Raw genomic sequence first — 57,671 nt, forward strand, 5'->3', positions numbered from 1 at the left:
CAAGGAGGTCGGCGACACCGTCATGTTCATGGACGGCGGCCTCGTCGTCGAACAAGGCCCCCCCGCCGAGGTCCTGTGCAACCCGAAGGAACCCCGCACCCAGAAGTTCCTCGAGAAGGTGCTCTGAGTGTCTGACGGTCAGCTCGCTGTCGTCGGGGTCGGTAGCGTCGGGAGCATGGCGCTGTGGCAGGCCTCGAAGCTGGGGGTCGCCCCCGTGGGCTTCGAGGCCATGGCCCCCGCGCATCCGCGCAGTGCGGTGGGCGGCGACAGCCGCCTGTTCCGGATGACCTACCGCGGTGAGCACAACTTCTATCCCGTTCTCCAGACGGCGGAGCGCCTGTGGCGACGACTGGAGGAGGAGTCCGGGCAGGAGATCCTGAACCAGTGCGGAGGACTGTCCATCGGCGAGACCGACGGGCGCTACCTTCCGGCCCTGCTGGACTCGATCCGGCGGACCGGGGCGCCCCACGAGATCCTCGACCGGGACGAGATGGCGCGCCGTTACCCCCAGCACCGGCTGTCAGCTGGTGAGAGCGGCATACTCGATCCCCGTGCGGGGTTCCTCCGCACGGATCGCGCCGTCCTCTCCGCGGTCGAGGTGGCCCGCGAGAACGGCGCGGCGGTCGTGAAGGACGCGCAGGTGCGCGAGGTCACCGAGCTGTCCGACGGCGTGCGCATCACCACCGACAAGGACAGCTGGACGTTCGACCGGGTGATCGTGGCGTCGGGCAGCGGGTCGGGCGCCGTACTTCCTCCCTTCCTGCAGCGACACGTGCAACCGAAGCGGATCTTCCTGACCTGGTTCACGGCCCGCGACGCCAAGCAGTTCGTCCCCGAAGCGTTCCCCATCTTCATCCGGATCACCGGTGACCGCTCCCTCTACGGCGCGCCGACCGTCGACGGAGTGACGGTCAAGGCAACCCTGGACGGGCGTGGCAAGCCGACCCCGGATCCCGCCACGATGGCCAGGGAGCTCAGCCACGCCGAGGTGGCCGAGTCGCTCGAGACGGTGCAGGAGTTCCTCCCGGGGCTCGTGCCCGAGATCGTCAGGTCGGACGCCTATCCGGACCTCTACACCTCCGACGAGACCGGCCTGCTCGGACCGCTCCCGGGAAGCGACCGCATCTACTGTGCGACGGGGTTCTCCGGGGCGGGCTTCAAGATGGCGTCGGCGTTCGGGGCCATCGCGGCCTCCGAGGTGTTGGGTCAAGGACCGCTCGTGGACGGTCTGGACTTCCTGCGTCCGGCTCGCTTCGCCTCTCACGCTTGACGATCGGCCGCGGCCCCACCTGTGCTCAGGTGGGGCCGCGGCACGCTCGACGATGACCGCGGAATGGCCATAACCTAGGTCGCGGAGGCGGTCATGGCCCTTGCCGACATGCACACCACACCTGCATCCCCACCGCGTGTCGAGTGGGAGGTGGACGGGTCTCGGCTCAGGTGCCGGGTGGGCTGGCCCGCCGACAGGCCTCCACTGGCGCAGGTGTTGCCCCTCTTCGAGCACCTGGGGCTTGTCCTGACCGATCATCGGCCGGAGCCGTCGGCGGACGGCTTCGTGTTCGTCCGGGCCGATGACCCGGGCCTCGACGAGGTGCTGCCGTGGCTCGCCGAGGCCTTCACCGCGGCTTGGGAGCACCGGGTTGACCGGGACGACTTCGCCTCCTTGGTGCTTCAGGCGCATCTGGACGCGAGGCAGGTGCAGCTCGTGCGGGCGGCCTGCCAGTACCTCCGTCAGGCCGGGCTCGGCGCGAGCCGGTCGTACGTGCGCGGGATCCTGTCGGGCCACGGCGAGTTCGTCCGGCACTGGGTCGAGGTGTTCGAGCAACGGTTCGGCCTGGAGGGCCCCTCGTCGGCCGAGAGTCGGCTCGCGAAGTACGCCGACGCCGCCACGACCCGGGACGAGTTCCGGGTGCTCGACTGGTACGCGGGCCTGCTGGACGCCATCACCCGCACCAACTACTTCACCCGTGACGGTGATGGCCGGTCGCCGCGCACCACCGTGTTCAAGCTCGACCCGGCGAGGCTGCCGTTCGCGACCGATCCCGCGGTGTCAGTGGAGACGTTCGTGCACCACCCGGACGTCGAGGGCCTGCACGTGCGGTACGGGCCCGTGGCCCGCGGCGGGCTGCGCTGGTCCGACCGCGTCGAGGACTACCGGGACGAGGTGCTCGCGCTCGCCAAGGCACAGCAGGTGAAGAACTCACTGATCGTCCCGGCCGGTGCCAAGGGCGCCTTCGTCGTCAAGGCGATCCTGGCCGGCCTTGCTCCCGCGGACGCCCTCCGTGAGGTACGCCGTTGCTACCGGGTCTTCGTGCGAGGCCTCCTGGACGTGACCGACAACGTCACCGAGCGCGGGGTGACGCATCCGGCGGGGATGGTGCTCGCCGACGGTCCCGACCCGTACCTGGTGGTGGCAGCGGACAAGGGGACCGCGGCCTTCTCCGACCTCGCGAACGCGGAGTCCGTCGACGCCGGGTACTGGCTCGATGACGCGTTCGCGTCCGGTGGCTCCGCCGGCTTCAACCACAAGCAGCTGGGCGTGACCGCTCGGGGCGCGTGGGTCGCGGTGCGACGACACTTCACCGAGCTCGGGATCGATCCCGAGCGCGACGAGTACACCGCGGTGGGCATCGGTGACATGTCCGGTGACGTCTTCGGCAACGGCATGCTTCTTTCGGACCGGCTGCGACTGGTGGCCGCGTTCGACCATCGGCACATCTTCCTGGATCCGGAGCCGGATCCGAAGACCTCGTTCGCGGAACGCGCCAGGCTGGCGGCGATGCCGGCCTCGTCGTGGGGCGACTACGACGGTGCCCTGATCTCTCCGGGCGGAGGCGTCCACTCGCGGTCCGGCAGGTCCGTTGCGGTGTCGAGGCAGGTCAGGGCTGCGCTCGACATCGACGCCGACGTGCTGTCGCCTGACGCGCTGGTGCAGGCGATCCTCCGGGCACCGGTCGACCTGCTGTGGAACGGCGGGATCGGGACCTACGTGCGAGCCTCGCACGAGACCGATGCCGACGTGTCGGACCGTGGCAACGACCGCGTGCGGGTCGCGGCCGACCAGCTCCGCTGCCGGGTGGTCGGCGAGGGCGGCAACCTGGGACTGACACAGGCGGCGCGCATCGAGTACTCCCTGGCCGGCGGGCGCCTCAACGCCGACTTCATCGACAACGTCGCGGGCGTCAACACCTCCGACCGCGAGGTCAACCTCAAGATCCTGCTGCGCTCGGTGGAGAAGGCGGGACTCATCGACCGCACGCAGCGTGATCGGGTTCTCGAGGCCTGCGACGGCGATGTCGTGCACGACGTCCTGGCCGACAGCGAGCGGCAGGTGCTCGCCATCAGCGTCGTCGAAGGCTACGGCGCGACCCTGCTGGACCGGCACGACCAGGTGATGCGCAACCTCGCCGAGCACGGGCTCGACCGCGCCCGCGAGCACCTGCCCGACGTCGAGGAGATCGAGCGGCGACGGGCTGCCGGTCGCGGACTCACCCGGCCGGAGATCGCGGTGATCCTGGCGCACGCCAAGAACCTCGTGCACGAGCTGCTGTTGAACGGTGACCTTCCCGAAGACCCCGGTGTGCTGGGCATGCTCGCCGGCTACTTCCCGGAGCCCGTGCGTGCCGAGTACGCCGAGCAGATCGCGTCGCACGAGCTGGGCCGCGAGATCATCGCGACACGGCTGGCGAACGAACTGATCGACCGGGTCGGCCCGGGCTTCATCTACCGGGTCGAGGACCGCACGGGAGCGAGCACGGACCAGGCGATCCGAGCCATCATGATCGTCAAGGACCTGCTGGGGCTGGACGACCTGTGGGATGGCCTCGCGCCATACCCGGTCGTCCCGACGATGCCCGTCAGGCATGCGCTGGAGCGGGCGCTGGAGTACAACGCATCCTGGCTGGTCCGCCGGAACAGCGGTCTGGCCGCGATCGACAGCGAGGCGGCCGTGTTCCGTGGCACGGTGACTCGCCTCCGCGAGGCCTTGTCCAGCTCAGCGCCAGCCCTCGACGCCGCTTTGGGCCGATCTGCGCAGCTCGCCGAGCTCGGTGTCTCACGGGACCTGCTGACCCGGTGTCATGCGGTGTCGCAGATGTCGCAGGCGCTGTGCCTGGCCTCGGCCTCGATCGAGAGCGGCTTCGACGTCGTCGAGCTCGAGGCGGCGTACGCCGGGATCGGGGAGACGCTCGGGCTCTCGTGGCTCTACTCCACCATCCCGATCAGCTCGGCGGACACACACTGGGTTCAGCTGGCAAAGGCTGCGCTCAGGGACGAGCTCGCTGCACTGACCGTGGCGATCGCGACGGAGGTGCTGGCCGCCGGTGGGCTCGCCACCTGGACGCGTGAGCACCGGGATGCCCTCGCGCGCACGCATTCTGCCTATGCCGGGCTGGCCGGCAGCACCGATGTGGACGTAGCGATGCTCACGGTGGGGGTGCAGGTGCTCCGGGACCTGCACCACGCCGTGAGTGCGCGCGGCTAGACCGCAGGCCCGCGAGCGGTCCGTCCGGACGGACCCGTGGCACCTCGGGCTCCTGGGTGGTCTCGCTTCGACGGCGCTCGAGCTCGTCGCCGAGCTGCTCGGCCAGACGGGCTGTGCTCGTCCGTACCGCGTTGTCGAGCCAGGCCGCCAGCTGCTCCATGATGGCCCGTTCCTTCGCCGTCCGGGGTGCGGCGAAGCGCTGGTGCAGGACCGTCCCATCGGACGTCGGCTCGAACTCCGTCGTGGCGAGGAAGCGGACCGGCCCCATCGGCGTCGGGACGGTCGTCCGATGGGTGAAGTAGTCGTAGGGCCGCCAGTCGAGGACCTCTTCGATGGTCGCGTTCTCGCCGTGCATGCAATGGTTGGTGGCGCCGACCCCGCGACGGTTTCCGGTCGCGATCACCTCGACCCCGGTCACCCCGAGCTGCCACGCCATCCGTCGGCCCGGTGTCGTCACGAACTCCCATACGACCTGCGGCGGAGCCGGCGTGGGAGTGTCGAGACGGTAGGCAGCCTGACGGTCGTCGACGAAGACGCGCGTGCGGGACTCCTCCTCCTGCCAGCGCCGCTCGAGGTCGTGGACCCAGAGGCGTACGGCGCCGATGTGCTCGTACGTCTCGGTGGTGGCGTGCATGCCGAGCGCGGAGACGTCGACATCCATCGCATCGACGCACTGCTGGCTCAAGAGCGCATAGGCCTCGACGCCCGTCGACTCGACCACGGCGTTCTTGAGCAGCCGGTGGACGAGGATGACGTCCGGTCCGAGCAGCTCCTCGTGGCCGGCGACGCGTTGGCGAAGGATGGTGCCGTGGTGGGCGACGAACTTCAGGTCGAGGTCGGGAGTGCGTACGCACGCGTTGCACTCGCACGACGTCGCTTGACGCACGTCCCGCCGGCGCCGCCGGAAGCCGAAGTAGCAGCCCTCGATCGTGTCGAGGAGCAACGACCCGTCCAGCTTGTCGGTGACGGCATATGTGAACGCGGCGTCGCCCTCGAGCTTCGCCAACCGGAACGCGGGTCGCAGCGCGCTGACGATCGTCCCCATGAGGTCAGCGAGGATGTCCTGCGCGTGATCGAGCTCGACTCCCGCGAGGTAGCCCGTGTATCCCGAGATGTCGGCGATCAGGAGACACGCCGACTCTGTGGCGTTCGGCGAGAGCTCCGGACCCGACGCCTGCCGGCTAGGAGAGCGACCGGCTCGGGGATCCATCCGTCCTCCTCGACCACGTTGAGCGGCGACAAGCGGTGGGGCGGCAGCCATTCCGGAGCTCGAATGCCGGGACCGGTCCCCGAGGGCAATCTACTGCTGCCGACACGCGTTCGCAGCCGCCTGCGAGGTGCTGCCCGGCATCGACACGCGTGCAACGTCGTTGCAACGTTCCGCGACCTAGGTTGCCTCTCGGATCGAGACAACGACGTCAAAGGAACTGACATGGCAACCATGCACGCAGCTGTTGTTCGCGCTTTCGGCACTGACCTCGTCGTCGACGACGTCCCGGTGCCGACCCCCGGTCCTGGGCAGGCGTTGGTGAAGCTCGTCACCAGCGGCGTCTGTCACACGGATCTGCATGCGGCAGAAGGGGACTGGCCCATCAAACCGAACCCGCCGTTCATCCCCGGTCATGAGGGCGTCGGCGAGGTCGTCGCCTTGGGCGAGGGGGTCACGAACCTCGAGGTCGGCCAGCTGGTGGGCAACGCCTGGCTGTACTCCGCCTGCGGCGACTGCCAGTACTGCAAGACCGGCTGGGAGACGCTGTGCGAGAACCAGCAGAACGCCGGGTACAGCGTGGACGGCTCCTTCGGCGAGTACATGCTCGTCGATGCCAGGTTCGCCGCGATCATTCCTGACGGAGCGGACCCGGTGGAGGTCGCGCCGGTGCTGTGCGCGGGCGTCACCGTCTACAAGGGACTCAAGATGACGGAGGCCAAGCCGGGCCAGTGGGTCGTCATCTCCGGTATCGGCGGCCTCGGACACATCGCGGTGCAGTACGCGAGGGCGATGGGCCTGCGCGTGGCCGCCGTCGACATCGCCGAGGACAAGCTCGCCCTGGCGAAGAGGCACGGTGCGGAGCTCGTGGTCAATGCGCTCGACGAGGACCCGACCGAGGTGGTCCAAAGGGTTACGGGAGGCGCGCACGGGGTGCTCGTCACCGCCGTCCACCCGTCGGCATTCGGCCAGGCCATCCACATGTCGCGGCGCGGCGGGACGATCGTCTTCCTCGGTCTGCCCCCGGGCGACTTCCCGGCGTCGATCTTCGAGATCGTCCTCAAGGGGCTCACCGTGCGTGGCTCGATCGTCGGCACCCGCCAGGACCTGGTGGAGGCCCTCGAGTTCTACGCCCGCGGACAGATCCACGCGACGGTGACCACTCGCGACCTCAGCGAGATCAACGCGGTCTTCGACGAGATGAGGCACGGAAAGATCGACGGCCGCGTGGTCATCACGTACTGACGAGGCTGCGCCTAGTCTCGCGGGCCGGCGGCGTCGAGGCGGACCCCGTGGACGATGAGGGAGGCGGGCAGGGAGACCCCGGTCGACGCGGCTCCGTCCTCGTCGACGGCGAGGTGGAGCGCCGCCTCACCGAACGCCTCGAGCGGCACCTCCACGGTGCTGAACTCGGGCAGGACGTCGCCGAGCATCGGGACGTGGTCGAACCCGGTGACCTCGATGTCGCGCGGTGAGACGATGCCCAGCTCGCGAAGGCGGGCGATGACGCCGACGGCCATGGCGTCGCTGCCCGCCGCGATGACGTCGAGGTCGTGGACGTGCTCGCCCAACAGGTCCACAGCGGCGTACCCGCCGTCGCGGGAGAACGGCGCGTGGACCACGCGCTGCTCCGGCACCGCAACACCCATGGCGGCCAGCCCGGCGAGGAACCCGTGGGCTCGGTCGCGGGCCGTGATCTGGTCAGCCGGCCCCGAGACGACGGCGAACCGGCTATGTCCGAACCTGACGAGCTCCGCGGCGAGCCTGGCAGCCGGGGTGCGGCTGTCGACGGTGACGGACGGGTAGTCGAGCGCGGAGTCCCCGACCACGACGATGCGCGCGCCCTGGGCGCGAAGCAGCCGCAGCTCCTCGTCCAGCGCGGCCTCTCTGGAGGGATCGGTCGTGCGGCTGGTCGCGAGCACGACCGCCCGGTGCCGCTCTCCCCTGAAGTGCCGAAGCACCTCGACCTCGCGCCGTGAGTCGTCACCGGTGGCGCGCACGGCCACCGACATCCCGCGCTTCTCCGCCGCATGCATCACGCCCGAGATCATCGTCGCGCTGCCGAAGTCGTCGATGTCGCTCACGAGGAGGGCGACGCTGCGGGCGCGCCCGCCCTTGATCGCCTGGGCAGCGGTGCTGACGGAGTACCCGAGCGTCGCCGCGGCCTCCTCGACCCGAGCGCGCAGATCTGCGCTTCCGGTCTGGGTCCCGCGCACGCCCCCGTTGAGGATCCGCGAGGCGGTCGGCACGGATACGCCGGCCAGCTTGGCGACATCACCCAGGGTCGCCGGCTTCGCCGGTGCTGCTTCCCCCATCATCCACCCTCCGGAGAAAGGATCCGCCTGTGGCGGACATCGATGTCCACCCTATCCGAGACCGCCAGGCGCCCTCGCATCCTCGAGCTCAGGGCTCGATGACTTCCTGCCCGATCGGGTGCTCACCGGCGGGATACTCCACGAGGGCGAGGACCCGGCTCGACATGAAGCGCGCCGTGCGCACCGGGGTCCCTGCGCGGGTCACCTCCGTCACCTCGACGATCCCGCGGCTGGTCGTGATCTCCACGCGACGCCCGTTGCGCGTCGCCTCGATCTCGTACGTGCGGACCTCGCCGCCCGCATCGATGACGATCTCCACGCGATCACCCCGCACGTCATCACGGTAGCGCTCCACCCGCCGCCATCGCCGGGCCCCCCCGCCGAAGACGTGAGTGTGCTGGACTTGGTGCCCGTGCCGTTCACGCCTGCAGTGCCATCGGATTCTGGGATAGCGTTCTCCCGCGAGAGCCGGAGACACCCGACGACGTCTCGGGCCTGGGAGTACGGCCCGGCCTCGAGGTCGCTGAAACCGGGGATGGCCCGCCCACTACCGAGGAGAGACTGTGCACGAGTCCCATGACGACGGCGGGCGCGCCGTCCTGACCAGCTTCGAGCCCGGCGCCGGCCGGCTCGCCCCGCGGGCCGTGGCGGCCAGCGACGCCCGGGTGGTCGTCCTCGACGGGTCCTGGAGCTTCCGCCTCGCCGGTGGCATCCGCGACATGACGCCCGGGCTCCCGGAGCCGTCGTTCGACGACAGCGCGTGGGACCGCGTGTCGGTGCCGGGATGCTGGCAGCTCGAGGGACTGCGTGACGTCGACGGCCGGCTCCTGCCCCGCGGGCAGGCGCGTTACGGCATCCCCGCCTACACGAACGTCATCTATCCCTTCCCCATCGACCCGCCCGCGGTGCCCGACGAGAACCCGACCGGGGAGTACCGCCGCTGGTTCGACGTCGACGACCTCGGCTCGTCGTCGTGGACCCTGCGCTTCGAGGGTGTCGACTCCCACGTGACGGTGTGGGTCAACGGGGTGCGGCTGGGGTGGAGCACGGGCAGCCGCCTCGCGACGGAGTTCGACGCGACGCCTGCGCTGCGCGAGGGCCGCAACCTGCTTGCGGTGCGCGTGAGCCAGTGGTCCGCGGGCAGCTACCTCGAGGACCAGGACATGTGGTGGGTCTCGGGAATCTTCCGGTCCGTGCGGCTGCTCGAGCGGCCCCCGGGCGGCATGGGTGACCACCACGTCATGGCCGACTTCGACCACACGACGGGCGAGGGCGTGCTCCGGGTCGTCACCGACGTGGCCGCGACGGTGGACGTGCCCGAGCTCGGCGTCGAGGGGCTGCCCAGCGGTGAGGAGCTCCGGGTCGCCGGAGCCTCGCCGTGGACGGCGGAGACGCCGCGGCTCTACGACGCGCTCATCCGCAGCGAGGGCGAGACGATCTCCGTGCGGGTGGGCTTCCGCACCGTCCGGGTCGTCGACGGCGTCATCACCGTCAACGGCGCGCCGATCCGCTTCCGCGGCGTCAACCGTCACGAGTGGCACCCGGACACGGGCCGCACCCTGAGCGAGGACGACCTGCGGGCGGACGTGCTGCTCATGAAGCGTCACAACATCAACGCCGTCCGCACGAGCCACTACCCGCCGGACCCCCGTTTCCTCGACCTGTGCGACGAGCTCGGTCTGTGGGTCGTCGACGAGTGCGACCTCGAGACGCACGGCTTCGAGCTGGTGGGCTGGCAGGGCAACCCGAGCGCCGACCCGCGCTGGCGCACGGCATACCTCGACCGCATGGAGCGCACCGTAGAGCGCGACAAGAACCACCCGTCGGTCATCGTGTGGTCACTGGGCAACGAGTCGGGTGTCGGCGACAACCTGCGCGCGATGGCGGAGTGGGTGCATGACCGCGACCCGAGCCGGCTCGTCCACTACGAGGGCGACTTCGACAGCTCGTACGTCGACGTCTACAGCCGCATGTACCCCGACCACGCGGAGACCGAGCTCATCGGGCAGGGTGCGGAGGCTCGGACGAACGACGCAACGGCCGACGCGCACCGGCGTCTCCTGCCCATGATGCTCTGCGAGTACGCCCACGCCATGGGCAACGGCCCGGGCGGGCTCGTCGAGTACGAGGCGCTCTTCGACCGGTACGAGCGCCTCCACGGCGGGTTCGTCTGGGAGTGGATCGACCACGGCATCCGACAGGTCGACGACGACGGCCGCGAGTTCTTCGCCTACGGCGGGGACTTCGGTGAGCCCGTGCACGACGGCAACTTCATCGCCGACGGGCTCCTCTTCCCCGACCGCACGCCCTCCCCGGGCCTGCTCGAGTATGCCGCCGTGATCGCACCCGTACGCGTGGGCCTCGTCGACGGGGCCAGCGGTCTCACGGTGTCGATCGAGAACCGCCACGACGTCATCGACACGGCCGGACTGCGCTTCCTCTGGACGGTCGAGCTCGACGGTCGGGTCGAGGACTCGGGCGAGCTCGACGTGCCGGTCGTCGGCGCGCGCGACGTCGCGCAGGTGCACCTGCCCGCACCCGCGACTCCGCCACCGGGCAGCCGGAGGGTCGTCACGGTCCGGGTGGTCGTCGCTCAGCCGACCGCCGCCCTGCCGGAGGGTCACGAGATCGCCTTCGGCCAGCACGTCGTCACGGGGCCACCCGTGGAAGCGCGCGTCGGCGCCGGGCGGCCGCAACGGGACGGGGACGGGTGGCGGATCGACGGTGCCGCGTTCGACCACTCAGGAGACCTCACCGCCTTGGGCTCCATTGTGCTGCAAGGCCCGCGGCTCGACCTGTGGCGAGCACCAACGGACAACGACCGCGGCTGGCTGGGCCACGACCGCGCGTGGCAGGAGCTCGGGCTCGATCGGGTCATCCACCGTGTCGACGACGTCGACGTCGTCGGCGACGAGCTCGTCGTGTGCACCACGACTCTCGCTGCGGGAACCGACGCGGGCTTCCGGACGACGGCGTCGTGGCGCAGCGTCGGTGACGCCCTGGCGCTGCGCCTCCGCGTCGTCCCTCTCGGGCAGTGGAGCATGCGCGGCCCCCGCAACCCCGACGGCTCCGTGAGCCGGCGCCCGGTCAACGTGCCGCGAATCGGGCTGTGGTTCGGTCTGCCGGCCGGGGCGGCCTCGGTCGACTGGCTCGGTCTCGGCCCGGGGGAGTCCTACCGCGACAGCCGCACCGGCGCGCGGGTCGGTGCCTGGAGGGCGAGTGTCGCGGAGCTGCAGACGCCCTACGTCAAGCCGCAGGAGAACGGCCTCCGCTCCGACGTGTGGTCGGCTGCGGTCCGATGGGAGGACGGCACCACTCTCAGGCTGGCCCACGACACCCCCTCCGGCTTCGCGGTGCGTCCCTGGTCGTCCAAGGCGCTCGCCGCCGCGGCGCACCCCACCGACCTGCGGCCCGAGGCCACGACGCACCTGACGCTGGACTTCGCCCACCACGGCCTGGGCAGCAACTCGTGCGGCCCGGATGCCACACCTGCTCACCGGCTCCACGCACACGAGCTCGAGCGAGAGATCCGGATCGCCGTCGTCGGGGGACGTGGTTGACGAGGCGACGCCAGACGATGCGTGAGCCCCCTCGACCGGCCCGGCCGGCGAGGGGGCTCACCGCATCGCGGTCCCCTGTCACCAGGTGAGTCGCACCAGCCGGGCCGCGGGGGCGGGAAGGTCGAGGTCGAGCGCGCCGTCGGAGAGGATCACCTCGGACCGCGGTGTCGGCTCGGGGAACACCACCGTGGCCGCCGTGGCGGGTACCCGGCCTGGGTCGAGCGTCAGCCTCCACGCCTCGGGCCCGCCGCGGCGCCACACGACGAGGTACGCGCCGTCCGCGTCACGCAGGCCGTACGTGAGCCAGTCGTCGTGCCAGCCCGGCAGGCCGGCGGGCCAGAACGGGACCATCGAGGGGATGCGGTCGCGCAGGCCGCGGTAGACGTCGAGAGCCGAGCGCACGAGGAGTCGCTGCGCCTCGGACAGGGTGTCGATGCGTCCGGCGAGGTGGATCCTGCCGAGCATGCTCGTGCACAGGGAGAAGACCAGCTCCTCGTCGGTCATCGAGCCGTCGACGGAGGCCCAGACACCGCTCTGCTCCGGGGTCAGCGCGGTGGGGGAGCCGGCGACGATCGGCGGCATGAGCCGGGGGTCCTGCTGGTCCGTCAACGACAGCAGCGGGAAGGTGGCCGCGCTCGCACCGTCGCCACGGCTCCCCCCGGCGGAGCAGCCCTCCACCGTCAGTCCGTCGTGCCGTCGCATGACGTCACGGACCCAGTCGAGGTGGGCGCGGGAGTGCTCGAGCAGGCCGTGGCCGGGCGTCTCCCGGCCGCCCCCGTCGGTGCCCGGTCCGATGTCGATGTTGTAGTCGAGCTTGAGGTAGTCGAGACCGAACCGGCGCACGAGGTCGTCCACCCGGTCGTCGAGATGGGCTCGCGCGGCGCCATGGCGCAGGTCGAGCTGGTGGCGTCCCCACTCGAGCGTGCGGTGCCCTGCCACCGAGAAGAACGCGTCCGGCGGCAGCTCGTCGACGAGCGGGCTGCGGCGGCCCACGACCTCGGGCTCCAGCCAGAGTCCGGTGCCCAGGCCGAGCCCCCGCGCGCGGTCCATGACGGCCTCGAGGCCGCCGCCGGGGAAGCGGTTGACCGAGGGGCGCCACTCCCCGACGGAGTCCCACCAGCCGCCGTGCTCGTCGTCGTACCAGCCGGCGTCCATGCAGTACACGTCGACGCCGAGGTCGGCAGCCGCCTCGACGAGCGGGAGCACCCGGTCGGTCGTCGGGTCGGACATGAGGCCGTTGAGGAAGTCGTTGTAGACGATCGGCAACGCGACGTGGTCGGGGTGGGGCAGGGCAGCGCGCCGGCGGTGCTCCGTGAGTGCGGCCCCGATGCCGTCCCACCCGTCCCGCGTGACGCCGAAGGACGCGTCCGCCGTGCGGAACGACTCACCGGGGGCGAGGTCGACGCGCCACTGGTGCTCGTGCCACGTGGGCCCGGAGGCGAGCAGGTAGAGGCCGTCGTGGCGGTCGCCGACCTCGGTGTGCCAGGCACCGTTGTTCTCCACCTGCCAGAAGAGCTGCCGGCGGCCGTCGTCGAGCACGTGCAGGGGCAGGTGCTCCGAGGTGGACCATGCCCCGGTGGAGGTCGTCGAGACGCGGTTCTTGGTGCCGACCTGGCCGTAGCGCGTCATCCCCACGTCGACGAGGCCGAGATCCCCGAGAGTGCTTGCACCCCAGCGATATTCGCCGCTCCACGGATTGGCGGCGCGCCACAACCGCACGGAGCGGTCCCAGTCGCGTCCGTGGAACAGGCCACCCAGCGCGAACGAGGACACGTGCTCGACGGCGACGGGCGCGATGGCGGTCAGCTCGACGTGGGTGCTCATCACGGTGGCGCCGTCTGCGAGCTCGTAGACGACGTGGGCGGCGAGCGTGGCGTCGTCCGACAGCTCGAGGGTCAGGCGGCGCCCGCCGGGAACGCTCTCGTCGCGAGAGGCGCGCAGGCGCAGTCGCTGGGCGGCCGCCCCGTCCACGTGCCGTTTGCCTGCGGTGCCGAGCTTTCCGTCGCCGGCCAGCGAGACCTCGACGACCGGGACCAAGGAGGCTGCTGCGGCCTCAGGCACCGGCTCGTCCGCAAGGGTTATGGCGCGCAGCGCCGGTGGGGCGTCAGGAGCCGCGGTGAGGTGCAGCGTCACCGAACCGTTGCCCCAGGCGAGATCCCTCTCGATGCCGGCCGTCGTCGTCGCCATGAACCGCTCCTTCGTTGATGTGTGGGGGATAGCGTTATCACGCAGAGGTGTCCGCTGACAGCCCATCCCGGCCATGGGCTCGCGTGTCGAGCATCGGCGGGGTCTTGACAGGATGGCGTGCGGACGAAAAGGTACGGGAGAACGTTATCCCACTATCGCTGATCACGAAGGAGTGACCGATGCGCACGCACCCCCGCGGCGTCCGACCGACCATCCCCCTGCGCGCCTCCGCCGCGGCGGCGGCCGGCGTCCTGCTCCTCACGGGGTGTGGAAGCACGCCCCAACCCACCACCGGGAGCGGCGCAGCGGCCGCGGGTGGTGGCGGCCCGGTGACCGTGGACCTGTGGGACTGGGACGCGGCGATCACCCCGAAGGTCGTCGAGGCGTTCAACGCGAGCCAGAAGGAGTTCCGCTTCAACTTCGTCAGGCAGGCGTCCATCGAGGCCGCCCAGAGCAACTTCCAGAACCTCATGGCGTCCGGCGGCCCGGCACCGTGCTTCGTCAAGGGCTTCACCGGTCTGACGAGTGTCGTGGCCCAGGGCTGGGGACAGGACCTCACCGACCTGGTCAGGCCCAAGGAGGCCGACTTCAGCAGCGGCGCACGGGCCTCGGCACAGGTGAACGGACGCTACTTCGGCCTCCCCTCCGGGGTCGACGCGCAGTTCATGATGGTGAACAAGGCGGTGTACGACAAGGCCGGCGTGGCCGTGCCGAAGACGTGGGAGGAGATGCTGGCGATCGCCCCCAAGCTGAAGGCGGCAGGGGCAGACACGATCAACCTGCCCGGTGAGGACCCGAGCGGCTTCATCAACATGGCCCAGCAGTCCGGCGCCGAATGGTTCGCGATCGACGGCGACCAGTGGAAGATCAACCTGCTCGACAAGGGGACCACCCGGGCGATCGCCTTCTACCAGAAGCTCATCGACAACGACTGGGTCTCCAACGAGACGTACAAGGACCGGCCCGCGCTCTACGCGTACTTCGACAGCGGCAAGCTCGCCGACGTCCCGCTGGCCTGGTGGTCGATGCGCGGTTACGCGACGAACTTCAAGCAGTCCAAGGGCCACTGGCTCGCAGTGCCCAACCCCACGTGGGCCGACACTCCGGACGCCGGCGTGCCCGGCCGTACGAACCCCTCTTTCGTGCCGAAGGGCTGCGAGCACCCCGAGGCGGCAGTGGCCTTCGCGCTCTTCACCGCCACGCCCGAAGGCATCAAGGCGAGCAAGGACCCTGAGACCGGAGCCGTCACGTTCCCCGCGCAGGTCGCCGACCCGTCGCAGTACGCCGCTGACGTCGTCCCCGACGGACTGTTCGCTGAGCCGAAGGAGCAGGTCGGCAAGATCGTCGTGGCCTCGCAGCAGCGGGTCATCGGAAAGTTCGAGACGGGCCCGAACTACAACGCGTGGTTCCCCGAGCTGCAGGACCAGTGGGGCAAGGCCGTGGCCCGGAAGCAGACGCTCCGGCAGGCGCTCGAGAACGTCCAGAAGTTCATCACGAGCGACCTCGACGGCAAGGGCATCAACTACACCGTCGGCTGACGGTGACGCGGACCGGGCCACCGGGGCCGGCCCGGTCCGCGTCGCGCGGTGCGGTGTGCCCCCAACAGGACGGAGACACGGATGTCGACCGAGACGACGCTCGTCGCGAGGCCGAGCCCAACCACGAGCCCGACGGCAACCGGCCCGGGCGGCCGGCGGGATGCGACCGGGCCGCGCATCAGCTGGCGGGTGATGCGTGACCTCAAGGGCGCGAGCTTCTCGCTGCCGTTCCTCCTCGGGTTCTGCGTCTTCACGCTGGTGCCGCTGGTCCTCGGCATCTCCGAGACCTTCTACACGACCAAGTCCTCGGGTCTCGGGCTCGGCGGTGACAAGACCGTGCAGTTCACCGGTCTCGACCAGCTCGCCAAGGCATTTCGCGACGCCACGTTCTGGTCAGGCCTCGGCCGGGTGCTCCTCTTCGCCGCCGTCATCATCCCGCTGACCCAGGCGACCGCCCTGGCGATGGCCCTGCTGCTCGACGCGGTACGACGGCGCTGGGCCGGCCGCTACCGGGTGCTGCTGCTCGTGCCCTACATGATCCCCGGCATGGTCGCCACGATGATCTGGCTCTACCTCTACAGCCCGATCGTCGGCCCGTTGCGACCGATCGCCGCGACGTTCGGGTTCGACGTGGACTTCTTCTCGTCCGAGATGCTCTGGACGTCGATGGGCAACCTCATCCTCTGGAACACCGTTGGCTTCAACATGCTCATCCTCTACGGCGCCCTCCAGGGCGTCCCCGGCGAGATCTTCGACGCGGCGCGCGTCGACGGCGCCGGCGACCTGCGTATCGCGTGGTCCATCAAGGTTCCGTACGTCCGGTCGTCACTCGTGCTGACGACGCTGCTGTCGATCATCGGCACCGTCCAGCTCTTCGCCGAGCCCACGCTGTTCCGGGCGGTGCGACCAGAGACGATCACCAGGGACTTCACCCCGGCCATGTACGTCTACGACATGGCCTTCAAGGTCGGCGACATCAACTACGCGACCGCCCTGTCCATCGTCCTTGCCGTCGTCGTCGGCGCGATGTCGGCCGTTGTCTACCGGTTCTCGAAGGAGGCCAGCTGATGAGCGCACAGGTGACGGCGCGGTCCCCACGCATCGGCCCCGACGAGCCGCCCGGCATCTCGGGCAGCAGACGCAACCGAGGCCTCGTCATGCTCGGCCTCGGGGCGTTCGTCCTCTACTCGGTGGCCCCCGTCTGGTGGCTCGTCGTCGCGGCGACGAAGACCCGCGAGGACCTCTACCGCAGCGATGCGCTCTGGTTCGCCGACGTCAACGTCGTGGAGAACCTCCGGCAGCTCTTCACGTACGAGCACGCGGCATACCCGAGGTGGCTGGCGAACTCCGTCCTGTACTCAGGCGCCGGCTCGGTGGGTCTCACGCTCGTCTCGCTCGCCGCGGGCTACGGCCTCGCGAAGTACAGCTATCGGGGACGCGGGCTCACCATGGGGCTGGTCATCGGCTCCTTCCTCATCCCGGGCGCCCTTCTGACCATCCCCTCCTACCTGCTCTACGTCCGCATCGGGCTCTTCGACACGGTCTGGGCCATGATCGTGCCGAGCTGCTTCTCGGCGTTCTCCGTCTATCTCGCCAAGGTCTACGCGGAGGCTGCGGTGCCGAGCGAGCTCATCGAGGCGGCGCGCATCGACGGTGCGGGGGAGTACCGCATCTTCTGGCAGATCGCGCTGCGGCTCATGACGACCGCGGGTGCCACGATCTTCCTGCTCCACTTCGTGGCCCAGTGGAACGCGTTCTTCGGCCCCCTCGTCTTCCTGCGCGACTCGGGCAAGTGGCCGGTGATGCTCGGTCTCTACTCCTGGCTCCAGCGGGGCACGGACTCGCAGTACGACCTCACCGGGATGGTCATCATCGGCGCCCTGGTCGCCAGCCTCCCGATGGTCCTGCTCATGGTGGCCATGCAGCGCTACTGGCGCAGCGGGGTCTCGCTCGGGAGCCTGAAGTGACCGCGGGCGTGATCCGGCCCGGCACGGTCTTCCGGGACCAGCACGGGGACGTCGCGCAGCTGCACGGCGTGGGCATCCAGCGGTTCGGCGACACGTACTGGGCGTGGGGCGAGGACAAGGCACGAGGCCAGCTCTTCACCGGCGTGAGCTGCTACCGGTCCACCGACCTCGCGACGTGGGAGCTCGTCGGTCATGCGCTCGCGGTGGACGAGACGGTGCCCGACCTCGGTCCCGACCGCGTCGTCGAGCGGCCAAAGGTCCTGCGCGAGCCGCGCTCGGGCACGTACGTCATGTTCCTGCACATCGACTCCCGGGACTACGCGGACGCCCGCCTCGGGTATGCCGTCTCGCCGAGCCCCGAGGGCCCCTACACGTACGTGCGCAGCGAGCGCCCGCTCGGCCACATCAGCCGCGACATCGGCGTCTTCCAGGACGACGACGGCACGGGCTACGTCATGTCGGAGGACCGCGAGCACGGGCTCCACATCTACCGCCTGTCCGACGACTACCTCGGAGTCACGCGGATCGTCAGCACGACCCTGACACCGCATGGCGTGCACGGCTACGAGAGCCCTGCGCTGGTGAAGGTCGACGGGGTCTACCACCTCTTCGGGTCCGACCTCACGGGCTGGTCCACCAACGACAACAAGTACGCCACGGCCACCGACCTCGCAGGCCCGTGGAGCCCCTGGCGCGATGTCGCGCCGGCTGGGTCGTCGACCTTCGACTCGCAGACGAGCACCGTCGTCACGGTCGCCGGGAGCGAGACGACGGCGTACGTCTATGTCGGGGACCGCTGGCAGAGAGACGACCTCGCCGGCTCGCCCGCGGTCTGGCTGCCGCTCACGATCGCCGACGGACGCGCGACCGTGGCCTGGCGCGACGAGTGGTCCGTCGACCCCGTCACGGGGCTCATCACCTGACGCACGCCCGGCGTGCCACGACTGTGTCACAGCGGCTCGACACCGGGGTCGACCCGCTGCTCGGGAGCCAAGGACGGCGCCCGAGCTTCCATGAGGAGGAGACGAATGACAACGACAGCCGAGAGCCCGTCCACACGGTTCGCGGGCAGGCGCGTCAGACGCGCCCTCGCCACGGTCGCGGGAGCACTGATGCTCACCGGCACAGCCGTGCAGGCGCCATGGGCGGGCGCGGCCACCGTGCTCGCACCGGCGGCCGCGTCGGCGGCGACGGCGGGTGAGACGTGTGCCGTGCAGATCACCGAGCACGTCAGCTCTGCCGGCTTCACGCACCCGGGCGTCGGCCTGACGAAGCCGGTCCTCGAGAACGCCCGCGCCCAGGTGGCCGCGAAGGCCGAGCCCTGGTTCACGTACTACACCTCGATGACGACGTCGTCCGCCGCCTCGCGGACGGCCACGTCGAGCAACCGCAGCTCCTCGAACCCCACTCTGCCGGCGTCGACCGCCTTCAACAGCCAGGGCTTCAACTCGAGGTTCATCGCCGACGGGCTGAAGGCCTACACCCAGGCGCTCATGTGGGTGCTGACGGGGGAGAAGGTCTACCGGCAGAACGCCCTCGCCATCATCCGGATCTGGGAGCAGATGGACCCGAGCGCGTACGTCTACTTCACCGACTCCCACATTCACACGGGAATCCCGTTGAACCGCATGGCAACCGCGGCGGAGCTCCTGCGCTACAGCTCGTGCGACGACGGCACCGCGCCGTGGACCGATGCCGACACGACGGCATTCACGAACAACCTGGTGACCCCGGCCATCGAGACCTTCCAGCACGCGAACAACCACTTCATGAACCAGCACAACTACCCGCTGCTGGGCGCGATGGCCGGCTACATCTTCTCCGACAACCGCGCCCGGTACGAGGAGGCGGTCGAGTGGTTCACGGTGAACAAGACGGCCAACGACCAGGGTTTCAACGGGTCGGTGAGCCGGCTGTTCCGGTGGGTCGACCGCAACGACAAGACCGGTGAGCCGATCGCCGACCCGCACGTCCAGCACCTGGAGATGGGTCGCGACCAGGCGCACGGTGGCGGCGACCTGACGAACGCCGCGATCATCTCGCGGATGCTCCTCGCCCAGGGCACCAAGGTCGACCCGAAGACGGGCACCGTCTCGACCCGGGACGACGCCGTGGGGCCGTACGAGTTCCTCGACGACCGGATCCTCGCGGCCGCCGACTACTTCTGGAAGTTCATGCTCGGCAACGACACCGAGTGGACCCCAGTGGCCTACGCGATCTCGCCGGACGGCACGATCCGCGACACGTACAACCACATCGCCAACGGGTACCGCGGTCGCTACAACACGACGAACTTCTGGGACCTCTTCTACTACTACACGTACGTCCGACACGAGGACCTCTCGAAGAAGGCGCCCAACTTCTACGAGGCGTTCACGAAGCGCCAGCCGCAGAGCTTCTACTACGGCGGCTCCCTCAACAACAACTGGGACAACGTCGATGGCGGCGGCGACTTCTGGCTCTACGTCCCGCAGGCAGCGCAGGCCGAGGGCTCGCGCTACCTCCCGCCCGCCCAGACGGACCCGAACCTGCAGCAGATCGAGCAGCGTTACCACGCTCTCGCGGGGACGGCGAGCACGCGGACGGAGGGGGAGACCTCCTTCGTGCGTCTCGGCGCCACCAGCGCCGGCTCGAAGATCGCCTTCCTCAACGGTCAGAACAACCGCAAGGTCATCGGTTTCCGGGTCCGCACCGACGGCCCGGCCGTGCTCACCCTCTCACCCGGCGTCAGCCAGCCGCTCGTGCTGCCCGACACCGGAGGCGAGTGGCGCTACGTGACCGTGCAGCTCGGTGAGGCCGACGGCATCGGCGACATCCTGTTCATCACCGCGAAGGGCTCGGGCGTCAGTGTCGACCTCGACGCGATGAACCTCGCCGCGGGCACCCAGCTCACGCCCCCGGCATTCCGATCCGGCTCGGCCGGGACTCGGGCCGTGGGCGTGGTCGGCTCCCTCAGGACGGTCGACCTCTCAGCCACCGACACGGACCCCGCCGCGAGCCTCTCCTACGGCGCGGCCGCGCTGCCTGCGGGCGCCTCCCTCGACGCCGCCACTGGGCAGCTCTCGTGGCGGCCCACGGCGACCGGATCGGTCCGCGCCACCGTCTGGGTCTCGGACGGCACCACCGTCGCGGCGAAGCACGTCGTGCTCGAGGCGGCCAAGGACCGCAAGGCCGCTGTCGTCGCCGCCGCGAAGGGCTTCGACCCCAGGGTGGACTACGTCGCGGCGACGCGCGACGCCTTCGAGCAGGTCCGGGCCGACGCGCTCAAGGCGGCTGGGCGGTCCACGGACGCGCAGTTCCAATCCGCGCTGGACGCGCTGCTCGCGGCCACGGCCGCGCTCGAGCAGCTCACGCCGACCAGCACGCTCGACGGGTCGTTCGACTACCCGGCCACCGTGGCGTCCTCGACCATGGGCACCAAGGTGTTCAGCATGGTCGACGGCGACGACCAGAGCGGCACGACGTACGGCCAGGCGGTCAACCTGTCGCACACGCTCGACTTCGGTCCGGACTTCCGGGTCTCGGCGCGGAAGTTCGGCTTCCAGAGCAACATCTTCGCCGACCGCCTCGCGAACTCGGCCGTCTTCGGTTCGAACGACAACCGCACCTGGACCCGGCTGACCCCCGGGGTCACGGCCTTCACGCAGGACTACAACACGCTCGACGTGGCCGACGACCTCGTGGACGACCAGTTCCGCTTCATCAAGGTGCAGCTGCTCAAGCCGCAGCCCGACGTGCTGTACGGCATCGTGCGAAACCTCTTCGAGATCAACGAGTTCCACATCTTCGGTGAGCGGCACGAGATCGGCAACGAGCTGCAGTCGGTGAGTCTCGGCTCCGACGCGGCCATCGCGAACAAGATCTCGCTCGGTGACACGGCGCGGGTCACGGTGACGGCGCGTGATCCCATCCAGAACGTGCGCGTCACGATCCAGGGGGTGACGGCCGCCGTCCATTCGACGGACAGCCTGCACTGGACCGCGGATGCCGTCATGCGGGACGTCCCCCGGGGCGAGGTGACGTTGTCCGTCGACTACGACCGTGCGGACGGCGCACCGGGCCCGACGGCATACGTACCGAGCGACGGCTCTCGGCTCTTCGTCGCCGGTGACGCCGCCCGCCGCATCGACGTCGCCTCACAGGCGATGGTCAAGGCGTCTGCGCCGCAGTGGCCGGGCACCGGCCTCGGCGTGGACGAGGTGGGCTACCTCCTCTTCGACCGCGACGGCACGACCTTCGGAGACCTCACCACGGGTCCGGGCTCGTACTACGTCGTCGATCTCGGGGCGGGTCGAAGCGTCGACCTCGAAGAGGTGGTGCTCCTGCCCCGGCCGGGCACGCTCGCGTCGCGCCTCAACGGGATGGTGGTCCAGGGCTCGAACGACGGCACGACCTGGGCCGACCTCACCGCTCCGGTGTCGGGGGCGTCGGACGGCACGTGGTACGACATCCCGTCGAGCGCGCTGCTGCACGACGGCTCGTACCGCTATTTGCGTCTGATCAACCAGTCGTCGTGGAACGGCAACGTCGCCGAGGTCGAGCTGTACGGAGCCGTGACGTCGAGCGCGGCCACGGGAGGGTCAGGCACGTCGTGACGTACCATCCGCCCCGGCTGTGCGGATGCTCCGGCACCCGCACAGCCGGTGGCCGGTGGGACCGGCCCGGTGCTGTGCGCACGCGCCGTCAGGTCGATGCGGTGGCCGAGGGCCGTTCGGCGAGGAACGACGCGACACGCGCCGTGACGGCGAAGAGGGCGACGACGGCGACGAGGAAGGCGGCTCCCCAGCCGTAGACCGACGCGTCGACGACCGCCTCGCCCCCGTCGGCCTGAGCGCGCGCGGACCCCGTGAGCAGGCCGACGATGAGCAGCACCAGCACACCGATCACGCTCTCCGCAAAGACGATTCGGCCGAGATGGCCCATGCTCAGGTGGCGCGCCGACTCCATCTGGCCCGAGCGGCGCAGGCGCACGAGTCGGGGTATGAGCACGAGCTGGTTGAACGCGCCGAAGCCGATGAGAACGGCGACCAGGATGATCTTGATGGCCAGCAGGCGCCCGAACGGTGTCGTGACGAACTGCTCGATGGCGCCGACCTCGCGCCAGGTCAGCCACGCCCCTGAGACGAGGAGGGCGCCGACCGACGCCATCGCCAGCACGCTGAACCGCTGCCAGATCGTCGCCCACACGTCGACGTCGGCATCGCGGATGTGTCGTCGCGACCGGGTCAGGGCGGCCAGTGCGATGAGCCCACCCACCCAGACACTGCCGCCGACGATGTGCAGCTGGACGAGCAGCCGGCCCACGAGCTCTTCCGCCGCGAGGGCCTCTGGCGTCACCGGCACCGACTTGACGAGGGTGACCGCGACGGCGATCGGCGCGGCGACCATGACGACACGGTCGCCACCCCGGGCGGGGACCCGCCGGGCCAGCGGCACCAGTAGTGCCACGGCGGCGACCGCCAGCACGGCCTGCGCCAGCGTCGTGGCGCCGGCACCGAGCCACGCACCGTCCCCGGCGGGCTGGGTCAGGTACCGCCACACGACCACGGGCGACAGTGCCTCTGCGTAGTCGATCTCGAGGCCGCGGGCCGCGGCCGACGCGAGCTGGAACACGTAGACGACGGCGAACCCCAGGGCACCCAGCCCGATGATGCGGTGCACCGCCCGACGGCCTCGCTCGGCCGTGGCCCCGTCGGCATGCGCCCGAAGTGCCGGCCGCACGACGGTGAGGTGGACGAGGGGCACGCCGATGAGGGCCGCCAGCCCGATGAAGTAGGCCCACTTGGTGAGCCAGCGCCAGGTCGGCGGGATCGTCGGGGGGGCCTGGGCCGACGCGAGAGCGTCGAGCACGTGGAGGGCGGACATGGGCACCTTTCGTGTCCAGTGGTTAGGTGAGGCTTACCTAACCAGATACCTCGGGCCTCCCGCAATCTCCGGCTCACCCGTCTCGCCGCCAGCCGTCCCCGAAGTACGTGGGCAGCTGGCGGGGGATCGAGTCCCCCGCCAGCAGCCGGGGGTGCGGCTGTCGTCAGCGGTGGGGATCGTCGATCTTGATCGCCAGCACCGGGACCGGCGCTTCAAGCAGGAGCCCCTGGCTCACACTCCCGAGCAGCGCCTTGCCCACGGGGGACCGGCGCTTCACGCCGATGACCAGGCGGGTCGCGCCGTACTCCTCGATGTCTGCCAGGACCGCGTCGACCGGGTCGCGGTCCGCCTTGCCGGTTCTCTTGGTGACCGTCACCTTGAGCGTCGGGGGGAGCGACGAGGTGTCCAGCGGACCCAATCCGAGGTTGACGACGACGAGGTCGGTGTCGAGCAGCTCGGCCTCGTCCGCAGCCGCCGCGAGGGCGACGGCGCCCTCCTTGCTGTCAGGTACTGCGACCAGGATGGTCATGGGTTGAGCCTCCTTGGGAATGAACGAGATTGAAGTCGCGTCGAGTCGGTTTCGTCAGCGGAAGTCGCCACCGGCGAAGGCCTCCTCCAGCTGTTCCAGCGAGCGTCCGCTCGTGTTCGGCAGCATCTTCCACAGGAAGACCACCGAGATGACGCCGACCACGAAGAAGAGGGAGAAGATCCCCTGCAGTCCCGTCAGGCCGACGATGATCGGGAAGGCGAACGTGAGTGCGGCGTTCATCAGCCACATGCACAGGATGCTGAGGCCCATCGCGAACCCGCGCAGCTGCAGCGGGAACAGCTCCGAGAGGCAGACCCACACCGGCACGTTGAGAGCCAGCTGCATGAAGAACACGAAGGTCACGCAGAGGATCAGGATCACGTACGCCCGTGTGATGCCCTGTGGCATCACGGTGGCGGCGATGACGATCAGGCCGTGCACCGCCGTGGTGGCGATGAAGCCTCGGACGATGAGCTGGCGCCGCGGCATCCTGTCGATCACGAGGAACAGGCAGATGGCCGAGCCGGCCACCGCGAGAACGCCGTTGGCGATGTTGGCGATCAGCGCCGCGCTTGCGGAAAAGCCTGCCTCAGTCAGCAGCTGGGTGCCGTAGTACATGACCGAGTTGATGCCGGTGAGCTGCTGAGCCATGGCCAGGCCGCAGCCGACGACCACGATCCGACGGATCCACGGCACGCTCAGGTCGGCCCAGCCACCGGTTTGTGACTCGGACTCCTCCTCCGCGAGATGCTCGACCTCGGCGATCTCGGCCCTGGCGCGATCCTCGTTGCGGACCTGTAGCAGCACCTGGAGGGCATCGTCGTGACGACCCTTGGAGATGAGCCACCGGGGTGACTCCGGCATGCGCAACATGCCGACGAACAGGCACACCGCCGGGAGTGCGGCGACGGCCAGCATGTAGCGCCACACGCCGTCGTGGTGTCCCCAGACGCCCGCGATGATCGCGTTGATGATGAAGGCGAGCATCTGCCCCACCACGATGGCCAGCTCGTTGCGACCGCTCAACGTGCCGCGGCGCTCTGTGGGGGCGAGCTCGGCCAGGTAGACAGGCACCGTGACCGAGGCGGCCCCGACGGCGAAGCCCAGGATGATGCGCGAAGGCAACATGACCGCCAGGTTCGGGGCGATCACCCCACCCACCGTGCCGACGAAGAAGATGACCGCGACGATGGTCAAGGTCTTCTTTCGACCGAGGGTGTCGTTCATCCGGCCGCCGACGATGGCGCCGACGGCAGCGCCCACCAGCAGGGTCGCTGTCACCAACCCTTCGGTGACCGTGTTCAGGCCGAGGTCGTGCTTCATGGGCTCGAGAGCCCCATTGATCACCCCCGTGTCATAGCCGAACAGCAGGCCGCCGAACGTCGCGACGACTGCGATCAGATCGAGCCTGCGCTGGTGCGGACCTGGCCGGAGCAGGGGTAGTGCGATTCCGCTGGAGCTAGTGATTGGTGCCCCGTGAGACATACCGAGCCTCCTTGCGTCGGTGGAATCGGCCGCCGAGACGAAGCTCTCGCCGGCATTGACCCCTTGCCGCAGTCGTACTCGTCGGAGCAGGTACGAAGGTGTGGCCGGGGTCAACCGGCGACGATATGATGTACTTACGTACTAATGTCCTAACATGAGATCAAGGTCACGGACCGCGGGACATGGCGACACGGCGTCCTTGGCTCTGAGGCCGAACCGGGGACGTGGGGAGGCGGACCTGGCGTCGGTTGGGGAGGGGTTCGGACGCCAGGTCCGCCGGTCTAGGGGACGCGCGCAGGAGCGGTCGCGTTGGCGACGAGGACGGTCGTGCTCGAGTAGTCGTCGTGGCCGGCATTCATCGCCCGGTAGTTCGCGTCGTCCAGGTGGCCGACGTCGGGAATGACGATGCCCCAGGCATCTTCACCACGGCGGATCTCCTGCATCAGCGCGTCGAACGCGCCCGGGACGCTGTGGCGTCGGTCGACGAAGATCGTGCCGAGTGCAAACCCCTCGCTGTGCGCGAACGCCTCGAGACGGGTCTGGGCGCTCGCCAGACGCTCGCCCCTCAGCACGTCCTCGCGGATGTAGCCGAGCAGCAACGGTCGGATGCGGTCAGGCATCACGCGGCCCCACGAGCAGCCACGCCGCGCTGTCAGGCGGCAGCTTCTCGCCCACCTCGGCGTCGCTGGCGTGCAGGACATGGCCGTCCACGGGCATCAACACCGGCTCGGACGAGCAGTTCACCACGCAGGCGAAGCCGTCGCCCCGCATGAAGGCCAGCACCCCCGGCTCGGTCGGAAGCCACTGGAAGTCGCCGGTGGACAGGTCGGGCAACCTGTGGCGCAGCGCGATCGCCTCGCGGTAGAGGTGCAGCATCGACTCGCCGGACTCGACCTGACGGTCCACGGCGTGGTAGCCGAACCAGTCGGGCTGCGGGAGCCACGTGGCTGCCGTCGTCCGCTCCGGGGAGAAGCCCCACGCCTCGCGCGCGGAGTGCCACGGAAGTGGCACCCGACAGCCGTCGCGGCCCCGGCGGGCCCCGCCCGTGCGGTGGAACATGGGATCGGTCAGCACGTGCTCCGGCAGGTCGGTGACCTCGGGCAGGCCCAGCTCCTCGCCCTGGTAGATGAACGCCGAGCCGGGCAGCGCCAGCATCAGCAGGGCGGCGGCACGGGCTCGCGTGATGCCCAGCTCGATGTCGCCCATCGGACCGCCCGGGGCGCCGCCCGCATACCGGGTCACCGCTCGGGGCATGTCGTGGTTGTTGAGAACCCACGCCACCGGTGAGCCGGTGGCGGCAACCGTCGTGCGACCCCGGTCGATCACACCGCGCAGGTCCTCGACATCCCACGGCGCGCGCAGGAACTCGAAGAAGAAGCTCTGGTGCAGCTCGTCCGGGCGCTGGTAGGCCGCGAGCTCCGCGGTCTCGAGCACGCCCACCTCGCCGATGAGCACGCGCTCGCGGCCCGTGGACGCCGTGTAGTCCTCGGCGAGCGCGCGCCAGCTGCGCCAGACGTCGTGCACCTCCGGCTGGTTCCAGGCATGCGGGTTGGTCGGGTCGCCGGTGATCTCGTCGTCGATGGCGAAGTCGTGGTCCGGGAGCCCCTCGCCCTTGTGCAGACCGTGGGCCACGTCGATGCGCAGGCCGTCGACCCCTCGGTCGAACCAGAACCGCAGAACCTGTTCGAAGTGCGCGGGGACGTCCGGGTGGCGCCAGTTGAAGTCGGCCTGCTCCGGGGCGAAGGTGTGCAGGTACCACTGCCCGGGGGTGCCGTCGGGCTCCGTGATCCGCTGCCAGGCGGGCCCGCCGAAGATCGAGCGCCAGTTGTTCGGCGGAAGCTCTCCGTACGGTCCTCGGCCGTCGGCGAAGTGGAAGCGGGCCCGCTCCGCGCTGCCCGGCCCGGCGGCCACCGCCGCAGTGAACCAGGCGTGCTCGATCGAGCAGTGGTTGGGCACGACGTCGATGAGCACCTTGAGGTCGAGTCGGTGCGCGTCGCGGACCAGGCGGTCGAAGACCTCCAGCGTGCCGTACTGCGGATCCACGTCGACGTAGTCGGCCACGTCGTACCCGTGGTCGTGCTGCGGCGAGGGATAGAAGGGGTTGAGCCAGATGGCGTCGACGCCGAGTCTGCGCAGGTACGGCAGCCGGTGGTGAACGCCACCGAGGTCGCCGACGCCGTCGCCGTCGGAGTCCTGGAAGCTGCGCACGTAGACCTGGTAGATGACCGCGTCGCGCCACCAGCCGTGGTTGCCCGGGACCGTGCCGTGCTCGCCGACCGACGCACGAGGGTGGCGCGTCGGGCCGACGTGCCCGTCGGGCTCGCGCAGGGCGGTGATGCTGGGTGACGTGTACATGGTGGCCTCGGAATGTGAGCGTTAACCTTCCAAGACCAGCGTCCCCGGCTCCCCACGATCGCGGCATCCCGAGAACTACGGGGATCGGTACTGAGATCGTCCCCTGTACGTAGGAGCAACAGCGGATGTTCCGGACAAAGGCACTGCGTCATCCGGGCACGCCTCATCCGGGCACGCAGGGCGGCGGTCAGTGAATCTCGCCCTCGGCCAACCGGGCGGCGACCTGGGCGCGCGAGGTGACCCCGAGCTTGCCCAGGATGTTGCCCACGTGTGACTCGGCCGTGCGGCTGGAGATGATGAGGCGGGCGGCGATCTCCCTGTTGCTCAGCCCCTGCGCGATCAGGCCCGCGATCTCGCGTTCCCGTCTGGTCAGCCCGACATCGGTCCCCGGCCCGGCTGCGACGACCGTCCTGGTGTCGCGCGCGTCCTCCCCGTCCCGGAGCGCCAGGGCCAGAGCCCGGTCCAGGGAGAAGGCCGCGCCCTCGGCGAACGCCTTCTCGAACCGGGCGTCACCGAGCGCCTGACGAACCGTGTCCTTGGACCGCTGGTCGTAGAGGCCGTATGCCGTCGTCTCGTCGACCTTCGCCCCGCTGGCGCGCCACACCGCCTGTGATGCGCCGAGCAGGACCGCCGCCCTGTCGTCGGGCGACTCGAGTGCGGCGCACCACGACAGCGCCTGGACGCCGAAGCTGATGCCGGTGAGGTCGTGCATCGGCTCGAACAGGCCGATCGACTCCCGGAGCGCGCGACGGGCCTCCTCGACCCGACCCTGCCGCCACCGAACGATCCCCACGCTCCAGAGCCCGTAGGCCTCCGAGGACAGCGCGCCGTGCCGCTCGGCCAGGGCGAGGGCCTGCTGGCTGAAGGCCTCGACCCTGGGATCTTCCATGAAGAACGCGGCCGCCGAGAGCAGGACCAACGTGTCGAACTCGCCGAGCGGGTCGCCCACCGTGCGGAACCGGCGCAGACCGCTCTCCAGGAATGCGACGGCGCCGACCAGGTCGCCCTGGTACATGGACGCGTGACCGCGGCACTCGTCGATCCGGGCCCGCAGCAGCTCGTCGTCGAACTGCTCGGCGAGCTCGGAACACTCGGCCAACATCGTGTGGGTCCGGTCGAACTCGCCGGCGAACATGGACAGGTAGCTGGCAGCCCACAGCCCGTACGCGCGGCGGAGGTCACGCTCGGTCGCACGATCGAGAGCCCGGATGAGATAGCGGTGCCCCTCGCGCAGGAAGCCCGCGAACCAGAAGTTCCACAGGGGCGCGGCGATGTCGAGGGCCACGGATGCCTCGCCCGGTGTGTCGAGGCACAGGTCGATCGCGGCTCGCAGGTTGCCGTGCTCGCGCCTCAGCTGGAGGAACCAGTCCCCCTGCCGCGGGCTGAAGCTCTCACGCCCGAACTGCTGGGCGAGCGCACGGTAGTGGTCCCGGTGACGCCGGCGCAGCTCCTGCACCTGCCCGGCGTGCGCGAGCTGCGCGCCTCCGTACTGGCGGATCGTCTCGAGCATCTGGTAGCGGGAGGACGCGTGGCTCGTCGCGTCCTGGCGCGTGATGATCGACTTGTTGACCAGACCGGCGATGAGACCCAGGACCTCCTGGCGCTCCAGGCCGTCTCCCGAGCACACGTCCTCGGCAGCCTCCAGGTCGAAACCTCCGACGAAAACCGAGAGGCGGCTCCAGAGCAGCTGCTCGGCAGGAGAGCACAGGTCAAAGCTCCAGCCGATCGCCGTGTCGAGCGCACGCTGGCGGGGCGGCGCGGCGTTCCTGCCGGAGGAGAGGAGCGCGAAGCGGTCCTCGAGCCGGTCGAGGATCTGGGCCGGCGAAAGCGTGCGGAGCCAGACCGCGGCCAGCTCAATGGCCAGCGGAACGCCGTCGAGGCGCCTGCACAGCTCCAGGACGGCGGCGCGGTTGACGTCGACCAGCCTGAAGTCGGGCGCCACCGCGCCGGCGCGGTCCAGGAACAGGGCCACGGACTCGAAGCGGCGGGGGTCGCCCCGGTCGGGTCCGCCCTCGTCGGGCGCCGAGAGGGGCGGGACCGGCAGGATCTGCTCGCCCTCGACCCCGAGGACGTGACGGCTCGTCGCCAGTACGTGGAGGCCTGGAGCCGCTGCCAGCAGCTTGCTGGTGAGCACCGCGCAGGCATCGGTCAGGTGCTCGCAGTTGTCGAGCACCACGAGCAGCCGCTTGTCCTCGAGGTACTCCGCGAGGTCGGCGGCAGGGTTCGCGGACACCTGACGCAGGTCCAGGGTGCCTGCCACCGTGTTCGGGAGCAGCTGTGGGTCCTGGAGGGAGGCGAGCTCGACGAACCAGACGCCGTCGGGGAACGTTCGTCGCAGGTCGGCGGCCATCCGCACGGCCAGGCGCGTCTTGCCGACTCCGCCCGCGCCCGTGAGGGTGAGCAGACGGCTCGTGGAGAGCAGGCGGCGGGTCTCGGCCATCTCCCGGCGCCGACCGACGAAGCTCGTCATCTCGGCGGGGAGAGACCCCGGCGCCCTCACCGCTGTCTTCGCACGTGCCATGGCCGTCCGAACCCTTCACCCGCCGGTTGGGCCCCGGCGGTCACCGTCCACCAGTCTAGGTCCGCTCCGGCAACCGGGTCCGTACAACAGGCCGCACGCACCCTCGTCCACGGTTGGTGGACCGAGGCTCGGGGCCGCGCCCAACTGGGGCAGAATCGAGCGAGTCCGTCCCATCCAGTGAAAGACAAGGCATGCAGACTCCGACGGCCATGACAGCAAGCGACGCCCGGTCGGTCACAGAACAGGGCAGTCCCGTCAAGGTGCTCCTGCTGGAGAACATCCACCCTGTCGCGGCGGAGGCGTTCCGGCGCGACGGGTTCGAGGTCGAGGTGCGCCCCGGGTCGTTGACCGAGGGTGAGCTGGTCGAGGCGCTGGCGGGCGTGTCGCTGCTGGGCATCCGGTCCAACACGAAGGTCACCCCGAAGGTGCTGGAGTCGGCGACGGACCTGCTGGCGGTGGGGTGCTTCTGCATCGGCACCAACCAGGTCGACCTTGCCGGTGCTGCCGCACGTGGCGTGGCCGTCTTCAACGCCCCGTTCTCCAACACCCGCAGCGTCGTCGAGCTCGTTGTCGGTGAGATCATCGCCCTCGCCCGCCGCCTGCCCGAGAAGACCCAGAGGATGCACGACGGCATCTGGGACAAGTCGGCCAAGGGCAGCCACGAGGTCCGGGGTCGCACCCTGGGCATCGTCGGCTACGGCAACATCGGGACCCAGCTGTCCAACGTCGCCGAGGCCATCGGGCTGCGCGTCGTCTTCTACGACACGGCCGACCGGCTGGCCCACGGCAACGCCCGACGGGTCAGCTCGCTCGAAGAGCTGCTCTCCGAGTCGGACATCGTCAGCCTTCACGTCGACGGGCGACCGGGCAACGCCGGGTTGTTCGGTGCCGACCAGTTCGCGGTGATGAAGCCTGGGGCTGTCTTCATCAACGCCTCGCGCGGCATGGTCGTCGACGAGGAGGCGCTGCGCGACCACATCCTCTCGAAGCACCTGTCCGGTGCCGCCATCGACGTCTTCCCGTCTGAACCCAAGGCGCAGGGCGATGCGTTCGACTCGGCGCTCCGGGGCCTCGACAACGTCATCCTGACTCCCCACGTCGGCGGCTCGACCCAGGAGGCGCAGGAGGAGATCGGGTCCTTCGTCGCCACGAAGCTGCTCGGTTTCGTCAGTGCCGGCGCCACCGCCCTCTCGGTGAACCTCCCCGAGGTCGCTCCCTCACCGTCCGAGGGTGCGTTCCGGATGGGCTACCTGCACCACAACGTGCCGGGCGTGCTGGCGTCCATCAACCAGGCCCTTGCCGCCGCCGGCGCCAACGTCACCGGCCAGTCCCTGTCCACCCGCGGCGAGTACGGCTACGTCGTCACGGACACGGACGCGCCCCTTCCTGCGTCGACGCTCTCGGCCCTCGGCGAGCTGGCTGATGCCATCTGGCTGCGGACCTGGCCGGCCTGATCCGAAGCGGACCATCCTGCGGCCGGCACGTGCTCGTGCCGGCCGCAGGCGTGTGATCCCCTCGAGGTGAGCGAGCCGGTCAGCTCTGGGGCAGGGGCGTCGCGAAGCTGCTGACCGTCAGCTGGTCGATCAGCGGGGCGTACCTCGACCGGAGCGGCTCGCCCGGGAAGGTCTGCGACGCGTACGACCGGCCGTCGAAGTTCGGCTGCTCCTGCGACGAGAACCGGATCGTGTTCTCACCCGCCGCCAGCTTCATCGGGATCGTCAGCACCCAGAAGTTGTTCTGGTGGAACGTGTGCGGGAACAGCGTCGACTGGGCCGCGCCACCGTTGACGGAGATGTCCGCGCGCCGGGCGAGCGGGTCCGGGTTGTAGTGCGTCGCCGGCGACTGCTCCGGGTTGGAGTAGCGCACCCGCACCGCATACGTCCCGGCGACCGGCACCTGCACCCGGAACGTCAGGGCGTTGTCGTTGCCCGGCGTGCCGCCGATGCCGTCGACGGCCTTGCCACCGTTGGCCAGGCTCAACGCCGCGAGCGACGCAGAGCCGGTGCGCTGCGCGTCCTCCGCCTGGTAGGTGCTCGGGGCGAGCCGCCCCGAGCTGCCGCTCACGACGAGACGGTCGAGCACCGAGGACCTGCTGAGGCCGGTCACCGTGACCTTGTTGACGCCGCCGGAGAGCGAGACCGCCACCTTGCGCGCGGCCGCGGTGGCGACCATGACCTTCTGGCCGTTGACCGACACCGCTGCGTCGCCGGGTCCGACCATGCCGATGTCGAGGGTTGCCTCGGCGTCGTCACGTGAGTACACCCAGAAGGTCGCGGAGCCGCCCTTGGCCAGCTGCACCGCTCCCGCTCCCGAGATCGACGCCGGTGTGCCGGGCAGGCCGGAGTAGATCGCCTGCGCCCCGACGAGACTCGCCGTCTCGGCCTCGTAGATCGCCGCACTGGCCGCCGGGTTGGGCAGGGCGAGGTGGATGCGGTCGACGATGGCGTCTCCCTTGGTCGCCTTGCTGCCGTCCAGGCTCGTCGCGGCGAGCGCGATGACGTGCCGACCCGCACTGAGCTGAACCGTGGTGTCGGTGTGGTCCCACACCACCCACTTGTAGCCCAGGGGCAGGAACAGCTCCTGCTCGGCCGCACCGTCGACGCGGAGGAAGACGTTGGTCGGCCCCTGCTCCTGCACCTTGTCGTAGGTGTTGAACGAGTTGGCGAAGACGCCGAGGTCGTACCGGCCGTCCTTCGGCACGTCGACGGTGAAGGACAGCACGCCGTCCGAGCCGGTGCGCAGCCCGCCGACGTCGTACATGCCGGACGTGTAGAACTTCGACACGTCCTTCGGAGAGCCCTCCGGCCCGTTGCGGCTGTAGCCGCTCCCGGTGTAGGTCGCGTTCTCGGCCTCGTAGTCCTGCTGCCACAGGAAGGGCTTGACCGACGTCGGGTTGGCGACCCCGCTCGGGCTGAGCACGATCTCGTAGGCCGACGACTCCTTCAGCGTGGGCAGCGCCCCACCGTTGAAGTCGAACGCGACGGTGCCGTTCTGGACGGTGGTGTCGAGCTCGGCGACGGCTTGGGGCTGGGCGGAGTCGCCGATCTGGCCCGTCCAGGGGATCTCCCGGATCCATGCGTGCACCGAGGTCCCGAATGCCGCTGGCACGTGGTCGAACTGGATGTACGCCGGGCCGTCGGCGCCGCCGAAGATCGCGCGTGACTGCCTCTTGCTGTCGTCGATGGTGGCCAGGCCCTTGAGCGTGTAGTTCTGCCCGGGCATCGGAGGAGCGACGGCCACCGTGTCGCCGGTCATGCCGGCGTACGCGTTGTAGAGCCACCACTGTCCGTTGCCCCGGTTCGCCTGCACCGCGGAGTCGGAGAGGTTGCCGTCGATGTTCCAGTACGCGATGTCCGCGTCGACCTTCGAGTCCTCGATGGCCGACATCCACTGCACCATCTGGCCGGGCACGGACGTGTGGTAGTTGAACGCGTACTCGTTGATGTTGATCGGCAGCTGCCGGCCGTCGAAGGCGGTCCCTGCGAAGACCTCCTTCTCCCAGACCCGGTACCTCGCCACGCTGGTGCGGATCTGCTCAGGGTGGCTGAGCTCGTGCCACGTCATGACGTCGGGCACGGTTCCGGCCTGCACGGCGTGCTGCAGGAAGCCCTTGACCTGGGTGTAGAGGACGCTCGTGTTGGGGCCGGCGATCCGGGCGCTCGGCATCTTGCCCTTGATGAGGGCGTACGCGCGGTCCCAGGCGCTGAAGTAGTACTTCGGGTCGTTGAGCCAGCTGACCCTGTTGTAGCTCCAGTCGCCGGTGCCGAACATGTTGCCCTCGGGCTCGTTGAACGGCACGAAGACGACGTGCTGCTGGTACTTCGGGTCCAGGGTGAGCACCTGGTCGACCTGCTTCGACATCTTGGTCAGGAAGCCGGAGAGCTTCTCCTCCGGCGTGCTGCCCTCCCACTGGTAGGGGAACCCGCGGTAGATGTCGGTCATGTAGATGTACACGTCACCGCCCGTGCTGTCGGCGAGCGGCTTCACCACCTCGAGGGCGTCGGCGCCGGGGTGCTGCGGACCGTCCTGCGCCTTCGTGGAGACGGTGCGCAGCCCCATCCCCTCGATGAGGTTGCGGGTGGGTACGCCCTCGCCGTAGAGGCCGTACAGGGTGCCGGACGCGCCGCCGTGGAAGGCGCCGGTGCGCTTGCCCAGGTCGATGTGCATCTCGCCGGCGCGGATGACGGTGACGGTGGCCGTGACGGGGAACGTGTCCGCCGTCCCCGCCACCGTGAACGTGCCGGGGCTCGCGTACCGGTCAGCGGGCACCGCGTCCCAGGTGATGGGCACGTTGCGGTCGTAACCGTCCGTGAACGACCCCGGGGCGCTGGCGGGCAGCGCGGGCGCGGTGCCGACGAACGTCCTGACGTCGAAGCTGGTGGTCTTCACGGTGGTCAGCCTCGCAGCACCGTCACCGACGAGCTCGGCGACCTGGGGGCCCGACAGCGCGCTGCGGAAGATCTTGAAGTCATCGACGGCTCCTGCGAAGAAGGGATCGGGATAGAAGGACTTGCCGATGTAGCCACCCGTGGTGGCGGTCGCGTCGACGAGCTGGCCGCCGCTCACGGTCGTGGAGGCGGAGGCGACGGCGGCGCCGTCCAGGTAGGCGGTGATGCGGTCCGCCTGGTCGTCGAGGACGACCGTGACGGTCTTCCAGGTGTCCTTGGGCAGGGCGGCCAGGCCGGTGACCTGGGCCTCCGCCGCACCGCCACCGTTGGTGGTCACGGCTGCTCGGAAGTTGCCGTCGCCGTTCGACGGCGTCGCGAACACGTAGCGGCTCGTGTTGGTGCCGAGGGTGTAGATCCACTGCCACGGCGCGGTGCCGCCGTCCCAGCGGACGCGCGCAGAGATCGTGAGGTCGGTCGAACCGATCACGGGCGTGGCCGGGAGGCGCACGTACGCGGCCGCCGAGTTCGACGCTCCGCCAGGCAGTTTCAGTGCCGTGCCGTCGATGCCGTCGACCAGCGAAGCAGTGGAGCCGTTGACGAGCGTCGCGTCGGCGCCGTTGCCGGAGGAGTCGGCGATGCGACCCGTGGTGAGGTCGTCACCGAAGGTGTAGTGCACGGCGGGTGCCGGCACAGCGGCCGAGGCCGGCAGGCCGGTCGCGACGACGCTGGAGGTCGCGAGCAACCCGGCGACCAGAACCGTGGGGACGAGGCCCCGTGGACGTGGATGAGGACGTGGATGAGGCATGGGTGTCACTTCTCTCCTGATGGCGCACCAGCCTCGAGGGGGACCCGACTGGTGCCGAAGGGGTGGGCCGTGGTGGCGCCCTGTGGCGGGGCGCTGTGGACGGACGGGACGGCGGCAGCGCCGTCGACGCGGTCTCGGGGTCGGGTCAGCGGCGACCTCCTTGTCGTCGAACCGGTTCGATCCGCGCTCAAGGTAGCCACCCGTGTGCGCCGGCACAAGAGGTGTCTTACGCGTCGACTCGGCGTCGACTCAGGTGGCGTGAGCGCGCCCTTGCCGTTCGATCGAGCGCGAATCCCGTTGGGCAATAGAGACAAATGCCGTGCGCCAGCCTGTTCGACTTGGCGCAGCGCGAAATTCGCGCGGCCAGGTCTTGTCAGAAGCAGCACTTTCCGGCTACCTTTCGTCGAACCGGTTCGACTTGTTCGGACTGCCAGGTGGAGCAGACGACAGAAAGGGCGTGAGATGGGTCCGACCATCGGTGACGTGGCCAAGGCCGCAGGCGTGTCACGCAGCACCGTCTCGTACGCCCTGTCGGGCAAGCGGACCATCTCCGTCGAGACCCGCGAGCGCATCCAGGACGCCATCCGCTCGTTGGGCTTCACCGCCAACGCCGGAGCCCGGGCCCTCGCCACGAACCGCACGATGGTGCTCGGCCTGCTGCTGCAGTTCGAGCCGGACGAGTTCGCGCCGGCCATGCTGCAGTACCTGCTCCCCATCACCGATACCGCCCGGGCCAACGGCTACGACATCCTCATGGTCACGGACTCGGACGGACCGGCTGCGCTGCGGCGCATCACCGACTCGGGCATGGTCGACGGCGTCGTCCTGCTCGACGTGCTGCATGACGACCCACGCCTCCCCGTGCTCCGGGAGGCGCGCCAGCCGGGCGCGATGGTGGGTCTGCCTGCCAACACCGAGGACCTCGACGTCTACGACCTCGACTTCGGCGAGTCGGCGCGGATGATCGTCGACCACCTCTGCGAGCTCGGGCACCGCGAGATCGCCCTGATCAGCCCACCGGCGCACGTCTTCGAGCGCGGCGGGGCCTACGCCTGGCGCTTCCGCGACGCCGCGGTCGAACGAGCGGCGCGCCACGGGGTCCGACTGTTCCCCCACTTCGGGGAGGCAGACCAGGCGCAGATAGGCCGTTCGGTCAACGCGGTCCTGGACGCGCGGCCGGGGGCAACCGCCCTGGTCGTGCACAACGACACCACTGTCGCCATGCTCCCAGCGATCCTGAACGCGCGTGGCACCTCGGTTCCGGATGACCTCTCGGTCGTCAGCCTGTACTCGAGCGACTTCGCCCGGAACTTCTCGTTGCCCTACACCTTCGTCGAGTCGGCGCCCGACGTGCTCGGCCGGTCGGCGGTCGAGGCGCTGGTTCGCCGCGTCGAGCACCCGGACACGGCCGACGAGCCGGTCACTCGTTTCATCGCACCGGTTCTCGTCGACCGGGGCACCACTCGCTGAGTCGCTCCCTGGAGGGACCGGTCTCACCCCTCGCCCGGTATCGAACCGGACCGACACCCCAGCTCTCGGGTCCTTCACGGAGAAGACCCCGCATCACGTCATCAAGGAGGATTCGTGATCACCCACACCCACCGCACCGCGACGGCAGCCGTCGCAGGTCTTCTCGCAGTCGGCGCCCTCGCGGCGTGCTCGAGCGGCAGCTCGACAGCCTCCCCCGGGGGCACCGCCGGAGCCGCCGGCGGCACGTACACCTGGTGGGACCCGTACCCGCAGTACGACGCGTCATCCGACTGGGCCAAGGTCATCGACAGGTGCGGGCAGGCGGCCGGCGTGACGATGAAGCGCACGGCGTACGACACGACCGACCTCACCGGCAAAGCCCTGCTCGCCGGCCAGCAGGGCAGCTCGCCCGACCTGCTGCTCGTCGACAACCCCGTGGTCTCGACGCTCGCCGAGGCCGGCATCCTCACCACGACCAAGGACAGCGGCCTCAGCGTCGACGGCTTCGCGGCGAACATCCTCGCGGCCGGCCAGAGCGGCGGCGACACGTTCGGTGTCCCGATCGGCGCGAACACGCTTGCGCTGTACTACAACCCCAAGGTTCTGAAGAAGGCGGGCATCGACGCTGCCTCGGTCACGGACTGGGCGTCCCTCACCGCCGCGCTCCAGAAGGCGAAGGCCGCCGGCTTCAAGGGCATCACGTTCTCCGCCGTGGGCACCGAGGAGGGCACCTTCCAGTTCCTGCCATGGTTCTGGGGCGGTGGCGCCCAGCTGACCGACATCGGCAGCCCGAACGCGGTCGCGGCCCTGGACCTCTGGGCCGGCTGGGTCAAGAACGGGCTCGCCCCCAACTCGGTCATCAACAACACGCAGACGACGAGCTGGCAGGAGTTCCAGGCCGGCAAGATCGCGTTCGCCGAGAACGGCACGTGGCAGAAGGCCGATGCCAAGAAGAACGGCTTCGAGGTGATGCCACTGCCCGGCAAGGACGGCGGCACGGCCCCCGCGCCCACGGGCGGGGAGTTCCTCACCCTGCCGGTGCAGAAGGACACGGCCCGGTACGCCGTGTCGGCCAAGATCGCGACCTGCATGACCGACACGACCAACATCGTCGGCACCGACAACACGCTCAACTACATCGCGCCGACCGAGGCGGCCCAGAAGGAGCAGCTCGCCGCTGACGCCTCCCTCAAGCCCTGGGTGGACGCGGTGGGCGCAGCGAAGGGCCGCACCAGCGACAACCTCGGCACGAAGTACCCGAAGATCTCCGAGCCGCTCTGGACGGCCGTGCAGAGCGCCCTCACCGGGAAGTCGTCCGCGCAGGAAGCGCTCCAGCAGGCCCAGCAGGCGGCCAAGGAAGCCACGCAGTAGGCAGTCGTGGGGTGGGGAATGCAGCCGGAGATCCAGGAGACACCGAGATGAGCACGACACGAACGCATCCCGTCGCCCGCCGGGCGGACGAGGTGACCACTCGGCCCAGGATGTCGCCCCACGTGACCCGGCGCTCGTCGCGGACCCGCGACCGGGTCACCGCGGCAGCCTTCCTCACCCCATTGCTCGCGTACCTCATCCTCTTCTACGCGTTCCCGCTGTTCCGCAACCTCGACCTGAGCGTGCGCGGCTACACCGTGCGCAACTTCGTGCAGGGCGGTGCCCCGTTCATCGGGTTCGACAACTACGTCAAGGTGTTCACGTCGCAGACGTTCGTGCCCGCCCTGACGCACACGGCCGTGTTCACGTTCGTGTCGATCGCCTTCCAGTTCACCATCGGGCTCGCGCTGGCAGTCTTCTTCCACTCGAGCTTCCGGCTGTCGGCCACGCTGCGTGCCCTCTTCCTCGTGCCATGGCTGCTGCCCCTCATCGTCTCCGCCTCGACGTGGTCGTGGATGCTCAACAGCGACTCCGGGGTCGTCAACTCGCTCCTGCACGCGGTCGGCGTCTCCCCGGTCAACTGGCTCACCGACCCGAACATGGCCCTGGTCAGCGTCCTCGTCGCGAACATCTGGATCGGCATCCCGTTCAACCTCGTCATCCTCTACAGCGGGCTGCAGAACATCCCGAACGAGCTCTATGAGGCAGCGGCCCTCGACGGGGCGGGCGCGTGGCAGACCTTCTGGCGCGTGACGTTCCCGCTCCTGCGGCCCGTGTCGGCCATCGTGACGCTGCTCGGGCTCGTCTACACCCTCAAGGTGTTCGACATCATCTGGATCATGACCAGGGGCGGGCCGGCCGGCTCGTCGACGACGCTCGCGACGTGGACCTACCAGCTGGGGTTCGGCTCGCTGCTGCCGAACTTCGGGCCCGCGGCAGCCGTCGGCAACATCCTCATCGCTCTGGCCCTGCTCGCCGGGCTCGCCTACATCCGCCTGCAGCGGCGTCAGGAGGCGTGATGACCACGCGACGTTCGCCGTGGCGCACGGCCGTCGGCCTCGTGCTCACCGCAGTCATGCTGTTCCCCGTCTACTGGATGGTGAACGTCTCGCTCACCGCGACGACCGACATGCGCAAGGACCCCCCGAACCTCTTCCCGGTCAACCCGACGCTCGTGGGCTACCAGGCGGTGCTCGAGCAGCAGCTCCCCTTCCTGGCGACGAGCCTCGCCGTCGGGCTCGGCACGGTGCTGCTCACCCTCGCCGTCGCAGCTCCGGCCGGCTACGCCCTGGCCAAGCTGAGGCCGCGCGGCGAGGGGGTGTTGAGCTTCGTGCTGCTCAGCAGCCAGATGATCCCGGCGATCATCATGGCGATGGGGTTCTACGCCATCTACCTCAAGCTCGGCGTCCTCAACACTGTCGCCGGGCTCATCGTGGCCGACAGCACCATCGCCGTCCCGTTCGCCGTCATGGTGTTCACCGCCTTCATGCAAGGCATCCCCGACGAGCTCGTCAACGCCGCCAAGATCGACGGCGCGTCGCACCTGCGCACCTTCTGGTCGGTCATCATGCCGGTGAGCCGTAATGCCGCGGTGACCGTGTCGCTCTTCGCGTTCCTCTGGGCATGGTCCGACTTCATCTTCGCGTCGTCGCTCGACAACGGTGGCGACGCGAGGCCGATCACGCTCGGCATCTACGCCTACATCGGCAACAACAACCAGCAGTGGAACGCCATCATGGCGACCGCCGTCGTGGCCTCGATCCCCGCCACCGTCCTGCTCGTGCTCGCCCAGCGCTACGTCGCCGCCGGCGTCACGGCGGGCGCCGTCAAGGACTGACCCCCGCATCCGGCAGCCCCGACGACCGGGCAACGCCGTCGACCCTTCCGAGAGGACCGCAGTGCCATCCCTATCCGCCGTCGAGTTCGACGTCCGCGCCATCCCCTTCAGCACCCGTGGCGCCTGGCTCAACATCAGCCCGGTGGTCGGGCTGCACGAGTACGCCGACGACCTGCACCTCGTGGCCCATCGCAACGGGCACCGCAACGGCCTGACGCCCGTGGTGCGGCTGCTGCCGTGGCGCGGCGGTGCGCAGGCTCCCGCGACGACGACGGCCACGAGCTCGGTGCTGTCCTGGCGGGACGAGCAGGGCTACGTAGAGGCGGTGTTCGACGGGCCGGAGCTCGTCCGTCTCCGTGGCAGCGGGCTGGGCCTGCGCCTCGACGACGCCGCGCCAGGGCTCACGCCGTTCAGCGGCACGTACCTCTACCTCGACCCCGCCACGGGCGACCACGTCCTCACGTCGTACGAGACGGGGCTGCGCTACCGGGTCACCGTCCTGACCGGCCATTGCGAGGCGGTCGGTGCGGGCGCCCTCGGCAAGGCGCGTCGCGCCCTGACCGTCGGCGGCAACGGTGAAGCGTGGGAGATGGCGGTCGAGGAGTTCCGCACGTCGCGGGCCCCGCTGGTGCTCGCATCGACGTTCGACGAGGCCGTCGAGGCGGCCACCGCAGGCTTCTCCACGTACGTCGACCGTGTCGCACCCTGGCGCGACGACTCCACTCCCGCAGCGGCGCTCGCGGCATACGTGCTGTGGTCGGCCACGGTCGCGCCGGAGGGCTTCCTCCGGCGCGAGTCGGTGCTCATGTCGATGCACTGGATGGACAAGCTGTGGAGCTGGGACCACTGCTTCAACGCGCTCGCCCTCGCCAGTGGTGAGCCGGAGCTCGCCCTCGACCAGTTCCTCGCGCCGTTCGACCACCAGACGGACGAGGGCGCGCTGCCCGACTCGATCTCGCACTCCGAGCTGCTCTACAACTACGTCAAGCCTCCCATCCACGGCTGGACGTTCGAGGAGCTGCGGCCGCTCCTGCCCTCTCTTGACGAACAGGTGCTGGTGCAGGTGCGCGACAGGCTCGCTGCCTGGACGCGCTTCTGGCTCGACCACCGTCGGGCTCCGGGTCGCGCGCTGCCCTACTACCAGCACGGCAACGACAGCGGCTGGGACAACTCCACCACCTTCGACGCTGACCGCGTCATCGAGTCGCCGGACCTTGCCGCGTTCCTCGTCGTGCAGCTGGACGTGCTGGCCGACCTCGAGGAGCAGCTCGGTGACGCCGCGGCCGCTGCCGACTGGCGTGACGAGTCGGAGCGGCTGCTCGATGCGCTGATGACACTGTGGGACGGTGCCGCCTTCGTCGCCCGGTCGGCCAACACGGGGGAGGCGAGCAGCGCGAGCAGTCTGCTCAACCTCCTGCCACTGGTTCTCGGCGAGCGGCTGCCGGACGACGTGCGCAGTGCGCTCGCGCGTCGGCTCGGCGACCACCTCACTGCATGGGGCCCGGCAACCGAGCCACCGACGTCCCCTCACTACGAGCCCGACGGCTACTGGCGCGGTCCGATCTGGGCACCCTCCACGGTTCTCATCGAGAACGGGCTACGTCGCGGAGGGGACGTCGAGATCGCCGACGACGTCAGCGCGAGGTTCCGGCGGCTCTGCGAGACAAGCGGGTTCGCCGAGAACTTCGACGCGCTCACCGGTGAGGGGCTGCGCGACCGGGCCTACACCTGGACGGCCAGCGCCTACCTCCGGCTCGCCGCCGCCTCGGTGCAGGCGAAGGCGTTCGACGTCGGCGCCTCGTCGGGGAGGACCTCGGCCCGGTGAGCCGTGTCGGGGCGGGCGCGTGACGCCGCGCGCTGAGCGAGGGACGCACCGTCTCTCCTGAGACAGCGCTTTCCGAGATTCTCGAGCAAGTGGTTGTGCGGCGGTCGACGTCTGCCCTAGGGTATGGGAAAGCGCATTCCCAGCACCCGGAGGACGAGGAGCCAACATGGCGAACCACCGAGGTCAGGTGTCCGCATGACAGCCCCGGCACAGTCGCCCGTGCTCCAGACGCCCGAGCACGCGCCGGCCCCGGCAGGCAGGACACCCCGCCGCCTCAGGATGACGGCGCAACGGTGGAGACTGCGGGACCGGGCCGGCGTCCTGCTCCTCGCGCTTCCGGCGCTGACCCTGCTGTTCGTCTTCGCCTACATGCCCATGCTGGGCCTGGTCGTCGCGTTCAAGGCGTTCAACATCACCGACGGTGTCGCCGGCAGCCCGTGGGTCGGCTTCGACAACTTCACCTTCTTCTTCACCAGTGGTGACGCCGGGCGCGTCCTGCTCAACACCGTCGGGCTCAACACGCTGTTCCTGGCGGCAACGCTCCTCAGCGGGCTGCTCCTCGCGATCATGCTCAACGAGATCCGGTCCAAGTACCTGCGCAAGCCACTGCAGTCCGCCATCTTCTTTCCGTACTTCGTATCGCCGATCGTCGTCAGCGTGATCCTGCAGACCCTGCTCTCCGGGGTGGGGGGCTCCGGGGGAGCGGTCAACAAGATGCTCGGCTTCTTCTCGCTCCCCGACGTCAGCTGGTACACCGAGCCGGGCCCTTGGCCGTGGATCCTCACGGTCGTCAAGATCTGGCAGCTCGGCGGCTACACGTCAGTCATCTTCCTGGCTGCGATCACCGCCATCCCGGAAGAGGTCTACGAGGCCGGCGCCCTCGACGGAGCCTCCCGAGCGCGGATGGCCCTGCACATCACCGCCCCTCTCCTTCGCCCGACGGCCGCCATCCTGCTGGTCCTCGGCGTCGGACGCATCTTCTTCGGAGACTTCGGCACCATCTACGCCATCGTCGGGGACAACGGAACCCTCTTCCCGACCACGGATGTCATCGACACGTACGTGTTCCGGGCTCTTCGGTCGCAAGGCGACTTCGGGATGACCGCGGCCATCGGCCTCTTCCAGTCCGTCGTCGGCTTCCTCCTCATCAGCGTGGCCACTCTCATCAGCCGCCGCTACTCGCGCGAGTCCTCGCTCATCTGACCCTGGAGGCTGCCATGACGACAACGATCTCCCGCGACTCGCGCCAGGATCAGAGCCGAGCGTCCGCCGGCTCACCGGCCGCGGCACCGAGACGGTCCAGCAGGACCGAGCCCTTCACCATCGTCAGCCTGATCGGCGTGGGAGCCTTCGCGTTGTTCTGCCTCATCCCGCTGTGGATGATCCTGGCGGGCTCGCTGACCGACGAGAACAAGCTCTCGGTGGATGGCTACAGCTTGTGGCCCTCGCCGTTCTCCCTCAAGGCGTACTCGGCCATCGTGGCCGGCGGCGCCCTGTGGAAGGCCATGGGCGCAAGCCTGTTCATCACCATCATCGGCACCACGATCTCTCTCGTCGCCACGGCGGGGATCGCCTGGGCCATCGCTCGACGGGTGCCCAGGCTGAGCACGTCCCTCGCCGTCGTCGGCTACGTCCCGATGCTCTTCCATGGCGGTCTCGTGCCGCTCTACATCCTGGTGACCCAGTACCTGCACCTGCAGGACTCCTGGTTCTCGGTCATCCTGCCGCTGGCCGTCGCCCCTTTCCTCGTCTTCATCGGCGTCAGCTTCCTCGCCCAGCTGCCCAAGGAGATCCTCGAGTCGGCCCGCGTCGACGGAGCCGGCGAGCTGCGCACCTTCTTCCAGATCGTCCTGCCCCTGAGCAAGCCGATCCTCGCGGTCATCGGACTGTTCTATGCCGTCGCCTACTGGAACGAGTGGTTCATGGCGCTGCTGTTCATCACCGACCCCGAGAAGTTCCCCATGCAGCTCGTGCTCCAGAACCTGATCGCGAGCGTCTCGAATGCGGCAGGCATGATCCCGGCGAGCTCCGACGTGGCGCCGGTCTACCAGCTCCGGCTCGCGCTGACGGTGGTCACCATGCTGCCCATCCTCTTCGCCTACCCCTTCGCCCAGCGGTACTTCGTCAAGGGCCTCACGCTCGGCGCCACCAAGGGCTGAGCCTCGCACCACCCCGCAGTGCACCCGTCAGCGGCACCGAGCAACGGTGCGCCTCCATCTCAGAAAGGCACGTCATGTCCGAATTCCTCTCCGCCCCCGTCTCCCGGCGGTCCGTGCTCGGCGGGGCAGGTGGCATCTCACTCGCAGCCCTGCTCGCCGCTTGCAGCTCCGGCAGCGGCACCACCGCCGCTGGAGGCAAGTTCGCCGGGAACATGACCTTCCTGCTTCCCGGCACGGCCCCGGTCGGCTGGCAGACCGTGCTCGCCGCCGTGAACAAGCAGCTCAAGAGCGACCTCGGGTTCCAGGTCAACCCTCAGTTCATCTCATGGGCCGACTACTCGACGCAGTCGCTTCTGCGGTTCACCTCGGGCGCCAACTTCGACACCGCCCTGCAGGCCCGGTGGCTCGCCATGAACCAGCTCGTGAGCGACAAGGCCGTCATCGGGCTGAAGAGCCTCTACTCGTCGGGCAGGTTCGGCGACCTGACCAAGACGATCGACCAGCAGGTCATCGACGCGAACACGTGGAGGGGCGAGCTCTACGGCATCCCGCAGGTCAACGGCGCCGCCCGCATCCACCACCACATCATCCGCCAGGACCTCGCCGAGCAGGTCGGTGCCGACGAGATCACGAGCTTCGACCAGCTCGAGAAGTTCTGGTACGACGTCAAGCAGAAGAACCCGGGGATGATCCCCTTCGGCCTGTCGTCGAACAACACCCGCAACAGCGTGTTCGGGCCGATCACGCCCGTGCTCAACCCGTATGCGTGGGAGAACCGCCAGCTGAGCGCCGTCAACTTCACCGGAGAGTCCCTGTGGTTCTCGCTCAGCCCTGCCGGGCCGGCCACGGGCAGCTCGGACCCCGTCCCCTTCTGGGAGGCCGAAGGAGCCCTCGACGGACTGAACCGGGCCCGCAGGTACTACCTCGACGGCATCATCAACCGGGACATGCTCAACGCCGACTCCAAGGCCGTGAGCGGCCTGTTCGCCGCCGGGAAGTACGCCACGGCGTTCGCCATCACCGACGGTGGTTCGTCGAACGCCATCATCGCTCTGTCCAAGGCGGTCCCGCAGGCGAAGCTGGCCAACGTCATGCCCCTCAAGGGCGGCCTCGGGAGCAAGCCGTACCAGACCTTCCAGTCCGACAACTTCGTCGTGCTCAACGCCCGCGGCCAGAGCCACGAGGCCGCCATGCAGCTGCAGAACTGGCTGTCGGTCAAGAAGAACCACGACCTCATCAGCTACGGCATCGAGGGCACGGACTGGAAACCCGACGGCGACGACGGCATCGAGCGGGTGTCGACCTACGACTTCCCCGGCTTCGCGCTGTGTTGGCGAGTCCCCCTGGAGCGCAAGCCCGTGACGATGACGGAGTCGGAGGAGAAGATCTTCGAGTGGTCCAAGGACCCGAAGAACTTCGAGCTCGACCCGTACGCGTCGTTCGTCCCCGACGTTACCCCGGTGAAGAACGAGAACACCCAGCTGGCGGCCGCGGTCACGCGTTACTGCAAGCCACTGTTCGCCGGTGCCGTCGACGTCAACCAGGGCCTCGACGACCTCAAGAAGGCGTGTGACCGGGCGGGCCTGGCCAAGGTCCAGGCGGAGCTGGCCAAGCAGGCCGACGCGTACCTGAAGACGAAGAAGTCCTGAACGACTGGGCAGTCCGGCTCGCGAGTCCAGCCCAGACGCAGGCCCCGGGTGTCCACACACGTGGACCCCCGGGGCTCCGCCCTACGACCACCCCCTGTTTCGCGCGATCGGTTCGCGAGCGCGCGAAACCGGGCACAAGCGCGTGAGATGTTGCGCGCTTCTCGGCGTTTCGCGCGCTCCTGAGTGGAGCGCGCGAAACGTGCTTCTCTGCACGCGTGACCCGGGGGCGGACCGGGTCGTCTCAGGGGGTTCGGGCCTCAGCGGCGCCCTCGAGCAGCGCACCGGCGAACGACCTCGGACGGCTCAGGCTGGGCAGGAGCGCCGCCTGGTAGGCGTGGTAGACGTCCGGGCGCCCTTTCCAGACGGTGCTCGCCGGCCGGTTCTCGGGCGACAGCTCATGGCGCCACGACCCGTCGCGTGCATCGACGAACAGCTCGCGGGCATGGTCCCACCACACGGCATGCCAGTCGGCGTAGGCCGGCTCGCCCGTCGCTTCGTACAGGGCCCAGGCCGCCGCGATGGCCTCGGTCACGACCCAGTGCAGACGGTCCCGGACGACGGGCCCACCCGTGAAGTCGGTGGTGTAGACGAAGCCCGGATGGCCGTCCACCGCCCACCCATCGCGTACCGCCACCTCGAACAGGGAGTTCGCATCCGGCAGCATCCACGCGGGCGCGGAAGCACCCAGGGCAGTACGCGTCTGAAGCGTGAGCCTGGCCCACTCGAGAAGGTGACCGATCGTGACTCCGAAGGGCCGAAAGGGGTGGGCCGGGTCCTCCCGGTTGTGCTCGAGCATCACCTGCCACCCGGGAGTGAAGTGCTCGGGGAGACGGAACGCGTGGCTAGCCGCGAACCCGTGCACGACACGTTCGACGATCGAGGCGGCGCAGTCGGACCAGAGGGTCTGGCCGGTCACGTCGGCGGCGGCCAGAAGCGCCTCCACCGTGTGCATGTTGGCGTTCACCCCACGGTAGGCCTCGAGCTCGCTCCACGAGCGGTCCCACACGTCGACCGTCAGTCCGTCGTCCGCCCGCCAGAACCGGCCGTGGAAGATCTCCAGGGCCTCGTCGAGAAGCTGCCGCGCACCATCGGCCCCCGCCGCCGACGCGCTGCACAGCGCGAGGATGACGAACGCGTGCTCGTAGGCGCGCTTGTCCGACTGGGTCGGTGCCCCGTCGCGCACGGCGGCGAACCAGCCGCCGAACCTCTTGTCGCGGAACGCGTCCCGGAGCGCGACCACTCCGTGCATCAGCGCGTGCTCGAGGCTCGGGTCACCTTCCAGCACCGAGAGCGCGGCGACGTGCGTCATGCGCGCCGTGATCCACAGCTCGACGGGGCGCTCCAGCTGCGGTGTGCAGTCGTCACCGAGCCATGCAAAGCCACCGTCAGGGTGAACCGCCGAGATGACGTGTTGGCGCAGCAGCCGTCTCTGCAGCTCGAGCCAGGCCTGGGACGGGGCTTCGACGATGTCTGTCATGTCTCTCAACTCGCTCGCTCGGCTGAAGGGGTGGATGGGAGACCGGCAGCGTCGAGGCGGGCAGCCATGGCCCGGCCCGCTTCACGCGCCCAGGCCGCTGGTTCGGCCATGGCCGCTTCTGCACTGCCGGCCAGGTCGCTGAGCGTGGTCACGGAAGCGACCCGCCGGACGGCGTCCGCGTCGGCTTGGCCCACAAGGGCCCAGAGTGGCGTGCGGGCGCGTCGAGCGGAGGCCGCGACCCGGCCGACGACCTTGCCGCGGAAGCTCTGCGCGTCGAGTCTGCCCTCGCCCGTCACGACGAGGTCTGCCGCTTCCACGTGCTCGTCGAGTCGCGTGAGCCGGGCGACCGCATCGGAGCCCGCGGTGAGGCGTGCGCCCCACAGGTTGACCAGGCCGAAGGCAGTGCCGCCTGCTGCCCCGCTGCCGGGGGCGCTGCCGTCGTCTCCGACGACCTGCGAGAGCCGTCGAAGACCTGCTTCCAGCAGTGCGACCTCGTCGGGCCCGGCGCCCTTCTGGACCGCGAAAGCCCCTGCGGCACCGGCTGGCCCGAGCAGGGGCGCGTCAACGTCGACAAGCACGTCCACACCCTCTGGCGGCGGCGGCAACGCCCGGCTGGAGTCGATGCGCTCGAGCCGCGCGAGGTGTCGACCGCCGAGAGGGAGCCGCAGGTTGTCCGGGCCCAGGAAGCGATGACCGAGCGCCGCCAGGGCAGCGGTGCCCCCGTCCGTGCTGGCTGAGCCGCCCAGAGTGGCCAGGATCCGCCTCACGGAGCCGTGAACGGCTGCGGCTGCCAGCTGCTGGCCGAACCCGAAGGTGTGTGCGCCCAAGGCGTCCCGCGTCGTGAGGAGTGGCAGACCACTGGCTCGTGCGAGCTCGACCACGGCAGAACCGTCCTCGAGAAGCAGCCATGGCGCAACAAGCGGGCCCGCCGGCCCCAGGACGCGGGTGTGAACGCGTCGGCTCCCAGGAGTGGCGGCTTCGACGACGTCAAGGGTTCCTTCGCCCCCGTCCGCCATGGGAACGCGTACGAGCTCGTCGCGAGGTCGCACGTCCGACCAGCCCTCTGCGACGGCCTCGACGACGGCTTGGGCGTTCAGGGTTCCCTTGAAGGAGTCCGGGGCGAGGACGACGCGCACGGTCAGCCGACCACGACGTCACGGGAGCGCGGGCGCCTGGCGCGGATGACGGGGTCGAGGTCGGCTGCCCACATGTTGCCGATCGTCTGCGTGGCCAATGTCGTGGTCCCTTGTCGGTGGGCGGAAAGCGCTTGCCGTCACCGTAGCCGCGGCTGGGACGAAGACGCAAGCCTTTGTGCCGCCTCTTGGCCACCGGCCATGCGGGCGCTGCTGGGGCGGGGTGCTGCATCCGCGGCTGGGCTTCCCAAGGAAAGCGCTTGCCTGCCAGACTGGGCGGCGATGACGATGTCCGTCGCGAAGAGTCTTCGATGGGGGTTCCCGGTGATGTCAGGCTTGGTCGATGCAGGCGCCCTGCGTTCTCTCCTCGAGAGGAGCGCCGCGTGAGCTCCCGCCCGCTCGCAGTCCTCGCCATGGACTCCGACCTGCCGGCTCGGCTCTTCGATGAGGCGACTCGTCATCGGATGCTGCAGGTGCTCGACGTCGACTTCTCGAGGCCCGTCGGGACGTTCGACGACGTCGACCCGGAGCAGCTGACCTCGGCCGAGGTGCTCATCACCGGCTGGGGGAGCCCGAGGATCGACTCCGGCGTGCTCGACCGGGCGCCCGCCCTCCGGGCCGTGCTGCACGCCGCCGGCTCCGTGCGTAGCCATGTCGACCCGGTCTGCTGGGAGCGAGGCATCCTCGTCACCACGGCCGCCGATGCGAATGCCCAGCCGGTGGCGGAGTACGCCCTGGCCATGATCATCCTCAGCGCCAAGGAGGCCTTCCGCGCTCAGGCTCTCTACCGCACCTCGCAGAAGCTGGACCACCGGTCCGAGTTCGCCTCCGTCGGGTGCAACGGGCGTCGCGTGGGCCTGGTGGGCGCGTCACGGATCGGGCGCCGGGTCGTCGAGCTGCTCGCCGGCTTCGACTTCGAGATCTGGCTGTCTGACCCGTACGTCGATGCTCGGGAGGCGAGCCGTCTCGGCGTTCGTCTCGCTCCTCTCGAAGACCTGCTCCGGGCCTGTGACGTCGTGAGCCTGCACGCTCCGCTGCTGCCGTCGACGCATCATCTGCTGGATGCCGGGCGGCTCGCCCTGATGCGCGACGGGGCGACGCTGGTCAACACCGCCCGAGGCGGCCTCGTGGACCATGACGCGCTCGTCGCAGAGCTGGAGACCGGCAGGATCCGCGCAGTGCTGGACGCCACGGACCCGCACGAGCCGCTCGAGGCCGACTCGCCGATCCTCGCCCTCGACAACGTGGTGGTCACGCCACACGTGGCCGGGGCCTTGGGCAACGAGCTCTTCCGGCTCGGCGCCCACGCTGTCGAGAATGCGGTGCGGCTGGTGGGCTCGCGGCCCCTGCAGGGCCTGGTGTCGCTCGACGAGCTGGCCCGAATGGCATGAGCTCAGCGGCCGGGCGTGCTCTCCCGCACGAGCACCTCACCCTTGACCCGACGGGTTCGCGCCTCGCCCGCGTCGTCAGCCGACACGACGAGGTTCAGTGCGAGGGCGCCGATCTGCTCGAGTGGCAGCCTGACCGTGGTCAGGGAGGGAACCACGTCGCGAAGGGTGCCGATGTCGTCGAAGCCGGCGAGGGCCATGTCCTGTGGGAGCCGGAGGCCTCGGGCGCGGCACGCGGCCATCGCGCCGACGGCCATGACGTCGTTGACGGCGAGGACGCAGTCGACGGGCGTTCCCGAGTCCAGGACGTCACCCATCGCGTTGTACCCCCCGTCCCGGGTGAAGTCTCCGTGGACGACGAGTGGCGCGGGCAGCCCCGCCTTCGTGATGCCGTCTCGATAGCCCAGCACGCGGTCACGGGCGGTCAACAGCTTGTTCGGGCCTCCCAGGACCGCGAAGCTGCGGTAGCCGAGGCGAGTCAGCTCGGTCGCGAGCGCCTTTGCGCCACTTCGGTTCTCGATGACAACCGTGTCGAACGGCAGTCGATTCTGGCTGATCACGACGACCCGTCCCCCGGACCGCTCGAAGGCCTCGCCTTGCTCGCGAAGGCGTGCCAGCAGGGACTCGTCGTCGACCCTGGAACCCGCGAGGATCACGGCCCGGCTGCGTTGACCGCGAAGCACGCGGAGGTAGTCGAGCTCGCGTTCCGGCCGCCGAACCGTGCTCCCGAGCGTGACCAGGAGGTCGTGGCTCTCAGCGGCGCCCATCACGCCCGCGGCAATCGACGAGAAGTACGGATCGGCGATGTCGTGCACGATCAGGCCCACGACGTCGGTGCGTCCGCGGGCCATGGCCTGAGCCGGCGCGTTTGCGGAGTAGTTCAGCTTGATCGCTGCCTCGAGGACGCGTTCGCGCAGGTCCTCGCGAACCTTCCGAGTGCTTCCGTTGATCGCTCGGGAAGCGGTCGCGAGGGAGACGCCGGCCTCGTTGGCCACGTCCAGCAGCGTGACTGGTCCGGGAGTCAGGTCGGTCATGTGGCACGTCCTCGGTGGATCTTGGAGTCAGCAGCCGCGTCGTGCGGAAGGCGCATTCCGTACAGTAGACGAAGAGGTCCGGTCACCCAATGACGTCACGGCAGATCGACGTGGGGATCGGATGATCACGCGACACGGGAGCCCTGGTGCCGTCGGCGGGCGGAAGCTCTTCAGCCGTGGTTCCAGGCCGGGTACTGCCCTTCTCGTCCACGGTTGGGGCTCGGACGGTGCATCGTGGGCGCCGATCGCCTCGCGGCTGATGGCCGGGCGGGTCCTCGCTCCAGACCTTCTGGGGCACGGTCTGCGGACGAGCGAGGCGGAAGGCGTGACGATGTCTCGCGTCGCCGACGACCTGGCCCGCCACCTGTCCGGCCGGCCGGCGGACGTCGCCATCGGTCACTCGATGGGCGGTCAGGTGGTCGTGCGACTGGCTCTTCGCAGCCCGGCGATGGCCCGTGCGCTCGTGGTCGTCGACCCCGCCTACTGCGCCGACGCCGATGAGATGCGTTCCGCGCCTGAGCGGTTCGATGATCTGCTGCACCGCGGCGCCGTGAGCGGTGCCGAGTTCGCCGAGGGCGCCTTCGTCGCAGGCGAACCCGCAGGCCTGAGGCGTGCCGTCGCGGCGCAGATGCTCGCGACCCCTGGTCCGGTGCTCGCGTCCCTCTTCTCCTCGATGTACCTGGAGCCCGACAGCCTGGGGTCGACGGCCCAGGCCGCGCGTGCGTTGCGCCTCCTGCGCGTCCCCGTCCTCAGCGTCTACTCGAGCCCGCAGGCGGCCGACCGTGTGACGAGCGTGCCCTGGCCGAAGGGGAGCGAAGTGGTCGTCTGGCCCGGCGCTGGGCACTACCTGCACCTCGAGCGGCCGGGCGCATTCGCCGACCTCGTCAACGCATGGCTGCGTGCTCTCTGAGCCGGTGGTTGTCCTCCGTCGTGGAACGTCTCTATACTCGGCAAGCGCTTTCCCACACAGCTCTTCTCACCCGTGTTCCGAGGATCGATGACCACAGCCAGCCCCTCCGCACCCGGCGCGCGGCTCGTCGCCAACCCCGTCATCCCCGGCTTCCATCCGGACCCGTCCATCGTGCGGATCGGCGACTCGTACCTCGTCGCCAACAGCACGTTCGAGTGGTTCCCCGGCGTGCGACTGCACCGGTCGGCCGACCTCGTGCGGTGGGAGCCGGCCGGTCATGTCTTCACCGACCCGGCGCACCTCGACCTGCGGGACGTGCCCGACTCCTGCGGGCTCTGGGCGCCATCCCTGAGTGTCACCGACGACCGGATCTGGCTCGTGGTCGGGCTCGTCCACACGTTGGGGGGAGCGCACAAGGACATCGACATCCTCCTCACGACAGCCGACTCGGCGGAAGGCCCCTGGTCCGAGCCGGTCAGGCTGGGTGGCGGAGGTTTCGACCCGTCCATCTTCCATGACGATGACGGCCGCCACTGGCTCGTCAACATGCGGTGGGACCACCGTCCGGGCCACAACTCGTTCGCTGGCATCACCCTGCAGGAGGTCGACGAGACCGGTGTCGTCGGGCCGGAGCGGGTCATCCTCGACACGGGTGACTCCCTCCTCGAGGGGCCCAACCTGTACCGCCACGACGGCTGGTACCACCTGATGCTGGCCGAGGGGGGCACGGGCTGGAACCACGGCATCGCGATGGCCAGGTCGCGCTCCATCGAGGGGCCGTACGAGCTGTCACCCCACGGCCCGCTGCTGACCGCCCGGGACGACCCCGAGCAAGCGCTGCAGAAGGCCGGTCACGGCGAGCTGGTCCGCTCACCCGACGGCGAGTGGTTCCTCGTGCACCTTGCGAGCCGGGCGACGGTGTCGGAGGCGGGAGAGCGTTACAGCGTTCTCGGGCGTGAGACCTGCCTGCAGCGAGTGACGTGGGGGAATGACGGGTGGCTTCGTCTCGCGCACGGTGGGCACCATCCGCTGCTCGCGGTTCCCGCCCCCCGCGGCGCGGCACCGATCGATGCGTCTCGTGCAGAAGAGGACTCGTCGGAGGCCGCGGTCGACTTCTCACCGGGCGGCTTGGACGACGAGTGGTCGGCACTGCGCGAGATCATCAGCCCGTCGTGGGCGGACGTCACGGCACGGCCCGGATGGCTTCGCCTGCTGGGTCGCCGCAGTCTTGACTCGGCCGTCGGCGTGAGCCTCGTGGCTCGACGGGTCTGTGCCATGCCTTGGTCGTGGCGCACGTCGGTCCAGGCGCAACCGGCGAGTCCGCGTCAGCGTGCTGGCGTCGTGTGCTGGTACGACCGCCGCGGTCACCACGCGCTCTGGCTCACCGGTGGCGACTCTGGTCCGCAGATCGTCGTCGCCTCGCAGGACTCGAACGGCTATCGCGAGCACCTCTCCTCGGTGGACGTGTCGGCGTGGTCGGCCGTCCACCTGCGGGTCGAGGTGGACCACCGTCACGTGCGCTTCGGTGTCTCGCCTGACGGCAGGGCCTGGGTGCCGGCAGGTGAACCGCTGGAGACCCTCGTCGTGTCCGACGACTACCCGGGTCCGCTGCGCTTCACCGGCCCGATGGTCGGCCTTGCCGCCGTCGACTCCTCCGACGGCACCTTCACCGCGGACTTCACCGCGTGTGTGGAGACGCGGCGCCACCGAGGCTGACCAGACCCCGAACTCCTGCGCCGGGGTCGGCAGGCGACCGTGCCGGGCGCCCCACCCCAGCGTCAGGTCACCCCGTGCCACCCCGCTGTCGTGGGTCGACGCACCAGCAGCACGCACCAGCAGCACGAACCCTGCGGCCGCAGCTCTCGACCTGGCCGGCGCGCACGACTGTCCTTTCTTTACCTGCTGCTAGGGCCGGTTTGGGTAGATATTTCCCATACTTCTGTAATGACCCGAATTGCGCTGTACTCGCATGACGGCCTGGGTCTCGGACACATCCGCCGTTCCTTCGTCGTAGCGCGGTCGCTGAGCACTCTGTCCGGCGGGGTTGACCTGTTGGTGCTCAGCGGCGCCCGGGAGGCGGCGTCGCTGCCTCGCCCGCAGCGATGCGACGTCGTGACCCTCCCCGGGGTGGTGAAGACCGGATCCGGACGGTATGCCGCCCGCGAGCTCACCGGACTCAGCCACCGGGAGATGGTGGGCCTGCGCGGCTCGGTCGCCACCGCGACGCTGCGGGCCTTCGCGCCGGACCTCCTCGTCGTCGACCGCCACCCGGGCGGCCTGGACGGTGAGCTTCTAGACTCCCTCATGGCCGTGCGCGGTCGAGCGCGCGTCGTGCTGGGCCTGCGAGACGTCATCGACGAGCCGGCCGCCGCCAGACGGGAATGGCGCGAACACCGCTGCAGCGAGGTGCTCGACAGCGCGTACGACGCGGTGTGGGTGTACGGCGACCCACGGGTGCATGACCCGACGAAACACCTCGAGATCCCAGCGCGACTGCGCTCGGGCGTGCGGTTCACCGGCTACCTCGCGCGCGGGCGCGACGACCGGTCAGCCGGGCACGGTCCGCGGACGCTCCTCGGCCTCGTGGGAGGGGGCACCGACGGTGAGCGTCTGGCGCTCGCGTTCGCCGTGGCCGCACGGTCCCACGGGCGCAACGCAGACCTCGTCCTGGGCTCCCAGATGCCGGGCGAAGCGCGACGGACCGTGCGAGCCGCCGCCGAGGCTGCCCCGCGCCTGCGAGTCCATGACTTCGTGCCCGACATGACACGCCTGCTCGACCGGGCCCGCGCCGTGGTGTCCATGGGTGGCTACAACACTGCCTGCGAGGTGCTGGACCGCGGCCTGCCGGCGCTCATGGTCCCCCGCGTCCGGCCACGGAAGGAACAGCTCGTGCGGGCGCGAGCCCTGGCTCCCTGGAGTCGCATCACGGTGCTCGATCCCGGCGAGCTCGACGCGGACGCAGTCGCGGCGTGGGTTTGCGGTATCGACGACGACGACGTCGTCCACTCCGGTTTCGGTCCGGACCTCGACGGGCTGCGCCGGGTCCGCGAGGCGGCCGGCGAGCTCCTCGGCCGAGGTGGCGTCCATGTGGCAGTGTGACAAACGGATCGGCTACGTCCTCAAGATGTACCCCCGCTTCTCGGAGACGTTCGTCGTCAACGAGATCCGGGGCAGGGAGGCCCAGGGCGAGCAGCTCGAGATCTTCTCGCTCCGCCTCCCGGTGGACGGGCGGTTCCAGGAGTCGCTCGCCGGCGTGCGGGCCCCCGTCACCTATCTCCAGCACGGCAGCCTGCGTGGAGCCGGCATCTGGCAGAGCCTGCGCGAGGCCCAGACGGTCTTCGGAGACCTCGGTCCGCATCTGCCCGACCTGCTGCGGGCCGACGTCCAGGACGCCGTTCAGGCGCTGGAGCTGGCCGTGCTGGTCCGTCGACGGGGGATCGAGCACCTCCACGCGCACTTCGCCTCGGCGGCGACGACGGTGGCGCGAGCGGCGGCCGCGATCGCCGGTGTGCCGTACTCCTTCACGGCCCATGCCAAGGACATCTTCCACGACTCGGTGGACCCCGAAGACCTCGAGCGCAAGCTGGCGGGCGCCCACCACGTGGTCACGGTGAGCGACTACAACCTCGCCCACCTGCGAGAACGCTTCCCCACGGCGTGCAGCCGGCTCGTGCGGGTCTACAACGGCCTCGACCTCGACCGCTTCCCGCGGTCCGCCGAGGACCGTGCGCCGGGCGTCGTCGCGGTGGGCCGGCTCGTGGAGAAGAAGGGCTTCTCCGTGCTGGTCCAGGCGGTCGCCGAGCTGCGTCGAGCCGGTCGCGACGTGCGGTGCTCCATCGTCGGGGGCGGTGAGCTCGCGACGGCGCTTGCCGAGCAGGTCGATCGCCTCGGGGTGCGTGACCTGGTCACCTTGACGGGACCCCTTCCGCAGTCGGGCGTTGCGTCCATCGTTGCCGGCACGCAGGTGCTCGCGGCGCCGTGCGTGATCGGCTCGGACGGCAACGCGGACGGCCTGCCCACCGTGCTGCTCGAGGCGCTCGCGGTCGGGACGGCCTGCGTCTCCACGACCGTCACCGGCATCCCGGAAGTCGTGCGCGACGGCGAGACGGGGATGCTGGTGCCGCCGGGTGACCCGGTCGCGCTCGCCGCCTCCGTCAGGCGCCTGCTCGACGACGCGGCGCTTCGCACCCACCTCGCCGACGCCGGGCGACTGCTCGTCGAGTCGCAGTTCGACGGCCGCCGTCAGGCGCGCGAGCTCCGCTCCCTCGTCGAGGCCGGCCACCCCGTCGCCCCGTCCGAGGCGACCCGGGCAGCGGGGGTGATGGCCTGATGCGCGTCGGCTACGTGTGCGCCGACCCGGGTGTCCCGGTCTTCGGGCTGAAGGGCGCCTCGGTTCACGCGCAGGCCGTCATGCTCGAGCTGGTGCGCGGCGGCGCCGAGGTCGAGCTCTTCGCCGCACGTCTCGGCGCACCGGCGCCGACCGGGCTGTCGGGGATCAGGGTCAACGTTCTCGGGCGGCCCGCCTCGCGCGACCTGGCCCGCCGCGAACGTGAGCTCCAGCAGGCCGACGAACAGCTGCCCGCACGGCTGGCAGGGGGCCGGCCGTTCGACCTCGTCTACGAGCGCTTCTCCCTCTGGAGCACCGCCGGGATGCGGCACGCGGCGGCCGCGGGCCTTCCCTCGATCCTCGAGGTGAACGCCCCGCTCGTCGAGGAGCAGGCCGAGCACCGGGGACTGGTCGACCGGCCAGAGGCCCAGCGCCGGGCCGCGACGGCGCTACGTCTCGCCGGCGCCGCCATCTGCGTCTCGGAGCCCGTCGCCGCGTGGGTGCGCGCGGTCGCACCGACCACCCCGGTACACGTGGTGCCCAACGGCGTCGACGCGGCGCGGTTCGACGTCCCTCGTGGTGCGCGCAGTTCCGCCCGGGCGCCCGCCTTCACCGTCGCGTTCGTGGGCACGCTCAAACCCTGGCACGGGGTGGAGGTGCTCGTGCAGGCGATCGCTGCGCTGGCCGACGTGCACCTGCTCGTGGTCGGAGACGGCCCCGAGCGCGAGTCGCTCGAACGACTGGCGATCGCACTTCGGGTCGCGCACCGGGTCCACTTCCGCGGCTCGGTGGCCCCCGAGGCGATGCCCGCAGAGCTGGCCCGGGCGGATGCCGCCGCGGCGCCCTACCCGGTCGCGGAGTGCTACTTCTCCCCGCTCAAGGTCTTCGAGTACCTGGCAGCCGGACTGCCCGTGGTCGCCAGCCGCTCCGGGCAGCTACCACAGCTGCTCACGGACGGTGCCGACGCCCTGCTCGTCCCGCCAGGTGACCCCGTCGTCCTCGCGCACGCGCTGTCGCGACTGCGTGACGACGTGCAGCTGCGCGAGAGGCTGGGCGCCACCGCCCGAGTAACGGCACAGCGGCACACCTGGGCACGCGTGGTCGCCACCTCCCTGGCGGCCGTCGGCCTACGCCTGCCGGCGGGTTCGGTGGCGGTCTGATGGGCCGTCGGCGCAGCGACCTCCGGTCGGCGGTCCCCAGCCTCTGGCACACGCTCGGCGTGCTGCGACCGCACGTGAAGCCCGAGCGCGCCCTGCTCGCGGGCGGTCTGGTGGCGCTCCTGGCGGAGGTCGTCTTCCGTCTCATCGAACCTTGGCCGCTCAAGGTCGTCATCGACGCGGCGGTGGCTCAGGGCGCGAGCTCGCGGCCGGACATCACGCGCCTGATGGTGCTCGCCTCGGTGGCGGTGGTCCTCGCCGCCGGACTGCGCGCCGGCGCGTCGTACCTTGCGACGGTGGCGCTGGCGCTGGCGGGCACCCGGGCGATGACGCGTGTGCGTGCCGCGGTCTTCGAGCACCTGCTCGGCTTGTCGCTGCGTTACTACGGACGAGCTCGCACCGGGGACCTCGTGACCCGACTCGTCGGCGACGTGGGTCGTCTGCAGGACGTTGCGGTCACCGCGGCCCTCCCGCTCGTCAGCAACGTCGTCACCCTCATGGGGATGGTCGCCGTGATGGTGGTGCTCGACCCCCTCCTCGGCCTCGTGGTGCTAGGCGCGTTCCCGGTCTTCGCCCTGACGAGCGCTCGGCGGGGGCGCCGCATCACCACGGCCGCCCGCCGCCAGCGCCAGCGCGATGGCGACCTCGCCAGCACGGCAGCCGAGAGCCTGGCCGCGATGCCGCTCGTCCACGCGTACGGACTCGAGTCCCTGCTCAAGGAGCGGTTCG

The 57,671-nt window shown here is 69.8% G+C and carries 39 protein-coding genes (1 of these 39 running past the window's edge); 25 read left to right on the forward strand and 14 right to left on the reverse strand.

The window, feature by feature from the left end; translation table 11 throughout:
* The first annotated feature begins 127 nt into the window (after positions 1-127).
* Positions 128-1,270, forward strand: coding sequence for an FAD-dependent oxidoreductase (locus H9I49_RS22595; RefSeq protein WP_370587705.1), 1,143 nt, complete (start codon positions 128-130; stop codon positions 1,268-1,270).
* A 213-nt stretch (positions 1,271-1,483) separates the two neighbouring features.
* A complete protein-coding gene (locus H9I49_RS22600) occupies positions 1,484-4,483 on the forward strand; it encodes an NAD-glutamate dehydrogenase domain-containing protein (RefSeq protein WP_370587706.1) in 3,000 nt (999 codons plus the stop codon).
* On the opposite strand, the gene H9I49_RS22605 is transcribed toward H9I49_RS22600, so the two are convergent.
* The gene (locus H9I49_RS22605) at positions 4,425-5,693 is read right to left on the reverse strand and encodes a DUF2652 domain-containing protein (RefSeq protein WP_188032666.1); all 1,269 of its coding nucleotides are present in this window, start codon (positions 5,691-5,693) and stop codon (positions 4,425-4,427) included. The two genes, H9I49_RS22600 and H9I49_RS22605, sit on opposite strands and share 59 nt — an antisense overlap.
* 231 nt (positions 5,694-5,924) lie before the next feature.
* Here H9I49_RS22605 and adhP point away from each other — a divergent pair, with 231 nt between their 5' ends.
* Entirely contained in the window at positions 5,925-6,935 is a 1,011-nt protein-coding gene (gene adhP, locus H9I49_RS22610) for an alcohol dehydrogenase AdhP (protein ID WP_188032751.1), read from the forward strand.
* Between the two features lie 11 nt (positions 6,936-6,946).
* Here the strand turns inward: adhP and H9I49_RS22615 are convergent, their stop codons facing one another.
* A complete protein-coding gene (locus tag H9I49_RS22615) occupies positions 6,947-8,008 on the reverse strand; it encodes a LacI family DNA-binding transcriptional regulator (protein ID WP_255524222.1) in 1,062 nt (353 codons plus the stop codon).
* 85 nt (positions 8,009-8,093) lie between these two features.
* Positions 8,094-8,324 (reverse strand): hypothetical protein, encoded by a 231-nt coding sequence (locus tag H9I49_RS22620; protein WP_223129131.1) that lies wholly within the window; start codon positions 8,322-8,324, stop codon positions 8,094-8,096.
* A 244-nt stretch (positions 8,325-8,568) separates the two neighbouring features.
* Between H9I49_RS22620 and H9I49_RS22625 the strand changes: the two genes are divergently transcribed.
* Positions 8,569-11,565 (forward strand): glycoside hydrolase family 2 TIM barrel-domain containing protein, encoded by a 2,997-nt coding sequence (locus H9I49_RS22625; RefSeq protein ID WP_223129132.1) that lies wholly within the window; start codon positions 8,569-8,571, stop codon positions 11,563-11,565.
* Positions 11,566-11,643: 78 nt separating this feature from the next.
* Here the strand turns inward: H9I49_RS22625 and H9I49_RS22630 are convergent, their stop codons facing one another.
* Positions 11,644-13,752, reverse strand: coding sequence for a glycoside hydrolase family 36 protein (locus H9I49_RS22630; RefSeq protein ID WP_188032669.1), 2,109 nt, complete (start codon positions 13,750-13,752; stop codon positions 11,644-11,646).
* A 179-nt stretch (positions 13,753-13,931) separates the two neighbouring features.
* On the opposite strand from H9I49_RS22630, the gene H9I49_RS22635 reads away from it, so the two are divergent.
* The 5 genes from H9I49_RS22635 to H9I49_RS22655 all read left to right on the forward strand — a co-directional run bounded on the left by H9I49_RS22635 (position 13,932) and on the right by H9I49_RS22655 (position 21,852).
* A complete protein-coding gene (locus H9I49_RS22635) occupies positions 13,932-15,290 on the forward strand; it encodes an ABC transporter substrate-binding protein (protein WP_188032670.1) in 1,359 nt (452 codons plus the stop codon).
* Positions 15,291-15,371: 81 nt separating this feature from the next.
* Complete coding sequence (locus H9I49_RS22640) at positions 15,372-16,358, forward strand: carbohydrate ABC transporter permease (protein WP_223129133.1); 987 nt, start codon at positions 15,372-15,374, stop codon at positions 16,356-16,358.
* Complete coding sequence (locus H9I49_RS22645) at positions 16,358-17,257, forward strand: carbohydrate ABC transporter permease (RefSeq protein ID WP_188032671.1); 900 nt, start codon at positions 16,358-16,360, stop codon at positions 17,255-17,257. Before H9I49_RS22640 ends, H9I49_RS22645 begins: the two co-directional genes overlap by 1 nt.
* Complete coding sequence (locus H9I49_RS22650; protein ID WP_370587707.1) at positions 17,254-18,180, forward strand: family 43 glycosylhydrolase; 927 nt, start codon at positions 17,254-17,256, stop codon at positions 18,178-18,180. The genes H9I49_RS22645 and H9I49_RS22650 overlap by 4 nt, the downstream gene beginning before the upstream one ends.
* A 105-nt stretch (positions 18,181-18,285) precedes the next feature.
* The gene (locus H9I49_RS22655; RefSeq protein WP_188032672.1) at positions 18,286-21,852 is read left to right on the forward strand and encodes a putative Ig domain-containing protein; all 3,567 of its coding nucleotides are present in this window, start codon (positions 18,286-18,288) and stop codon (positions 21,850-21,852) included.
* An 88-nt stretch (positions 21,853-21,940) separates the two neighbouring features.
* On the opposite strand, the gene H9I49_RS22660 is transcribed toward H9I49_RS22655, so the two are convergent.
* The 6 genes from H9I49_RS22660 to H9I49_RS22685 form a co-directional block, all read right to left on the reverse strand.
* Complete coding sequence (locus H9I49_RS22660) at positions 21,941-23,122, reverse strand: copper resistance D family protein (protein ID WP_188032673.1); 1,182 nt, start codon at positions 23,120-23,122, stop codon at positions 21,941-21,943.
* Positions 23,123-23,285: 163 nt separating this feature from the next.
* On the reverse strand, positions 23,286-23,651 hold the full coding sequence (locus H9I49_RS22665; RefSeq protein ID WP_188032674.1) for a universal stress protein: 366 nt from the start codon (positions 23,649-23,651) through the stop codon (positions 23,286-23,288).
* Positions 23,652-23,705: 54 nt separating this feature from the next.
* Complete coding sequence (locus H9I49_RS22670; protein WP_188032755.1) at positions 23,706-25,136, reverse strand: sugar porter family MFS transporter; 1,431 nt, start codon at positions 25,134-25,136, stop codon at positions 23,706-23,708.
* A gap of 281 nt (positions 25,137-25,417) precedes the next feature.
* On the reverse strand, positions 25,418-25,756 hold the full coding sequence (locus H9I49_RS22675; RefSeq protein WP_188032675.1) for a hypothetical protein: 339 nt from the start codon (positions 25,754-25,756) through the stop codon (positions 25,418-25,420).
* Complete coding sequence (locus H9I49_RS22680) at positions 25,749-27,491, reverse strand: glycoside hydrolase family 13 protein (protein ID WP_188032676.1); 1,743 nt, start codon at positions 27,489-27,491, stop codon at positions 25,749-25,751. The genes H9I49_RS22675 and H9I49_RS22680 overlap by 8 nt, the downstream gene beginning before the upstream one ends.
* Positions 27,492-27,678: 187 nt before the next feature.
* Complete coding sequence (locus tag H9I49_RS22685) at positions 27,679-30,012, reverse strand: LuxR C-terminal-related transcriptional regulator (protein WP_188032677.1); 2,334 nt, start codon at positions 30,010-30,012, stop codon at positions 27,679-27,681.
* Between the two features lie 209 nt (positions 30,013-30,221).
* On the opposite strand from H9I49_RS22685, the gene serA reads away from it, so the two are divergent.
* Complete coding sequence (serA, locus tag H9I49_RS22690; RefSeq protein ID WP_188032678.1) at positions 30,222-31,466, forward strand: phosphoglycerate dehydrogenase; 1,245 nt, start codon at positions 30,222-30,224, stop codon at positions 31,464-31,466.
* A gap of 79 nt (positions 31,467-31,545) precedes the next feature.
* Here the strand turns inward: serA and H9I49_RS22695 are convergent, their stop codons facing one another.
* Positions 31,546-35,142, reverse strand: coding sequence for a LamG-like jellyroll fold domain-containing protein (locus tag H9I49_RS22695; protein ID WP_255524223.1), 3,597 nt, complete (start codon positions 35,140-35,142; stop codon positions 31,546-31,548).
* Positions 35,143-35,667: 525 nt separating this feature from the next.
* On the opposite strand from H9I49_RS22695, the gene H9I49_RS22700 reads away from it, so the two are divergent.
* The 8 genes from H9I49_RS22700 to H9I49_RS22735 all read left to right on the forward strand — a co-directional run bounded on the left by H9I49_RS22700 (position 35,668) and on the right by H9I49_RS22735 (position 45,516).
* The gene (locus tag H9I49_RS22700; RefSeq protein WP_188032680.1) at positions 35,668-36,675 is read left to right on the forward strand and encodes a LacI family DNA-binding transcriptional regulator; all 1,008 of its coding nucleotides are present in this window, start codon (positions 35,668-35,670) and stop codon (positions 36,673-36,675) included.
* 114 nt (positions 36,676-36,789) lie between these two features.
* Positions 36,790-38,046, forward strand: a complete 1,257-nt coding sequence (locus tag H9I49_RS22705; RefSeq protein ID WP_188032681.1) for an extracellular solute-binding protein — start codon at positions 36,790-36,792, stop codon at positions 38,044-38,046.
* A gap of 47 nt (positions 38,047-38,093) precedes the next feature.
* The gene (locus H9I49_RS22710) at positions 38,094-39,065 is read left to right on the forward strand and encodes a carbohydrate ABC transporter permease (RefSeq protein ID WP_188032682.1); all 972 of its coding nucleotides are present in this window, start codon (positions 38,094-38,096) and stop codon (positions 39,063-39,065) included.
* A complete protein-coding gene (locus H9I49_RS22715) occupies positions 39,065-39,883 on the forward strand; it encodes a carbohydrate ABC transporter permease (RefSeq protein ID WP_188032683.1) in 819 nt (272 codons plus the stop codon). The genes H9I49_RS22710 and H9I49_RS22715 overlap by 1 nt, the downstream gene beginning before the upstream one ends.
* A 61-nt stretch (positions 39,884-39,944) precedes the next feature.
* On the forward strand, positions 39,945-41,708 hold the full coding sequence (locus H9I49_RS24650; RefSeq protein ID WP_188032684.1) for a trehalase family glycosidase: 1,764 nt from the start codon (positions 39,945-39,947) through the stop codon (positions 41,706-41,708).
* A gap of 195 nt (positions 41,709-41,903) precedes the next feature.
* Positions 41,904-42,911 carry an ABC transporter permease subunit gene (locus H9I49_RS22725; protein WP_223129134.1) on the forward strand — a complete coding sequence of 336 codons (1,008 nt, stop codon included), beginning with the start codon at positions 41,904-41,906 and terminating at the stop codon, positions 42,909-42,911.
* A 14-nt stretch (positions 42,912-42,925) separates the two neighbouring features.
* Complete coding sequence (locus tag H9I49_RS22730; protein ID WP_188032685.1) at positions 42,926-43,867, forward strand: carbohydrate ABC transporter permease; 942 nt, start codon at positions 42,926-42,928, stop codon at positions 43,865-43,867.
* Between the two features lie 74 nt (positions 43,868-43,941).
* Positions 43,942-45,516, forward strand: a complete 1,575-nt coding sequence (locus tag H9I49_RS22735) for an ABC transporter substrate-binding protein (RefSeq protein ID WP_188032686.1) — start codon at positions 43,942-43,944, stop codon at positions 45,514-45,516.
* Between the two features lie 241 nt (positions 45,517-45,757).
* Here H9I49_RS22735 and H9I49_RS22740 read toward each other — a convergent pair whose 3' ends face one another.
* On the reverse strand, positions 45,758-46,993 hold the full coding sequence (locus tag H9I49_RS22740; protein ID WP_188032687.1) for an AGE family epimerase/isomerase: 1,236 nt from the start codon (positions 46,991-46,993) through the stop codon (positions 45,758-45,760).
* A 5-nt stretch (positions 46,994-46,998) separates the two neighbouring features.
* Positions 46,999-48,129, reverse strand: coding sequence for a glycerate kinase (locus H9I49_RS22745; protein WP_188032688.1), 1,131 nt, complete (start codon positions 48,127-48,129; stop codon positions 46,999-47,001).
* A 380-nt stretch (positions 48,130-48,509) separates the two neighbouring features.
* Between H9I49_RS22745 and H9I49_RS24655 the strand changes: the two genes are divergently transcribed.
* Positions 48,510-49,517, forward strand: a complete 1,008-nt coding sequence (locus H9I49_RS24655) for a hydroxyacid dehydrogenase (RefSeq protein ID WP_188032689.1) — start codon at positions 48,510-48,512, stop codon at positions 49,515-49,517.
* A gap of 2 nt (positions 49,518-49,519) precedes the next feature.
* Here the strand turns inward: H9I49_RS24655 and H9I49_RS22755 are convergent, their stop codons facing one another.
* The gene (locus tag H9I49_RS22755) at positions 49,520-50,548 is read right to left on the reverse strand and encodes a LacI family DNA-binding transcriptional regulator (protein WP_188032690.1); all 1,029 of its coding nucleotides are present in this window, start codon (positions 50,546-50,548) and stop codon (positions 49,520-49,522) included.
* 121 nt (positions 50,549-50,669) lie between these two features.
* Between H9I49_RS22755 and H9I49_RS22760 the strand changes: the two genes are divergently transcribed.
* From H9I49_RS22760 to H9I49_RS22785, 6 genes are all read left to right on the forward strand, one after another.
* Positions 50,670-51,458, forward strand: a complete 789-nt coding sequence (locus H9I49_RS22760; protein ID WP_188032691.1) for an alpha/beta fold hydrolase — start codon at positions 50,670-50,672, stop codon at positions 51,456-51,458.
* 87 nt (positions 51,459-51,545) lie between these two features.
* Positions 51,546-53,174, forward strand: coding sequence for a glycoside hydrolase family 43 protein (locus H9I49_RS22765; protein WP_188032692.1), 1,629 nt, complete (start codon positions 51,546-51,548; stop codon positions 53,172-53,174).
* A 228-nt stretch (positions 53,175-53,402) separates the two neighbouring features.
* The gene (locus H9I49_RS22770) at positions 53,403-54,557 is read left to right on the forward strand and encodes a glycosyltransferase family protein (RefSeq protein WP_188032693.1); all 1,155 of its coding nucleotides are present in this window, start codon (positions 53,403-53,405) and stop codon (positions 54,555-54,557) included.
* On the forward strand, positions 54,544-55,788 hold the full coding sequence (locus H9I49_RS22775) for a glycosyltransferase family 4 protein (protein ID WP_188032694.1): 1,245 nt from the start codon (positions 54,544-54,546) through the stop codon (positions 55,786-55,788). The genes H9I49_RS22770 and H9I49_RS22775 overlap by 14 nt, the downstream gene beginning before the upstream one ends.
* The gene (locus H9I49_RS22780) at positions 55,788-56,945 is read left to right on the forward strand and encodes a glycosyltransferase family 4 protein (protein WP_188032695.1); all 1,158 of its coding nucleotides are present in this window, start codon (positions 55,788-55,790) and stop codon (positions 56,943-56,945) included. The genes H9I49_RS22775 and H9I49_RS22780 overlap by 1 nt, the downstream gene beginning before the upstream one ends.
* Positions 56,945-57,671, forward strand: the 5' end (the start) of a protein-coding gene (locus H9I49_RS22785; protein WP_188032696.1) for an ABC transporter ATP-binding protein. The gene runs 1,091 nt beyond the window's last position; 727 of the gene's 1,818 nt are visible here — the first part of the coding sequence; it begins with the start codon at positions 56,945-56,947; its stop codon lies off the right edge, out of view. The genes H9I49_RS22780 and H9I49_RS22785 overlap by 1 nt, the downstream gene beginning before the upstream one ends.

The sequence above is a fragment of the Terrabacter sp. MAHUQ-38 genome (genome assembly GCF_014518425.1).
GTDB lineage: Bacteria > Actinomycetota > Actinomycetes > Actinomycetales > Dermatophilaceae > Terrabacter.

What these genes read in the sequence shown, in the direction of transcription:
- H9I49_RS22675 (WP_188032675.1), bottom strand. Translation starts at nt 25,756, where the DNA reads ATGCCTGACCGCATCCGACCGTTGCTGCTCGGCTACATCCGCGAGGAC.
- H9I49_RS22715 (WP_188032683.1), top strand. Translation starts at nt 39,065, where the DNA reads ATGACCACGCGACGTTCGCCGTGGCGCACGGCCGTCGGCCTCGTGCTC.
- H9I49_RS22765 (WP_188032692.1), top strand. Translation starts at nt 51,546, where the DNA reads ATGACCACAGCCAGCCCCTCCGCACCCGGCGCGCGGCTCGTCGCCAAC.
- H9I49_RS22700 (WP_188032680.1), top strand. Translation starts at nt 35,668, where the DNA reads ATGGGTCCGACCATCGGTGACGTGGCCAAGGCCGCAGGCGTGTCACGC.
- H9I49_RS22655 (WP_188032672.1), top strand. Translation starts at nt 18,286, where the DNA reads ATGACAACGACAGCCGAGAGCCCGTCCACACGGTTCGCGGGCAGGCGC.
- H9I49_RS22635 (WP_188032670.1), top strand. Translation starts at nt 13,932, where the DNA reads ATGCGCACGCACCCCCGCGGCGTCCGACCGACCATCCCCCTGCGCGCC.
- H9I49_RS22735 (WP_188032686.1), top strand. Translation starts at nt 43,942, where the DNA reads ATGTCCGAATTCCTCTCCGCCCCCGTCTCCCGGCGGTCCGTGCTCGGC.
- H9I49_RS22730 (WP_188032685.1), top strand. Translation starts at nt 42,926, where the DNA reads ATGACGACAACGATCTCCCGCGACTCGCGCCAGGATCAGAGCCGAGCG.
- H9I49_RS22760 (WP_188032691.1), top strand. Translation starts at nt 50,670, where the DNA reads ATGATCACGCGACACGGGAGCCCTGGTGCCGTCGGCGGGCGGAAGCTC.
- H9I49_RS22770 (WP_188032693.1), top strand. Translation starts at nt 53,403, where the DNA reads ATGACCCGAATTGCGCTGTACTCGCATGACGGCCTGGGTCTCGGACAC.
- H9I49_RS22630 (WP_188032669.1), bottom strand. Translation starts at nt 13,752, where the DNA reads ATGGCGACGACGACGGCCGGCATCGAGAGGGATCTCGCCTGGGGCAAC.
- H9I49_RS22775 (WP_188032694.1), top strand. Translation starts at nt 54,544, where the DNA reads ATGTGGCAGTGTGACAAACGGATCGGCTACGTCCTCAAGATGTACCCC.
- H9I49_RS22755 (WP_188032690.1), bottom strand. Translation starts at nt 50,548, where the DNA reads ATGACCGACCTGACTCCCGGACCAGTCACGCTGCTGGACGTGGCCAAC.
- H9I49_RS22640 (WP_223129133.1), top strand. Translation starts at nt 15,372, where the DNA reads ATGTCGACCGAGACGACGCTCGTCGCGAGGCCGAGCCCAACCACGAGC.
- H9I49_RS22660 (WP_188032673.1), bottom strand. Translation starts at nt 23,122, where the DNA reads ATGTCCGCCCTCCACGTGCTCGACGCTCTCGCGTCGGCCCAGGCCCCC.
- H9I49_RS22645 (WP_188032671.1), top strand. Translation starts at nt 16,358, where the DNA reads ATGAGCGCACAGGTGACGGCGCGGTCCCCACGCATCGGCCCCGACGAG.
- H9I49_RS22665 (WP_188032674.1), bottom strand. Translation starts at nt 23,651, where the DNA reads ATGACCATCCTGGTCGCAGTACCTGACAGCAAGGAGGGCGCCGTCGCC.
- adhP (WP_188032751.1), top strand. Translation starts at nt 5,925, where the DNA reads ATGCACGCAGCTGTTGTTCGCGCTTTCGGCACTGACCTCGTCGTCGAC.
- H9I49_RS22680 (WP_188032676.1), bottom strand. Translation starts at nt 27,491, where the DNA reads ATGTACACGTCACCCAGCATCACCGCCCTGCGCGAGCCCGACGGGCAC.
- H9I49_RS22605 (WP_188032666.1), bottom strand. Translation starts at nt 5,693, where the DNA reads ATGGATCCCCGAGCCGGTCGCTCTCCTAGCCGGCAGGCGTCGGGTCCG.
- H9I49_RS22710 (WP_188032682.1), top strand. Translation starts at nt 38,094, where the DNA reads ATGAGCACGACACGAACGCATCCCGTCGCCCGCCGGGCGGACGAGGTG.
- H9I49_RS22670 (WP_188032755.1), bottom strand. Translation starts at nt 25,136, where the DNA reads ATGTCTCACGGGGCACCAATCACTAGCTCCAGCGGAATCGCACTACCC.
- H9I49_RS22685 (WP_188032677.1), bottom strand. Translation starts at nt 30,012, where the DNA reads ATGGCACGTGCGAAGACAGCGGTGAGGGCGCCGGGGTCTCTCCCCGCC.
- serA (WP_188032678.1), top strand. Translation starts at nt 30,222, where the DNA reads ATGACAGCAAGCGACGCCCGGTCGGTCACAGAACAGGGCAGTCCCGTC.
- H9I49_RS22780 (WP_188032695.1), top strand. Translation starts at nt 55,788, where the DNA reads ATGCGCGTCGGCTACGTGTGCGCCGACCCGGGTGTCCCGGTCTTCGGG.
- H9I49_RS22740 (WP_188032687.1), bottom strand. Translation starts at nt 46,993, where the DNA reads ATGACAGACATCGTCGAAGCCCCGTCCCAGGCCTGGCTCGAGCTGCAG.
- H9I49_RS22725 (WP_223129134.1), top strand. Translation starts at nt 41,904, where the DNA reads ATGACAGCCCCGGCACAGTCGCCCGTGCTCCAGACGCCCGAGCACGCG.
- H9I49_RS22615 (WP_255524222.1), bottom strand. Translation starts at nt 8,008, where the DNA reads ATGATGGGGGAAGCAGCACCGGCGAAGCCGGCGACCCTGGGTGATGTC.